The sequence below is a fragment of the Turicibacter sp. HGF1 genome, from assembly GCF_000191865.1.
Taxonomy (GTDB): Bacteria; Bacillota_I; Bacilli_A; order MOL361; family Turicibacteraceae; genus Turicibacter; species Turicibacter sanguinis.
The window spans coordinates 1-57,671 of sequence record NZ_AEXQ01000097.1 but is presented as its reverse complement, the minus strand read 5'-3'; the positions used below and the strand labels follow the sequence as shown (position 1 = coordinate 57,671).

Here is a 57,671-nt window from a genome sequence, read left to right as displayed (position 1 = left end):
AAGGATTGTGAGTGTGCTTGTGGAAAATATAAACGTATACGTCATGAAGGTATTGTTTGTGATCGTTGCGGAGTTGAAGTAACAGTAGCAAAAGTTCGTCGCGAGCGTATGGGACACATTGAGCTTGCGGCTCCTGTTGCTCATATTTGGTATGTAAAAGGTATTCCAAGTCGTATGGGACTATTATTAAATATGTCACCACGCGAACTTGAAGAAGTTATTTACTTTGTAAATTATGTTGTAATTGATTCAGGTAAAACTGATTTAGTTAAACAAAAAGTATTAACTGAAAAAGAATACCGTGAAGCATATGAAAAGTGGGGAAATGCATTCCAAGTTGGTATGGGTGCTGAAGCCATTAAAAAATTATTAGAGGCTATTGATTTAGATAAATTAGCGAAAGAATTACGTGCAGAATTAAAAATTGCACAAGGACAAAAACGTGGTAAAATTATCAAACGTTTAGATGTCGTTGAGTCATTTAGAAATTCTGGAAACAAACCAGAATGGATGATTTTAGATGTTTTACCGGTAATTCCACCTGAATTACGTCCAATGGTTCAATTAGATGGTGGTCGTTTCGCGACATCAGATTTAAATGATTTATATCGTCGTGTAATCAACCGTAATAACCGTTTAATTCGTTATTTAGAAATTGGTGCTCCTAACATTATCATTAATAATGAAAAACGTATGATCCAAGAAGCAGTTGATGCTTTAGTGGATAATGGTCGTCGTGGTCGTCCAGTCACAGGACCAGGTAATCGTCCATTAAAATCATTATCTCATATGCTAAAAGGTAAACAAGGACGTTTCCGTCAAAACTTATTAGGTAAACGTGTTGACTACTCTGGACGTTCTGTAATCGTTGTAGGACCAGACTTAAAGATGTATCAATGTGGATTACCAAAAGAAATGGCACTTGAATTATTCAAACCATTCGTAATGAAAGAATTAGTTGAACGTGATTTAGCTCAAAATATTAAAAGTGCTAAAAAAATGATTGAGCGTATGGATGATGCTTTATGGGATGTTGTAGAAGATGTAATTCGTGAACACCCAGTATTGTTAAACCGTGCCCCAACATTACACCGTTTAGGTATTCAGGCATTCGAACCTAAAATTGTTGAAGGACGCGCAATCCGTCTTCACCCTCTTGTAACGACAGCATTCAATGCCGATTTCGATGGTGACCAGATGGCGGTTCACGTTCCTTTATCACAAGAAGCACAAGCAGAAGCCCGTTTGTTAATGTTAGCTGCTAATAATATCTTAAACCCGAAAGATGGGAAACCAGTTGTTACACCATCTCAGGATATGGTATTAGGAAACTATTATTTAACGATGGAAGAAGAAGGTGCTATCGGTGAAGGAAACATCTATAAAGATACAAATGAATTAATGATGGCATATGCAAATGGATATGTAACATTACATTCACGTATTGCATTAGATGCACGCACTTTAAATAATATGACATTTACTGAAGAACAAAATAATAAGTATATTGTTACAACTTTAGGAAAAGTTATTTTCAATGGTATTTTACCTAAAACATTCCCGTTCTTAAATGAACCAACAATGTCAAACTTACAAACAGTTACGCCAGCTAAGTACTTTGTTGATAAAGGGACAAATATTAAAGAATATTTAAAAGATGTTAAGGTTGTATCTCCATTTAAGAAAAAATTCTTAGGAGATATTATCTCAGAAGTCTTCCGAATCTATAAAACAACTGAAACATCAAGAATGTTAGACCGCTTAAAAGATTTAGGATTCAAGTATTCGACAATTGCTGGAATTTCTGTAGGGGTTGCTGACGTAGTCGTATCTTCTAAGAAGAAAGATTTATTAGCAGAAGGTGACAAAAAAGTTGCTGAAATTCATGAATTCTATAATCGTGGGTTATTAACAGACGATGAACGTTATCGTTTAGTTATTGATGTTTGGGCAAAAGTAAAAGATGAAATTCAACATGTATTAATGAATGAGTTACCAGCAGATAACCACATCTACATGATGAGTGATTCTGGAGCCCGTGGTAACGCATCGAACTTTACACAGTTAGCCGGTATGCGTGGATTAATGGCCAACCCATCTGGTAAAACAATCGAGTTACCGATCAAATCTTCATTCCGTGAAGGTTTAACAGTAACTGAGTTCTTCATCTCTACCCATGGTGCGCGTAAAGGATTAGCCGATACAGCCTTAAAAACAGCCGATTCAGGTTATTTAACTCGTCGTTTAGTTGACGTAGCACAAGATGTTATTGTACGTGAAGACGATTGTGGTACAGATAAAGGACAATATATTACAGAAATTAAACAACGTGGACAAGCAGTTGAGACTTTATTTGATCGTATTGTTGGACGTTATACTGCAAAACCTGTATATCATCCAGAAACAGGTGCTTTAATCATGGATCGTAATGAATATATTTCAGATGATTTAGCTAAAGTTATTGTTGAATCAGGTATTGAAGGAATCGATATTCGTACAATTTATTCATGTAATGCAACAAAAGGTGTATGTAAAAAATGTTACGGACGTAACTTAGCAACTGGTAAAGAAGTAGAAGTTGGGGAAGCTGTAGGTATTATGGCAGCTCAGTCTATCGGTGAACCAGGTACACAGTTAACGATGCGTACATTCCATACAGGTGGGGTTGCCGGTGCCGATATTACACAAGGTTTACCTCGTATTCAAGAGTTATTTGAAGCACGTAATCCAAAAGGACGTGCAATTATTGCAGAGATTGATGGAACTATTACAACAATCAAAGCAAATACTAAAAACCGTTATGAAATTACATTAACGAATAAATTAGAAAGCCGTAACTATTTATTACCATACGGTGTTCAACCTTTAGTTTCTGAAGGTGATGATGTCTTTGCTGGGGATATGTTAACAGAAGGTTCAATTGATCCTAAAGAGTTATTACGTGTTAAAGACGTTGAGGCAGTACAAGCCTATATTTTAAAAGAGGTACAAAATGTATACCGTGCTCAAGGGGTAGAATTATCTGACAAACATATCGAGATCATGGTTCATCAAATGATGAAAAAAGTTAAGGTAATTGATGGTGGAGATACTGATATCTTACCAGGATCTTTAATTGATGTTACACACTATACACGTGTGAATGGTGAAGCAATTGCTCGCGGTAAACGTCCAGCAGTTGGTATTCCAACAATTTTAGGTATCACCAAAGCATCTCTTGAAACTGAATCATTCTTATCTGCTGCATCATTCCAGGAAACAACTCGTGTGTTAACAGATGCTGCTATCAAAGGTAAGGTTGATGAGTTAGTAGGATTAAAAGAAAATGTTATCATCGGTAAGTTAATTCCTGCTGGAACGGGAGTTTTAAGAGAAGATTATATTCAACCTGTACATAAAAATGTAGAGGATGAAGATGATGATATCTTAGCATTTGACTTAGAAGATATATCGTTAAAATCACCTGCTAGTTTAATTGAAGAAGATTTAGATGATTTAGTTGAATTAGATTTTGATGAAACTGATTTTATTGATGCGGAAGAAGAATAAAATAAATAATTCTGGTTTATAATAACTCAGGAAAATTTAAAAAACAGCGTCGAACTGTTGACATCAGTTAAAAAAAATGTTAGATTAATAAAGGCTTTTAAAAAAATAAAGTGAGTTTTGCTTTGATAGCAAAGCTTACTTTTTCTAACTAAAATGAACCACCTGGATAAGTGGACTAAGTTTATGAGAGGAGGACTAATATGCCAACTATTAACCAATTAGTTCGTAAAGGACGTACAAGTAAAGAAACTAAATCTAAATCTCGTCATTTAAATGTAGGGTACAATAGTTTAAAGAAAGAACAAACTAACTTATACTCTCCACAAAAACGTGGGGTATGTACACGTGTTGCTACTATGACACCTAAAAAACCTAACTCGGCGTTACGTAAATATGCCCGTGTTCGTTTAACAAATGGTTTAGAGGTAACTGCATACATTCCTGGTATTGGACACAAATTACAAGAGCACAGCGTTGTTTTAATTCGCGGTGGACGTGTAAAAGACTTACCTGGGGTACGTTATCATATCGTTCGTGGTACTTTAGATGCTACGGGTGTAGATGGACGTATGCAATCACGTTCTAAATACGGAACAAAAAAACCAAAAGCAGCTAAAAAATAATAAGACTTTTTTTGGATAAACTGGAAGGGAGGCTAAATTATGCCACGTAAAGGACATGTAGCGAAACGTGATGTTTTGCCAGATCCAATTTATAATTCTAAATTAGTATCTCGTTTAATTAACAACATCATGCAAGATGGTAAAAAAGGTACTGCACAAACAATTTTATATAACGCATTTGATATCATCGCTGAGAAAACAGGTCGTGAACCAATGGAAGTATTCGAAGAAGCAATCGAAAACATCATGCCTGTATTAGAGGTAAAAGCACGCCGTATCGGTGGAGCTAACTACCAAGTACCAGTTGAGGTTCGTCCAGAGCGCCGAATCACTTTAGGGTTACGTTGGTTAGTACAATACTCTCGCTCTCGCGGAGAAAAAACTATGGAACAACGTTTAGCTAACGAAATTATCGATGCAGCTAACAATACTGGAGCTTCTGTTAAAAAACGTGAGGATACTCACAAAATGGCTGAAGCAAATAAAGCATTCGCTCACTACCGTTGGTAAGATAACCAATAAATTTTTAGGATTACTGGGTTTTCCAGTAATCCTAAAAGTGTAATATTAACTATGAGAGGAGTAACGAACATGGCAAGAGAATTCTCTTTAGAACATACTCGTAATATCGGTATCATGGCACACATCGATGCTGGTAAAACGACAACTACAGAACGTATCTTATACTACACTGGACGTATTCATAAAATTGGAGAAACTCACGATGGTGCTTCTCAAATGGACTGGATGGCTCAAGAACAAGAACGTGGGATTACAATCACTTCAGCTGCAACAACAGCTGCTTGGAATGGTCACCGTGTAAATATTATCGATACACCAGGTCACGTAGACTTCACAGTAGAAGTTGAACGTTCATTACGTGTATTAGATGGAGCTGTAGCTGTATTAGATGCACAGTCAGGGGTTGAGCCTCAAACTGAAACAGTTTGGCGCCAAGCAACTACTTACGGAGTTCCACGTGTTGTATTCGTTAATAAAATGGATAAAACAGGTGCAGATTTCTTATACTCTGTAAAAACTTTACACGATCGTTTAGGAGCTAATGCTCTTCCAATTCAATTACCAATCGGTGCTGAAGATAACTTCGAAGGTATCATTGACTTAGTTGAAATGAAACAATATATGTACACTAATGATTTAGGTACAGATATCCAAGTTGGAGAAATCGATGCTGCTCACTTAGAAGATGCTGAAATGTATCGTGATCAATTAATTGAAGCTGTTTCTAACTTAGATGAAGAATTAATGATGAAATACTTAGAAGGTGAAGAAATTTCAATCGAAGAATTAAAAGCTGCGATTCGTCGTGCTACAATCAACGTTGAATTATTCCCTGTATTATGTGGTTCAGCATTCAAAAATAAAGGTGTTCAGTTAATGTTAGACGCTGTAATTGACTACTTACCAGCTCCAACTGATATTCCTTCAATTAAAGGAACATTAGAAGATGGTACAGAAGTTGAGCGTCATGCTGCTGATGAAGAACCATTTGCGGCTTTAGCATTCAAAGTTATGACTGACCCATTCGTAGGGAAATTAACATTCTTCCGCGTATATTCAGGAGTATTATCTTCAGGAACTTATGTATTAAACTCAACAAAAGGTAAACGTGAACGTGTTGGACGTTTATTACAAATGCATGCCAACAGCCGTAACGAAATTACTGAATGCTGTGCAGGAGATATCGCTGCTGCAGTAGGTTTAAAAGATACTACAACTGGAGATACTTTATGTGATCCAGATAACGTGGTTATCCTTGAATCTATGGTGTTCCCAGAACCAGTAATCTCTTTATCTGTTGAACCAAAATCAAAAGCTGACCAAGATAAAATGGGTATCGCTTTACAAAAACTTGCTGAAGAGGATCCAACTTTCCGCACTCATACTCATGAGGAAACTGGAGAAACTATCATTGCAGGTATGGGTGAGTTACACTTAGACATTATCGTTGACCGTATGCGTCGTGAATTCAAAGTTGAATGTAACGTAGGTGCTCCTCAAGTTGCTTACCGTGAAACATTCACTCAAGCTGCTGAAGTTGAAGGGAAATTCGTGCGTCAGTCAGGTGGACGTGGACAATACGGACACGTATGGATTAAATTCGAACCACAAGAAGCTGGTGCAGGTTACGAATTCAAAGATGCAGTTGTTGGTGGGGTTGTACCTCGTGAATACATCGGTTCAGTTGACGCTGGATTAAAAGATGCTTTACAAACTGGTCAATTATCTGGATTCCCAGTAGTTGATATTAAAGCAACTTTATTCGATGGATCATACCATGATGTCGATTCAAGTGAAATGGCATACAAAATTGCTGCATCTATGGCATTAAAAAATGCTTATGAAAAATGTAAACCAGTTCTTTTAGAGCCAGTTATGAAAGTTGAAGTTGTTATCCCAGATGAGTACTTAGGAGACGTAATGGGTGATATTACTTCACGTCGTGGACGTTTAGATGGTATGGAAGCACGCGGAAACGCTCAAGTAATTCGCGCATTCGTTCCATTATCAGAAATGTTCGGATATGCAACAGCATTACGTTCTAATACACAAGGACGTGGTAACTACTCAATGGAAATGGATCATTATGAACAAGTTCCAAAATCAATCGCTGATGAAGTCATCAAAAAACATAGAGGATAATCTAAGTTAATTGATGTTATTCATATAACAACCTCTAATAAGAATTTCTTGCATTCTTATTAGGGGTATTGTAAAATAAAAATTGTTAAATACAAAAAATGTATTACAAAGGAGGATATTAGCAATGGCTAAAGCTAAATTCGAACGTACTAAACCGCATGTTAACATCGGTACAATCGGTCACGTTGACCACGGAAAAACTACATTAACAGCTGCTATCACAACTGTATTATCTAAATCAGGTAAAGCAGAAGCTCGCGCTTACGATCAAATCGATGGTGCTCCAGAAGAGCGTGAACGTGGAATCACTATCTCAACTGCACACGTTGAGTATGAAACAGATGCACGTCACTACGCACACGTTGACTGCCCAGGACATGCTGACTACGTTAAAAACATGATCACTGGTGCTGCTCAAATGGACGGTGGTATCTTAGTAGTATCTGCTGCTGACGGACCAATGCCTCAAACTCGTGAGCACATCTTATTATCTCGCCAAGTTGGTGTACCTCGTTTAGTTGTTTTCTTAAACAAATGTGACATGGTAGACGATGAAGAATTATTAGAATTAGTTGAAATGGAAGTTCGTGACTTATTATCTGAGTACGATTTCCCAGGTGACGAAGTTCCAGTAATCCACGGTTCTGCTTTATTAGCATTACAAGGACAACCTGAATGGGAAGCTAAAATCAACGAATTAATGGCTGCTGTAGATGAGTACATCCCAACTCCAGCTCGTCAAACTGACTTACCATTCTTAATGCCAGTAGAGGACGTATTCTCAATCACTGGACGTGGTACAGTTGCTACAGGACGTGTTGAACGTGGTGTAGTTAAAGTTGGTGACGTTGTTGAAATCATCGGTTACCATGATACAAAATCAACTACTGTAACAGGTGTTGAAATGTTCCGTAAATTATTAGACCAAGCTGAAGCTGGAGATAACATCGGAGCTTTATTACGTGGTGTTTCTCGTGAAGAAATTCAACGTGGACAAGTATTAGCTAAACCAGGATCAGTAAAACCTCATACAAAATTCACTTCTGAGGTTTACGTATTATCTAAAGAAGAAGGTGGACGTCATACTCCATTCTTCGGAAACTACCGTCCTCAATTCTACTTCCGTACAACTGACGTAACTGGAGTTATCCAATTACCAGAAGGTGTAGAAATGGTTATGCCAGGTGACAACGTAGCAATGACTGTAGAATTAATCGCTCCTATCGCTGTTGAAAAAGGAACTAAATTCTCAATCCGCGAAGGTGGACGTACAGTTGGTGCTGGTTCAGTAGTAGATATCTTAGAATAGTCTATACTTTGAATCTTATAGTCCTAGAGTTAATCTCTAGGACTTTTTTTGTTTAAAATAAGAAAAAATATTACCATGGTGATGTGTAAATATATACTTAAAGTTGTGTAATTCTAAATATAGTTGGACTAGAATAGTTGTTAAAATAAAATAGAAAAATTTACTTGTTATAATTGTTTGATTGTTTGTAAGAGATATGTTAAATTTGAATACGTAAATTATTATCGAATGCTAAACCATAAGTGGAATTTCTATTAAATATTAAAAATAAATATTTTATGACAAAAAGCAAAAAAATATTTGCATTTGTTTTAATAATCATGTATAATGGATATGTTGACTTCAGCGTTGAACCGAAAGGTTGCTGACACACCCGGCCGATTTGCCATGGCAAAGTGTCAGGGAATTTTCGTGGAGCTAGTCTATTCCTAAAATAGGCGAAGGGAGGAATAAAAATGGCAAAACAAAAAATCAGAATTCGTTTAAAAGCTTATGATCACAGAATTTTAGATCAATCAGCAGAAAAAATCGTTGAAAGTGCTAAAAAAACAGGTGCTAAAGTAGCAGGTCCAATCCCTCTACCAACTGAAAAGCAAGTTTATACGATCTTACGTGCGGTACATAAGTACAAAGATTCTCGTGAGCAATTCGAAATGCGCACTCACAAACGTCTGATTGACATTGTTGAACCAACACCACAAACAGTTGATTCATTAATGCGTTTAGACTTACCATCTGGTGTAGACATCGAAATCAAATTATAATATATAAACGAAATAGGAGGTGTAACTCATGGCCAAAGGAATCTTAGGTAGAAAAATTGGTATGACTCAAATTTTCTCTGAAGAAGGGAAATTAATCCCTGTAACTGTTGTTCAAGCAACACCTAACGTTGTTTTACAAGTTAAAACAAATGAAACTGACGGATACGAAGCTGTTCAAGTAGGTTTCGAAACTAAGCGTGAAAAATTAGCTAACAAACCTGAAATGGGACATGTTGCTAAAGCTGAAACAGCGCCTAAGCGCTTCATTCGTGAATTCCGTAACTTAGACGTAGCGGAATATCAAGTTGGTCAAGAGATCAAAGTTGACACTTTTGCTGAAGGTGAAATTGTTGACGTAACTGGGAAAACAAAAGGTAAAGGATTCCAAGGTGTTATTAAACGTCATGGACAATCTCGCGGACCTATGGCCCACGGTTCTCGTTACCATCGTCGCCCAGGTTCAATGGGATCGATTGCTGCTAACCGCGTTTTAAAAGGTAAAAAATTACCTGGACAAACTGGTGGAAACATCGTGACTGTTCAAAACCTTGAAATTGTTAAAGTTGATACAGAACGTAACGTTTTATTAATCAAAGGAAATGTACCAGGAGCTAAAAAATCTTTAGTTATGGTTCGTTCTGCTGTTAAAGCAAAATAAGTTTAGTACAGTAGGAAAGGAGGATTCATAATGCCACAAGTAGCATTATATAACCAACAAGGTGCTCAAGTTGGAGAAATCGTTTTAAACGAAGCAATCTTCGGTATTGAGCCTCATAAACAAGCAATGTTCGATGCTGTAATTATGCAACGTGCATCAATGCGTCAAGGAACTCACAAAACTAAAACTCGTACTGAGGTACGTGGTGGTGGACGTAAACCTTGGAAACAAAAAGGTACTGGACGTGCTCGTCAAGGATCTATTCGTGCACCTCAATGGCGTGGTGGAGGAATCGTATTCGGACCAGTTCCACGTAGCTATGCATATAAATTAAACAAAAAAGTTCGTCGCTTAGCTTTAAAATCTGCGTTAGCAACTAAAGTAGTTGAAAATGAAATCGTAGTTTTAGATCAATTAGTGTTCGAAGCTCCAAAAACAAAACAAATGATCAATGTTTTAGGTGCGTTAAATGTTACATCTAAAGCGTTAGTTGTTACTGCTGAGGAAAATGCTGCAGTTGAATTATCAACTCGTAACATCCCAGGTGTTAAAGTTTTAACAGTAAGCCAATTAAACGTATTAGATCTTTTAGATGCAACTAAGTTAGTTATTACTCAAGATGCAGTTAAAAAGATTGAGGAGGTGCTTGCATAATGAAAGATGCTAGAGATATCGTTAAGCGCCCAATTATCACTGAAAAATCTTATGATTTAATGAACGAAGGTAAATTCACTTTCGAAGTTGATAAAAAAGCAAACAAAATCGAAGTTAAACAAGCTTGTGAAGCTTTATTCAATGTAAAAGTTGAAAAAGTAAACATCGTTAACGTTCGTCCTAAAAAACGTCGCGTTGGACGTTATGAAGGATTCAAGCCTTCAATGAAAAAAGCTATTGTAACATTAGCTGAAGGACAAACTATCGAAAAGTTTGAAGTATAATAATTAGCAAAAGGAGGGAACAAGATGCCTGTTAAAAAGTATAAACCAACCACTAATGGTCGTCGTAACATGTCAGTTTTATCATTTGACGAAATTACGACTAATCAACCAGAGAAATCATTATTAGCTCCTTTAAGCAAAAAAGCAGGGCGTAATAATCACGGTCAAATTACAGTGCGTCATCACGGTGGTGGACACAAACGTAAATACCGTATCATCGACTTTAAACGTACAAAAGACGGTATTCCAGGACGTGTTGCTACAATCGAATACGATCCAAACCGTTCAGCAAATATCGCATTAATCAACTATGCTGATGGGGAAAAACGATACATTATCGCTCCAAAAGGATTAAAAGTTGGAATGCAAATTGAATCTGGTGCTAATGCAGATATCAAAGTTGGTAATGCTTTACCAATCATGAGTATCCCAGTTGGTACATTAATTCATAATATCGAATTAAAACCTGGTAAAGGTGGACAATTAGTACGTTCAGCAGGGACTTCTGCCCAAATTTTAGGGCGTGAAGAGCGTTACGTATTAGTTCGTTTAGCTTCTGGTGAAGTTCGTAAAGTATTAGGAACTTGCCGTGCAACTATCGGTGAAGTAGGAAATGCTGACCACGAATTAGTTAACATCGGTAAAGCAGGTCGTACACGTTGGTTAGGTAAACGTCCAACTGTTCGCGGATCTGTAATGAACCCTAATGACCATCCACATGGTGGTGGGGAAGGACGTACTCCAATCGGACGTAAATCTCCAGTTACACCTTGGGGTAAACCAGCTCTTGGTTTAAAAACTCGTAATAAGAAAAAAGCATCAAGTAAATTAATTGTTCGCGGACGCAACAAATAATATAAAAAAATGCTAAATGTTCGAAAGGAGGAAATTTAGAATGGGACGTAGTTTAAAAAAGGGACCTTTCTGTGACGATCATTTAATGAAAAAAGTCGAAGCTGCTAATGCAAACGGAGACAAAAAAATCATTCAAACATGGTCACGTCGTTCAACAATTTTCCCACAGTTTGTAGGACATACAATCGCTGTTTATGATGGACGTAAACATGTTCCTGTATATGTAACAGAAGATATGGTAGGACACAAATTAGGTGAATTCGCACCAACTCGTACATATAAAGGACACATTAAAGAAGATAAAAAAACTAGACGTTAATATTGAGAGGAGGACATGGCTATGGAAGCTAAAGCTATGGCTAGAACAGTTCGCATCGCTCCTCGTAAAGCACGCTTAGTGATTGATTTAATTCGAGGAAAACAAGTTGGCGAAGCATATGCAATTTTAAAACACACTCCAAAAGCGGCATCTCCGATTGTGGAAAAAGTTTTAAAATCAGCTATCGCGAATGCTGAACACAATTTAAACTTAGATATTAATTCATTATATGTTAAAGAAGCATATGTGAATGAAGGAACAACATTAAAACGATTCCGTCCACGTGCACAAGGTCGTGCATCACAAATCAATAAAAGAACATCACATATCACTATCGTGGTTGCTGAAAGAAAATAATTAAAGGAGGGATACGAAGTGGGTCAAAAAGTTAGTCCAATTGGTTTACGTGTTGGTGTAATCCGTGACTGGGATGCTCGTTGGTATGCAAATGATAAAGACTTTGCTACTTTATTACACGAGGATTTAAAAATCCGTGATTTCATTAATAACAAATTCAAAAAAGCTTCGGTATCACGCGTTGAAATTGAACGTGCTAAAAACCGTGTTAATATTATCGTTCATACGGCTAAACCAGGTATGGTAATCGGTCGTGGTGGATCAGAAAAAGATGCAGCAGTTGCTCAATTAGAAAAAATGACAGGTAAACGTGTTTTCATCCGTATCGTTGAAATCAAACGCCCTGAAGTTGATGCTCAATTAGTTGCAAACTCTATCGCAGAACAATTAGAAAATCGTGCTTCTTTCCGTCGTGTACAAAAAGTTGCAATCCAACGCGCTATTAAATTTGGTGCAAAAGGAATTAAAACTCAAGTTTCAGGACGTTTAGGTGGAGCAGATATGGCTCGTGCTGAAGGATATAGTGAAGGAAATGTTCCTTTACATACATTACGTGCTGATATCGATTACGCTACAGCTGAAGCAGATACAACATACGGTAAATTAGGTGTTAAAGTATGGATCTATAAAGGAGAAGTATTACCTACTAAAAACCGTCAAGTAAAGGAGGGTAAATAATATGTTAGTACCTAAACGTACGAAATATCGTCGCCCTCACCGTTTGTCATATGAAGGACAAGCAAAAGGTGGAACAACAGTAGTATTCGGTGAGTACGGAATTCAAGCTACAACTGGTGCTTGGGTAACTAACCGCCAAATCGAGGCAGCTCGTATTGCCATGACTCGTTACATGAAACGTAATGGTCGTGTATGGATTAAAATCTTCCCTCATCAAGCTAAAACTGCTAAACCATTAGAAGTCCGCATGGGATCAGGTAAAGGGGCACCAGACGGATGGGTAGCAGTAGTTAAACCAGGGAAAGTTATGTTTGAAATTGGTGGAGTATCTGAAGAGATCGCTCGCGAAGCATTACGTTTAGCTTCTCATAAATTACCAGTTCAAACTAAATTCGTAAAACGTGTAGACGGTGGTGATAGTAATGAATGCTAAGGAAATCCGTAATTTAACCACTACAGAAATCGAAGCTAAAATTAACGAATTAAAAGATGAGTTATTCAACCTTCGTTTCCAATTAGCTACAGGACAATTAGAAAACACTGGTCGTATTCGTGAAGTACGTAAAGGTATTGCACGTATGAAAACGATCATTAGCGAACGCGAAAATAACAAATAATGAGCTTGAGAGGAGGTTCAATTATGGAACGTACTAAAAAAACTTTTTCTGGACGTGTAGTTTCAGATAAAACAGATAAAACAATTACAGTACTTATCGAATCTTACAAAGTACATCCTCTATACGGTAAACGAGTTAAATATTCAAAAAAATATGCAGCTCATGACGAATTAAATGAAGCACAAGTTGGAGATTTAGTTCGCATCGAAGAATGTCGTCCTATGTCAAAAACTAAAAAATTCCGTTTAGTTGAAATTGTTGAAAAAGCAGTTATTATTTAATTTTATTTATATTTAGTTTACTGGAGTCTTGAAAGGAGGTCCAATCATGATTCAACAAGAAACACGTTTAAGAGTTGCTGATAACTCTGGTGCAAAGGAATTATTAGCAATTAAAATTTTAGGTGGTTCTCACAAAAAAACTGGTAACATCGGTGATGTTATTGTTGCTACAGTTAAGTCAGCAGCGCCAGGTGGAGTTGTAAAAAAAGGTGATGTAGTTAAAGCAGTAATCGTCCGTACGAAAACTGGAGCTCGTCGTGCTGATGGATCATATATTAAATTTGATGAAAATGCAGCAGTTATTATTAAAGACGATAAATCTCCACGTGGTACTCGTATCTTCGGACCAGTAGCTCGTGAATTACGCGATAAAGAATTTATGCGTATTGTTTCATTAGCTCCAGAAGTTCTTTAATTAACACTTAATCCGTAAGATTAGGAGGTGCACATTATGCATATTAAAACTGGAGATAAAGTAGTAGTTATTTCAGGTAAAGATAAAGGTAAAGAAGGTGTTGTTCTTTCAGCTCAACCATCAACTAACAAAGTAACTGTTGAAGGTGTGAATGTTGTTAAGAAACACGTACGTCCTTCTCAAATGAACCCAGATGGTGGTATTGTTGAATTTGAAGCACCAATCCATGCATCTAACGTAATGATCGTAGATCCAAAGAGTGGAAAACCAACACGCGTAGGATTTAAATTCGTTGACGGTAAAAAAGTACGCTTCGCTAAAAAATCTGGTGAAGTTTTATAATAAAGTTTAACAACGAAGGGAGGTAAACCTACATGAATCGTTTACGTCAAAAATATGAAAATGAAATTAAAAACTCAATGGTTGAAAAATTCGGTTATAAATCAGTAATGGAAATTCCTAATATTGATAAAATCGTAATCAACATGGGTATCGGAGAAGCTGTAAGCAACTCTAAAGTATTAGATGAGGCTGTTGCTGAATTAGCGTTAATCACTGGTCAAAAACCAGTTGTTACACGTGCTAAAAAATCAATCGCTGGATTCCGTCTACGTGAAGGAATGCCAATCGGATGTAAAGTTACATTACGTGGTGAGCGTATGTATGATTTCTTAGATAAATTAGTATCAATCTCGTTACCTCGTGTACGTGACTTCCGCGGTGTTTCTAAAAAATCGTTTGATGGACGTGGAAACTATACATTAGGTGTTAAAGAACAATTAATTTTCCCTGAAATCGATTTTGATAAAGTAAGTAAAGTTCGCGGAATGGATATCGTTGTAGTTACAACTGCTAACACAGATGAAGAAGCTCGTGAGTTGTTAACTCAATTAGGGATGCCATTTCAAAAATAATTGATGAAAGGAGGCGTCAATCATGGCTAAAAAATCTATGATTATCAAACAACAGCGTAAACAAAAATTCGAAGTACGTGAATATACACGTTGCGAGCGTTGTGGTCGTCCACACTCTGTCTTACGCAAATTCAAATTATGCCGTATTTGCTTCCGTGAATTAGCATATAAAGGACAAATTCCAGGTGTTAAAAAAGCAAGCTGGTAATAAACTTAATTCTCTATAAACGGGAAGGAGGAAAAATAAATGGTAATGACAGATCCAATTGCAGATATGTTAACACGTATTCGTAACGCAAACCAAATGCGTCATGAAGTGGTTGAGATGCCAGCTTCAAAAATGAAACGTGAAGTATTAGAATTATTAAAGCGTGAAGGTTTCGTTCGCGATGTAGAATATATTGAAGATAATAAACAAGGTGTTTTACGTGTTGCTTTAAAATACGGTAAAAACAACGAACGTGTTATCACAGGATTAAAACGTATCTCTAAACCAGGTTTACGTGTATACGTTAAAAATACAGAGGTTCCTAAAGTATTAAATGGATTAGGTATCGCTATCCTTTCTACTTCTAAAGGAATCATGACTGATAAAGAAGCTCGTCAACAACAAGTTGGTGGAGAAGTATTAGCATACGTTTGGTAATAACAAAGACAGGAGGTGTACATTAATGTCTCGTATTGGTAATAAACCAGTAGCATTACCTTCTGGTGTTGAAGTAATTGTTGCTGAAAATAACTTAGTTACTGTAAAAGGACCTAAAGGGGAACTTACACGTACATTTAACTCAAACATGCAATTTAATGTTGAAGGGAACGAAGTAACTGTAGTTCGTCCTGACGATCAAAAAACTAATAAAATGTTACACGGAACAACTCGTGCTTTATTAAATAACATGGTTGTTGGTGTTTCAGAAGGATTCACTCGTGAATTAGAAATTATCGGGGTTGGATACCGTGCTCAAAAACAAGGAGAAAAACTTGTATTAAGTGCTGGATATTCTCACCCAGTAGAAATGGAAGCACCAGCAGGTGTGACTGTTGAAGTACCTAACAATACAACTGTAGTTGTTAAAGGTATCGATAAACAAGTAGTTGGAGAATTCGCAGCTAATATCCGTGCGGTACGTGCTCCAGAACCTTATAAAGGAAAAGGTATCCGTTATAAAGGTGAACAAGTACGCCGTAAAGAAGGTAAAAAAGCTAAAAAATAATTCGAAAGGGGTGGCCTGAATGATTAAGAAAGTATCACGTAATGAGTTACGTAAACAAAGACATTATCGTGTACGTGCTAAAGTTACAGGAACTGCAGAGCGCCCACGCTTAAATGTTTTCCGCTCTAGCAAACACATTTATGCGCAAATCATTGACGATGTAACTGGTACTACATTAGTTAGTGCATCAACTTTAGATAAAGATTTAAATATCGCTTCTACAGGAAATGTTGAAGCAGCTAAAGCAGTTGGAGCAGCAGTTGCAAAACGCGCTTCAGAAAAAAATATCACAGCAGTTGTTTTCGACCGTGGAGGATATATCTATCACGGACGTGTTGCAGCATTAGCTGAAGCAGCTCGTGAAAATGGATTACAATTCTAATTTAGAAGGAGGGACAAAGATGCGTCAAATCATTGACCCTAGTAACTTAACACTTGAAGAACGTGTTGTTACTATTAATCGTGTAACAAAAGTAGTTAAAGGTGGACGTCGTTTCCGTTTTGCTGCTCTAGTTGTTGTCGGTGACAAAAATGGTCACGTAGGTTTCGGTACTGGTAAAGCTCAAGAAGTACCAGAAGCAATTAAAAAAGCAGTTGAAAGTGCTAAAAAGAACTTAATCTATGTACCTATCGTTGGAACTACAATTCCTCACCAAATCACTGGTGAATTCGGTTCAGGTAGCGTATTATTAAAACCTGCTTCTGCCGGTACTGGAGTTATCGCTGGTGGACCTGTACGTAACGTATTAGAGTTAGCTGGAGTACAAGATATCCTATCAAAATCTTTAGGATCTAACACACCAATCAACATGGTGCGTGCAACAATCAACGGTTTAGAAAATTTAAAAACAGTTGAACGTGTAGCTGAATTACGCGGTAAAACTGTTGAAGAAATCTTAGGATAAGGAGGGAACTCCAATGGCTAAAGAATTACACATTACTTTAACACGTAGTGTAATCGGTCAAAATGAATCTCAACGTGCAACAGTTCAAGCTCTTGGTTTACGTAAAATGAATCAAACAGTTGTTAAAGCTGACAATGTAGCTGTTCGCGGTATGATTAATAAAGTATCTCATTTAGTGACTGTAGAAGAGAAATAATCAAAGGAGGTGACTTTCGGTGAAATTACATGAGTTAACTTATACTGAAGGGTCTCGTAAAGATAGAAAACGTATCGGTCGTGGTCACGGTTCTGGTCAAGGTAAAACTGCAGGTAAAGGACACAAAGGACAAAACGCTCGTTCAGGTGGTGGAGTTCGTATCGGATTCGAAGGTGGTCAAACTCCTTTATTCCGTCGTTTACCAAAACGTGGATTTACAAACATTAACCGTAAAGAGTACGCTATCGTTAATTTAGATCAATTAAATAAATTCGAAGACGGAACAATTGTTACTGCAGAACTTTTATTAGAAACTGGAGTAATCAAAAAATTACATTCTGGGGTTAAAGTTTTAGGACAAGGACAATTAGAGAAGAAATTAACTGTTAAAGCAGCTAAATTCTCAAAAACAGCAGAAGAACGTATTGGAGCTCTAGGTGGATCAATCGAGGTGGTATAATGGCTACTTTCAGTAAAATATGGAAGAACGCTGATTTACGAAAAAGGATTCTATTTACGTTAATGATTTTTATCGTTTATCGTTTAGGATCTTATATTCCTGTGCCAACCATCAACACTTCTGTGTTAGAAGCCTCTGCTCAAACTCCTATGCTTGGGTTTATTGATACATTAAGTGGAGGGGCATTAAAACGATTTTCATTGTTTGCAATGTCTATCTCTCCTTATATTACTGCATCAATTATTATTCAGTTGCTTCAAATGGATGTTATCCCTATTTTGTCTGAATGGGCAAAAGAAGGTGAAACTGGTAAGCGTAAGTTAAATCAATTAACACGCTATGTCACGTTAGTACTTGCCTTTGTACAAGCTATTACAATGGCAATTGGTTTCGACTTAATGTATGGAGGAGTTTTATTAGAAAGTCATTCTATTTTAACTTATCTATATATCGCTCTAACGATGACAGCAGGTACTGCTGTTATGATTTTCCTTGCTGATCAAATAACTAGCAAGGGAATTGGTAATGGTACATCAATGATTATCGTGGCAGGTATTTTATCTCGTGTTCCATATATGCTAAACGATTTATACACGAAATACTTGGTAAATATAACACTTTCAAATGTATTAGCATTTATTTCAGTGCTTGCACTATTGCTTTTAACAATTATTGCTGTTATATATTTACAAAGCGCAACTAGAAAATTACCAATTCAATATGCAAATAGACATAATTCAGCACAGTTATCAGGACGAAAAGATTCATTTATCCCATTGAAGTTAAATTCAGCAGGTGTAATTCCAGTAATCTTCTCGGTTTCATTAGTGAGTTTACCGTTAACTGTAGTATCGTTTCTTCCTGAATCAGGAGTTACGAAATGGATTACAACAATTTTTGACTACACACAACCAATTGGATTTATTTTATATGTTGTATTAATCGTTGCTTTCACTTACTTCTACGCTTTCGTACAAGTAAGTCCTGAAAAAGTGGCTGAAAACCTTAAAAAACAAGGATCTTATATTCCAGGCGTTCGTCCGGGTGCGGATACTGAAGAATATCTATCTAAAGTATTATCACGTATCACTTTTATTGGAGCTATTTATCTAGTTGTTATTGCGGGTCTACCAATCTTATTTGGCGCAATCACTGATTTACCTAGTAGTGTAGAAATTGGTGGTACTAGCTTACTGATTGTTGTAGGAGTTGCAATTGAAACTGCTAAGCAAATCCAAACAAAAACAATGGATCAAAAATATAGAGGATTCATCAAATAATCGAGGTGATATGATGAAAATCGTATTTATGGGGCCTCCAGGTGCTGGTAAAGGTACTCAAGCAGAAAAAATTATTGAAACTTATCAAATTCCACATATCTCAACTGGTGATATGTTTAGGAAAGCGATAAAAGACCAAACTGAATTAGGTATGGAAGCTAAACGTTACATGGATCAAGGTGCACTTGTACCTGACCATGTTACAATTGGTATAGTAAAGGATCGCTTGTCTGAATCAGATTGCAAGTCGGGATTCCTGTTAGATGGTTTTCCACGAACAGTAGATCAGGCAAAAGCCTTAGATGAAATACTGACTTCGCTTGATTCAAAGATTGATTATGTAATTAATATTGATGTTGATTTAAATATTCTTAAAGAGCGCTTAACAGGACGTCGTATTTGTCGTTCTTGTGGAGCAACTTATCATAAAATCTTCAATCCATCTGCAGTTGAGGGTGTTTGCGACAAATGTGGTGGCGAATTATATCAACGTAAAGATGATAATGAAGAAACGGTTGGTAATCGCTTAGATGTTTACGTTAATCAAACTAAACCATTATTAGATTATTACTCTTTAGCAGGAAATCTTGTTAATATTAATGGTCAGCAATCAATTGATCTTGTATTTGAAGAGATTCAAAACGTACTCGGAGGCAATAATTAATGATTATTTGTAAGACTCCACGCGAAATTGAAATTATGCGAGAAGCTGGGCGTATTGTTGCTTTGGCTCATCATGAGGTCCAAAAACACATTAAACCTGGCGTAACAACAAAACATTTAGATAAAATTGTTGAGGATGTTATTCGCAGTCAAGGCGCTATACCTTCTTTTAAAGGTTATCATGGATTCCCTGCAAGTATTTGTGCATCAGTTAATGATGAGCTTGTACATGGTATACCAGGAAATCGTGTACTAAAAGAAGGAGATATTATCTCAATTGACATTGGTGCAAAATATAATGGATACCACGGAGATTCAGCTTGGACTTATCCAGTTGGTAAAATCTCAGATGAAGCTCAACATTTACTTGATGTTACAAAAGAATCATTATTTATCGGTTTAGAATTTGCAAAAGCGAATAATCGTTTATCTGATATTTCTCATGCGATTCAAACGTATGTAGAATCTCATAATTATTCAATTGTTCGTGAGTATGCGGGTCATGGTGTCGGTCAAGATCTCCATGAAGATCCTTCTATTCCACATTACGGACCTCCAGGACGAGGACCAAGATTGAAAACAGGTATGACTTTAGCTATTGAACCTATGGTTAATTTTGGTGAGAGATACGTTCGTACTCTTGCTGATAATTGGACTGTAGTAACAAGAGATAAGAGTATCTGTGCTCATTTTGAACATACTGTTGTCATCACTGACGATGGATATGAAATATTAACTAAGTTATAAAGATAAGGAGGCATAATCAATGGCTAAGCAAGACGTTATTGAAGTAGAAGCTACCGTTATCGATAATTTGCCAAATGCTATGTTTAAAGTAGAATTAGAAAATGGTCATCAATTAATAGCTCACGTTTCTGGTAAAATCCGTATGAACTTCATTCGTATTTTACCAGGTGATAAAGTAACAGTAGAATTATCTCCTTATGATTTAACACGTGGGCGCATTACATATCGTCATAAATAGAGACTCCGATATAATCAAAAATGAGGAGGTTTTAATTCATGAAAGTAAGACCATCTGTAAAACCTATCTGCGATAAATGTAAAGTTATTCGCCGTAAAGGTAAAGTAATGGTAATTTGTGAAAATCCAAAACATAAACAAAAACAAGGATAAGCTTTAGGAGGTGCAATGTATGGCACGTATTGCTGGTATCGATATTCCTCGCGATAAACGCGTTGTAATTTCATTAACATACATCTACGGAATCGGTAAACCAACAGCTCAACAAATTTTAGCTGCAGCTGGTGTATCTGAAGATACACGTGTACGCGATTTAACTGAAGATGAGTTAAACCGTATTCGTACTGAAGTAGATAAATTAAAAGTAGAAGGTGACTTACGTCGTGAAATCTCATTAAACATCAAACGTTTAATGGAAATTGCGTCATTCCGTGGTGTTCGCCACCGTCGTAGCTTACCAGTACGCGGACAAAACACTAAAAATAATGCGCGTACTCGTAAAGGTCCACGTAAAACAGTTGCTAATAAGAAAAAATAGTTAGGAGGGTCATCACATGGCACGTAAACAAGTTACTCGTAAACGTCGTGTTAAAAAGAATATTGCTACAGGTGTAGCACATATCCACTCGACTTTCAATAATACAATTGTTACGATTACTGATCCTCATGGAAATGCAATCTCATGGTCAAGTGCAGGTGCATTAGGATTCAAAGGTTCTCGTAAATCAACTCCATTTGCTGCTCAAATGGCATCAGAAGCTGCTGCTAAAGCTGCAATGGATCATGGTATGAAGAGTGTAGACGTTACTGTTAAAGGACCTGGTCCTGGTCGTGAAGCTGCTATCCGTGCTTTACAAGCAGCAGGATTAGATGTAACAGCTATCAAAGACGTTACTCCAGTACCTCACAATGGTTGTCGTCCACCAAAACACCCACGTGGTTAATCAGGAAGAAATTTGAAAGTAGTACCCTACTATTAAGCGATCCTGAGGAGGGAAATCGATGTTAGAAATCGAAAAACCAAGAATTGAAGTTGAAGAATACATCAAAGATGAATTCTATGGGAAATTTGTTATTGAGCCTCTTAAACGTGGATATGGTACTACGTTAGGGAATTCCTTACGTCGAGTATTACTATCATCACTTCCTGGAGCTGCAGTAACATCTATCTCTATAGAGGGAGTTCAACATGAATTTACCGCTATCGATGGTGTAGTAGAAGATGTAACACAAATCATTTTAAATTTAAAAAACTTAATCTTATCAATTGATACAGAAGAAGTTAAAGAACTTCGTATTGATGTAGCTCGTGAAGGTGCAGTTACTGCAGCTGATATCGAGTGTGACGAAGAAGTAACTATCATCAATCCTGAATTACACATTGCTACATTATCAGCTACTGGTCGTTTACGTATGACTATGAAAGCTCGTCGTGGTAATGGATATGTAGGTGCTGATGATAACAAAAAGTTACTTGAAAGCGCAGGAGAGATCGCTATCGACTCTATCTACACACCAGTTACACGTGTATCTTATGATGTTGAAAAGACTCGTGTTGGTCAAGATGCATCTTACGATAAATTAACATTAGAAGTTTGGACAAATGGAAGTATTAATCCACAAGAGGCTATCTCTGTAGCATCTAAAATCTTAGTTGAACACTTCAGTATTTTAGTTAACTTAAATGAAGCAGGGCAACTTGCATCATTTATCGTTGAACGTGAAGATGAAGAGAAAAACAAAGTATTAGAAATGCCAATTGAAGAGTTAGACTTATCAGTTCGCTCTTATAACTGTTTACGTCGTGCTGGAATCAATACAGTAGAAGAATTAGCTCGTCATTCTGAAGAAGATATGATGAAAGTTCGTAACTTAGGTAAAAAATCATTAAAAGAAGTTAAGGATAAACTTGACGAATTAGGATTAAGCTTAGGTTGCACTAAATAGATAATCTATTTTTTATAAATGTTATATTCCATTTTTTCAATGGAAGGAGGAATTTTAAGTGGCTTACAGAAAATTAGGACGTCTTAGTCATCAACGTAAAGCAATGTTACGTGATTTATCAACTGATTTAATTATCAATGAACGTATCGTTACAACTGAGGCTCGCGCTAAAGAATTACGTTCAGTAGTTGAAAAATTAATTACTTTAGGTAAACGCGGAGACTTACATGCTCGTCGTCAAGCAGCTGCATATGTACGTGCAGAAATCGCTAACGATGAAACTGGAGCAACTGCAGTTCAAAAATTATTCTCTGATATCGCACCTCGTTACGCTGAGCGTAATGGTGGATACACTCGTATCTTAAAAGTTGGACCTCGTCGTGGGGATGCAGCTGATATGGTAGTTATCGAGTTAGTATAATTTTAAAAACCTTAAAACTATCTTTGATATGTTTTAAGGTTTTTTTTTGTTTAAAGAAACATACTAATTCTGTACGGTGATTATGATTGTTTTAATGATAATATTAGGATGTTTTTTTAAAAATGAACCGATTTTGTTGGAAAAATGTGTTAGTTTATTCTTTTAATTTACAAGGAAAGATTTATATTTTTTGTAAGTATGATATAATAAAAATGTTGTAAAAAGGAGGCCGACAGTTTGATTAATACAGTAGAAGATTTTACTTTTTTAAATCTGGTATTAGTGGGATTAGATGTTTATTTTGTATGGTTAATTATCTATTATGTTTTAAGATTAATTAAATCAAATGTACGTGCCGTTCAAATTTTAAAGGGTGTCATTTTGATTTATATCATTGACATCATCAGTCAAGTTTTTGATCTCTATACATTAAATTCACTTATAGGGAATGTTATTGACTGGGGCCTACTTGCAATTATAATCGTTTTCCAACCTGAGATTCGTAGTGGTCTTGAACAAATCGGCCGTAATAGCACTTTAAATAGGGAAAAAAATATTTTAGGTGATCGGGACATTGTTAGTATATTAACTAATTCAGTGGAATTTTTAGCTAAACGTCGCATTGGGGCATTAATAGTCATTGAAAGAGGGGTCAAATTAGATGAGTTTATTACCCCATCTACTATTGTTGATGGAGAGATATCTCAAGAACTTTTAACAACTATTTTCGTACCTACTACACCATTACATGATGGAGCTGTTATGATTCGCGATGGTAAATTATACTGTGCCGGAGCTTATTTACCGTCTACAAGACGTGAGGATATAAATAAGGCATTTGGTACACGTCATAGAGCAGCTATTGGAATTAGTGAAATTTCTGATAGTATTACTTTAGTTGTTTCAGAAGAAACAGGAAGATTCTCTATTGCATATAAGGGAGAACTAAAGGTTTATGATCAAGTAGATTTATTCTCAAGGGATTTAAAACAGTATCTAAGTTAGAATGAAATGGTAAGGGCGGTGTCACAATGAAAAACCCATTTTTTAAAAAATCAGCTAAAGCAAACAAAAATCAGAAACCTGACGTTGATTCAAATGAAATTGCTCGTCAGATTGCAATTGAAACAGTAAAAGATACTGAAAAGTTTTTTCAGAAAATTTCTTCGTTCTTCAAGAATATATGGAGATTTTTAACTACTCCTAGTTTGATTTTAGGTATTTTAAAGGTTAATAATCTTGATCATTTTTATGAGAGTTTTTTAAGAAATGAGAAGTTAACTAAAATTTTAGCTTTAATCGTTGCCATTATTGTTGCTGCAAGTACTAGATATGCACCAAGTGTTACTGAAAGGTATTCAGTAGATATTAATAGTTATCCACTTGTTTCATATTATGATAAAGAGCGGATGGTAATTGAAGGACTTCCTGACACTGTTGATGTTACGTTAATAGGGGATAAGAGTCAGGTTGATATTGCTAAAACAAAAGGTAGTTTTGAAATTTATGCAGATTTAACAGATTTACCTCCTGGTACGCATAAAGTTAATTTAGCTTATAGTAAATTAGGGGATAAATTAGATGTTAAAATTGATCCAAGTACAATCGTTGTTACGATTATGGCGTTAACAGAGACTGATAAAAAAGTTCAGGCAGATTTTGTTAATTTAGATCAGATTGATGAAATGTATGTTTTAAGTGAACCTCAATTGGCACTAGATACTGTAAAAATAAAAGGTCCTCAAACAGTAGTTGACCAAGTGGCAAGTGTTAAGGCAATTATTGATGTTTCAGATTTAACAAAATTAGCTGACTATGAAGCTCCTGTTTTTGCTTATGATAAACTAGGTAATAAACTAGATGTAGAAATTAAACCAGACAAGTTATCAGCAACTGTCCAAGTGACAAGTCCGAGTAAAGTAGTACCAGTAGAGGCAATTGTAACTGGGAATGCACCAGATGGGTATAGTGTTAGTGGATTGACTTTAACGCCATCCGAGGTTAAATTATATGGTGAAGCTTCTCAACTTGAAACTTTCGAGAAATTACAAATTCAGGTTGACTTGTATCAATTGGATGAGAATAATGAGTTGATTGTTAAATTAGATAAGCCGGAAAATATTCATAAAATGGATGCCGACACAATTAAAGTAAAGGTGACGTTTGAGGAAACACAAACGAAGGTATTAGAAGATGTTTCAGTAGACTTTAAAAACTTAGATGCTAACTATCGTATTAAAGCAAAAACTTTAGAGGATGCGATGTTAGATGTTACGTTAAAAGGGTCAACGACAAAGTTGAATTCTATATCAAGTGATGATATAAAAATATATATCGATCTTATGGGATATGGTGTTGGTGAATATGAAGTGCCAATTACTATTGAAGCTCCAACTGGTGTGTTAGTTGAGTCTAATAAGTCTAAGGTTAATGTCATAATTACAGAATAAAAGTGAGGTTATTATATATGGGAAAATACTTTGGAACAGATGGAATTCGAGGAGTAGCAAATACTGAGCTAACTCCAGAATTCGCATTAAAATTAGGACGTATTTTAGGACATCATTTAAAGGAAAAAAATACTCGTCCTAAGGTTTTAATCGGGCGCGATACTCGTATTTCTGGTGAATTATTAGAAAGTGCCTTAATTGCAGGTCTAGTGTCATCTGGTGCTGATGTATTAACGCTTGGTGTGATTACCACTCCAGGAGTAGCTTACTTAACAAAAAATTTAGATGTTGATGCGGGAGTTATGATTTCTGCTTCTCATAATCCAGTTCAAGATAATGGAATTAAAATTTTTAGCCATAGTGGATATAAATTAAGTGACCAAGAAGAAGAAGAAATCGAAGCTTTAATTGATTCAAGTGATGAACTACCACGTCCAATTGCTGGTGAAATCGGACGTGTTGAAGATTTCCAAATGGGATCTCAAAAATATGTGAACTTTATTAAAGGAACTGTTGGTCAAAAATTAACGGGATTAAAGATTGTATTAGATTGTGCGAATGGAGCAAGTTCAGCATTAGCACCTCAATTATTTGCTGATTTAGATGCTGATATTGTAACTGTATCATCTAATCCAGATGGAATTAATATTAATCATAATTGTGGTTCAACTCATCCGGAAAACTTAGCAAAAGAAGTCGTGAAGCATGAAGCACATTTAGGATTTGCTTTTGATGGAGACTGTGATCGTTTAATTGCGGTTGATCATAATGGAAACATTATTGATGGTGATTACATTATGTTTATCGTTGGTCGCTATTTAAATGAAAAAGGATTATTAAAACAAGGAACAGTCGTTTCAACTGTTATGAGTAACTTAGGATTCTATAATGCTGTTGAAGCTAATGGATTACATAGTGTCCAAACGAAAGTTGGAGATCGTTATGTTCTAGAGGAAATGTTGAAAAATGATTACAACTTCGGTGGAGAACAATCAGGACATTTAATCTTCTTAGATTATGGAACAACTGGAGATGGAATGTTAAGTGCAGTTCAATTAGCTAAAATTATCGTTGAAAAAGGTCAATCACTTGCTGATTTAGCTAAAGAAATGCCTAAGTATCCTCAGTTATTAAAAAATCTTCGTGTTGAAGATAAAAATGCCATGATGACCAATGAGGCTATTTTAGCTGTGATTGCTGAAGTAGAGGCAGAAATGAATGGTAAAGGCCGCGTCTTAGTTCGTCCTTCAGGAACGGAACCATTAGTTCGTGTTATGGTTGAAGCTGAAACAGAAGAGTTATGTGAAAGCTATGTAGAGCGTATCTTAGCTATTGTAGAAAAAGAATTGAAATAGTAGTTAAAAAGGAGTGATTTATCACTCCTTTTTATGTTTTTTTAGGTATAAATATAAAATAGCATTTTAAAATCATTAGCATATGATATAATGGAAATGTTGCTTTCATAGTGGGAAGGAGGGTAGCAAGGGTAGAAAGAAGATCTATTCATATTAAGCGCCAGAGCTGTGTTTTAGGGTAGGAGCAGCTGACGAGGTGAAGGTTAATCGATTTTTCGGCGGATGCCTTCCGGCTGGATATCTCAGTCGTAGTCTTCAAACAAAACTAAGAGGTAACTCTTACGACAAAATTGAAGAAAAAGATAAATAGAAAGCAGCTCTAACTAAATTATATTAAATAAGGAGTTGTGAATTTTTATGTGTGGAATCGTTGGATATATTGGTGGGCAAGACGTTAAAGATATTTTATTAAATGGGTTAGAAAAATTAGAGTATCGTGGATATGATTCAGCAGGAATTGCAGTTGTGAACGAGGCAGGAGTTCATATTTTTAAAGATAAGGGACGTATTGCACATTTACGTACAGTCGTTGACGAAACAGTTTTATCAACAGTAGGAATTGGGCATACACGTTGGGCAACTCATGGAGCACCAAATCAACGTAATTCTCATCCTCATCAATCAAGCACTGGTCGTTTCACAGTTGTGCATAACGGTGTGATTGAAAATGAATTAGAATTACGTAAAGAGTATTTACCAAACTACAACTTTATTTCAGATACTGATACTGAAGTGATTGTTGCCTTAATCGAAAAATTTGTTTTAGAAAAAGAAGATGTTGAGTTAGCGATTCGCCACGTGATGAGTATTTTACACGGATCTTACGCTTTAGGAGTCATCGATGCACAGAATCCTGAAGTATTATATGCTGCTAAAAACAAGTCGCCAATGTTAATTGGGTTGGGTGAAGGATTCAATATGATTGGATCTGATGCAATGGCAATGTTACAGTGTACAAATCAATTCGTTGAAATTGAAGATGAAGAATTTATTAAATTAACTCGTGAAGAGGTTACCATTTATAACTTATTAGGAGTTAAAATTAAACGTGATCCATTCACAGCAGAACTTGATGCATCTGACATCGAAAAAGGAACATATCCTCATTACATGTTAAAAGAAATTGATGAGCAACCCTATGTTATTCGACGTATTGTTGAACAATATTTCGAGGATGGAGAAATTAAAATTGATCCAGAAATCGTCAAAGCTGTCAGTGAAGCAGATCGATTATATATTGTGGCTGCTGGGACAAGTATGCATGCTGGTTTCGTAGGAAAGCAAATGTTTGAACAATTAGCGGCGATTCCAACTGAAGTTCATATTTCATCTGAATTTGTTTATAATACGCCAGTTATCAGTCAAAATCCTTTATTCATCTTTATTTCTCAATCAGGAGAAACAGCAGATAGCCGTGCTGTATTAGTTAAAATTAAACAATTAGGATATAAATCATTAACCATTACAAATGTACCGGGATCAACTTTATCTCGTGAAGCAGACCATACTTTATTATTATATGCAGGTCCTGAAATTGCAGTTGCTTCAACAAAAGCATATACCGCTCAAGTAGCCGTTCAAGCGATCTTAGCTGCTCGTGTAGGAGAAAATCATAATTTAGATTTATCACGTGAATTAGCCATTGTTGCAAATGTCATGGAAAGTATTACAGATGATAAAGAGCAATTCGCTGATATTGCAAAAGATTACTTAACAGCTCGTAACTGCTTCTATATTGGTCGTCATGTTGATTACTATGTCGCACTTGAAGCGTCATTAAAATTAAAAGAAATTTCTTATATTCAAACGGAAGGATTCGCAGCAGGAGAATTAAAACACGGAACGATTGCTTTAATTGAAAAAGGGACTCCTGTTATTGCGATTGTCTCTCAAGAGTCTGTTAACTTAAATACACGTTCAAATGTGAAAGAAGTTAAAGCTCGTGGAGCAAATACAGTTGTCATCTCATTAAAATCATTAAGTTCTGAAACTGACCAAATTGTGATTGATGACGTACATCCATTACTAACACCATTAGTAACCGTTGTGCCAACACAATTAATTTCTTATTATGCGGCATTACAACGCGGATTTGATATCGATAAACCACGTAACTTAGCGAAATCTGTAACAGTTGAATAAAATGAATACTCCCCTAATGGGGAGTATTTTTTTGAGTTATAATAGTTGCAAATACATCCTAATGGTGATAGGATAGGTAGGGTATAAAATTTTTGACATGCGGTGAGATCATGAACGAGTCAATTGGTAAATCAATGTCTATTATTTATAGATATCGTCAGATTCTAATTAATCATAAATTGAAGCCTTATGATTTAGGATATGGACAATACATCTTTTTAATAAATATAGAACGTAATTTAGGAATTAGTCAAAAAGAGCTAACTAAATTAGTAATGATTGATAAGGCAACAACAGCAAAAGCTTTAAAAAAGTTAGAGGAAAATGATTATATTTATCGCGTTTGTAATTCAAATGATCGACGATATAATCAATTATATTTAACTGAGAAGGCACATGAATTGATGCCAGTGATAATTAAGGTTTTAGAAGAAATTACAGATGAGTTAGTTGAAGGCTTAACCGATGAGGAATGTGAACAATTTTCAGCTATCTCTGACAAAATTTTATGTAATGCTATTTCTGCTGTTGAAGATTTAAGAAATGAAAAATAGCTATAAGGTTATTTTTTATTTAAATTAGTTGCAGATACACTGTATTTAAGGAGGAGTTAAAATGAATAAACCAAATGTTTTGGGAGAAGAGAAGGTTTCTAAGTTGCTAATTCAATTCTCTGTTCCAGCGATTATTGGGATGATGGTTAATACCTTGTATAATATTGTTGACCGGATGTATATTGGAAATATTCCTGAGGTTGGAGGGCTAGCTTTAACTGGGGTCGGAATTACGATGCCAATTATGACGATTATTATGGCGTTTGGGATGCTAGTTGGCCTTGGAACAAGTGCTCGTATTTCATTAAAGTTAGGGCAGCATAAAAGAGATGAGGCGCAGCACCATTTAGGGAATGCTTTCGTTTTAATATTAATTTTAAGTTTGTTAATAACAGTTGTCGGTCTCTTATTTATGGACCCGATTTTATCAATGTTTGGGGCAAGTGCTGATACAGAGATTTATGCTTCACAATATATGCAAATTATCTTTATCGGGACAATCTTTAATATGATGAGTTTTGGATTAAATCACTCGATTCGTAGTGATGGTAATCCAAAAATTGCAATGTTATCAATGTTAATTGGGGCAGGTATTAATATTTTATTAGATCCTATTTTTATTTTCGTATTAGGACTTGGTGTACGAGGAGCAGCTATTGCGACTGTTTTATCTCAGATTGCATCATCGATTTGGATTTTATATTATTTCACTAAAGGTAAAAGTAATATTAAAATTACACGTCAAAGTATGAAGTTAGATAAGGTAATTATTCTTAGTATTTTCTCGATTGGAATGAGTCCATTTGCGATGCAAATCGCACAAAGTATTGTCCAAGTTATTTCAAATAACTCACTAAAAATGTATGGTGGAGATTTAGCAATTGGTGCTATGGCCATTGTAAGTAGTATCTCGTTAATCTTTACGATGCCATTATTCGGTCTAAATCAAGGTTCACAGCCAATTATCGGGTTTAATTATGGTGCAAAAAAATACCATCGTGTTAAACAAGCTGTAACGTACGCAGTTATTGTTGCAACAATTATCGTGACGTTTGGATGGATTGTGATTCAGACGTATCCAGAAGCGTTAATTCGTTTGTTTAGTAATGATGCAAGTTTATCAGAGATGGCAACAGGTGGATTGAAAATCTTCTTATTCATGTTACCAGTGCTCGGATTCCAAATCATTAGTTCAAACTTCTATTTATCAATTGGTAAAGCAAAAGTTTCGATGTTTTTAAGTTTATTGAGACAAGTGATTTTATTAATTCCTTGTTTACTTATCTTGCCTCATATCGGTGGTTTAGGATTAACGGGTGTTTGGTTAGCAGGGCCAGTAGCTGATGGATTAGCATCTTTAATTACAGGAATCATTTTCTTCCGCTCGGTACGTGGCTTAAAAGAAGCTAAAGAACCGCAATTGGAGGTAACTCATCCAGAGAAAATTATGCAGGCATAATATTTCGATTGATTTTGAACGCTTAAATAGTCTAAGATAGATGTAAGGAGGCGTTAGTGATGAGTAAACTGTTGATTAAAGTTGAAAATATGAGCTGTCAACATTGTGTGAAATCTATTCACGATGCTGTGGCAGGAATTACTGGTGTTAAAGAAGTAAAAATTGATTTGAAGACTAAGCTAGTTCAAATTGATTATGATGAAAAGTTTATTAGTCAGTTTATTTTGATTGAAAAAATAGAAGATCAAGGTTTTAATATCCAATTATAGTAAAAGAAGTGTGCAAATGCACACTTCTTTTTGTTTATTTTATAAGATATAATTAGACACAAGATAAGGTTATTCGGGATGACTTATCTTATAAAACAGGGATAGCAAAAAAACATCTTTCTTTTTAAAGATGTTTTTTTCATTTAGTAATAGTTATTGGATGGGATGAGTTACATCATATTTAATTTTATTCTTGTCAAAACCAATTATTTCAAGGTGTCGATCGAGCATAGTTGAAATTCGGGAGCTTCCAAGTAAGTTGTAAAATTCATACGCTCTACGGAAATGGAACGTGGCATGTTCCTCATCTCCTAAAAAATGAAGTGCTGTAGCTTTAGTGGCATTTAAATCTCCAGCATAGATATAGACGAATTTACAATTAGATAGATTAATTCCTTTAGTTGCTATCTCGATACATTTAACATAATTTTTCTCTTGTAGGTAAAATTGCGCTAAATAGAAATAAGCTCTTAAAATATGGAGTGTTTCGACATTTTCATAATTTGCTAACCGACTTTCAACTGATGTTGTTAATAATTCAATTGCTTCTTGACGTTGTCCAAGTGTGAATAAGCAAGTAGCTTTGTCAGTATTAATCCCGATTTCTTCAATTGTAAAGATATGAAGTCTTTCACTCCCTGTTTCGTCCATTAAAGAAAAAGTGCGAAGAGCCTCATTAAAATATTCAAGTGCCTTAGCAGCATTTTTATATTTTTTGAGCTGAACCACTCCTTGTTGATAAGTATAGGCTTGTTTTCCTACTCCATATTGAAAATCGGGAAGGTTGGCACATTTTTGAAGAAGTTGTTCTAAAAGGTCGTAATTGCCCATTGTTGTACATTGCTTCATTTGATGCATATAGTCACTTGTTTGCTCAAAGTTAATGTAATAACACTGTTCAATTAAGACACGAATATCAACACGCAATTTATTACAAAGTTGATAGAGAAGCTCAAGACTAGGATTGCGTTTACCATTTAAGATTTTGTTTAAATGATCCCGAGGTGTAATGCCAGCAGCGAGTTCACTTTGTGTCATCCCTTTTTCTTGAGCAATTTCTTTTAATTTCTGTGTAAGAAGTTGAAAGTTAATATAATAACCGTTCAAATTGGGATATTCTGTCTTTTCCATTTTGTCCTCACTTCTATTAAGTTTATTTATTTATATTATAAAATATAATGATAGTATAAATCTATACGAGAACGTTTCTATAAACATTAAAATATGTAATAATGCCTTTTAGTATCCTAATTTAGGGGAAGAGAGAGTTTTTTTTAATCTTTTTCTATGTTATAATATGAAACTGTAACATTATAAAATCCTCATGCTGTTGGCAGAATCCAGCGTTATCAAAAATAGGAGGTCTAGTTTAGCGAACGTTAGGCTTATTTTGCTATGCGTTTGTTTAATCATGATCTTATCTGCTCCTGTTTTTTATTAGGAGTTTTTTTTATTGTTATAAAGTTTAAAGGTAAGGGTGACTAGTATGACAAATGAATTAATTGCACTATTATTTGTGTGTACAAACTTTGGTTTAGTTGTGTTAAGCTACAAGTTATTTGGACGCAAGGGGCTATATGCTTATATTGTAATGAGCGTTATTGCGGCTAATATTCAAGTAGCAAAGACAACGACTATTTTCGGTATTGTAACAACCTTAGGAAATACAATGTTTAGTGGTATTTTCTTATCAACAGATCTATTAAGTGAAAAGTATGGAGTAAAAGCTGCAAAGTCAGCCGTATTTATGGGATTCTTTACGCAGTTATCATTTTTAATTGTGACTCAATTTTCATTATGGTTTAAACCAGAAGCATCTGACTGGGCACAACCGTATATGGAAGGTTTATTTGGTTTAGCGTTACCAGTATTCACGATTGCAGGACTATGTTCGTTCTTAGTTTCTCAAAGCATTGATGTTTATATTTTCCACTTTATTAAGGAAAAGTTTCCTCATGATAAGTGGTTATGGTTACGTAATAATGGAAGTACTTTATTAAGTCAGTTAATAGATACTTTCATTTTCACAGCGATTGTGTATATGTTTGGATTATGGGAATTAGATGCGGCTATATCAATTTTCTTTGTTACATATTTTGTTAAAGCTATCTTAAGTATTTGCGATACTCCATTTGTTTATTTATTGAAAAAGGTAAAACCGTTAGATTTATAACAATTATATATGTGATAATATAATATTTTTAGAAGGTCAGATTATTCTGACCTTTTTTCTATAATGATGTAAATAAAGGGGGAGAGATTATGGAGTTAAAGTTTGTAAAAGATAATGAAGTTAAGTTAGAGTGGTTCGGCGATAATGAAAGTTACGGGAGATTTTTAAGTAATCTTGTTTCGTGCGACAAGAAGCATGCTGTTTATCTTGATGAGTTGATGAAGTGGATGAGGATGCGAAGTCTAGACTTGTAGCGGGAATTAAGTCGAAATATAAGAATAAGGATTTTTGAGGAAGGACGTTATTGTCGTTCAGAGCATTTAGAGGATAGTTTGTTGAATGATGAGCGCTTGAATGAGAGTTATCTAGTTAAGTTAAGTGATAAGCAGAATGTGTGAGATTATATTCGAAACAATTGGTCGACATTTATATAATCATGGCTATTTAAGTCGTTTAGAAAACGGGGCAGAGTATAAGAGGGTAAAATAAAAAGCAGAGCTAAGCTCTGCTTTTTATTCTTCCATGAAGTCTTTTAAACGACGGCTTCTTGAAGGGTGGCGTAATTTACGTAAGGCTTTCGCTTCAATTTGGCGAATACGTTCACGAGTTACACCGAATTCTTTTCCTACTTCTTCAAGTGTACGTGTATGTCCATCTTCAAGACCGAAACGTAAACGAAGAACTCGTTCTTCACGGTCTGTTAATGTTTCTAAAACTTCGGCTAATTCTTTTTTAAGCATTTCATTTGATGTGAAGTCTGATGGTGATAAAGCATCAGCATCTGGAATGAAATCTCCTAAACTTGAATCAGCTTCATCACCAACTGGTGATTCTAATGAAATTGGTTCTTGAGAGATTTTTAAAATTTCACGTGCTTTTTCGGGTGTAATTTCCATTTTTTCAGCAATTTCTTCTGGTAATGGCTCACGACCTAATTCTTGGACTAATTGACGTTGAATACGTACTAGTTTGTTGATTGTTTCAATCATGTGAACTGGAATACGGATGGTACGTGCTTGGTCCGCAATGGCACGTGTAATGGCTTGGCGAATCCACCATGTGGCGTATGTTGAGAATTTGAATCCTTTACGGTAGTCAAATTTTTCTACTGCTTTGATTAATCCCATATTTCCTTCTTGAATTAAATCAAGGAATAACATTCCGCGTCCGATATGACGGCGAGCAATACTTACAACTAATCGTAAATTCGATTCAACCAGACGTTTTTTAGCGTATTCGGCTTCGTGAAGAACACGATCAGCTTCTTCCTCTGTTAATTCAGTAATTCCAACTAATAATTCATTTCCATCATGAGCTTCACCGGCATCTTGAATAAGTAAATCGATACGATCTATTAATTCTTGAGGTAATGCTTCATTTTGACGACGGTATTTTAATATTTCTTCTAAAATATCTCCGCGTTCGATTTTTTTAGCAAATTTGATTTCTTCTTGGCTTGATAATAACTCAACGCGTCCGATTTCTTTTAAATACATGTGAACTGGATCGCTAAGTTTTAATTGTGAAGTAATCTCGAATGCGTCAAATGGTTCTTCATCTTCTTCTTCAATTTTAAAGTCTGCTGGAATATTTTCCTCTTCCTCATTTTCTTCAAAATCAGCTTCTTCAGTTGTTGTTTGTTCCTCTTCAGTGTTTTGCACTTTTGGTGTTTCTTTAACTTCTTTTTTGACTTTAGGAGTCTCAACCACTTTTTTGGCTTTTACGATATCAATTTGTTCAGATTCGTATAAATCTAAAAATGAACTAATCATTTCAGGATCTAATTGTACTTCCGCAAAACTATTATTAATTTCATCGTACGTTAAATAACCACGTTTTTTACCTAATTTAATTAACTTATCGTTAATTTCAAGAATTTTTTTCTCGTCAAATACCGGCATTGACATAAAACCACTCCTTTTACTTACCTAACTGCTAGTAGATCTAGTTGTTTTTTATGATATGGAATGACAGATAGAGTTTTTCTAAGTAGTCATCCTTAGTATCGCTCAAATGGGTGCGTATCATTTGATTCATTGTGCTTTTATTTTTGTTTTTTTAAATCCGAATGATTACATAGCTTAATTATGGATGTTTTTTAGTTTGTATAAAAAGAAATAAGTATTTTTTTGTTAAATTTCTATCTTTCAAAACTAAATAAAGTCCGTTTTTAGGTCACTGAAACATTTAGAGGCGTACCTCTAAAATAGAATTGATGATTTGTGTGAATCCATTTTGTAAAAATTGTTCAACTGTTATGTTTAATTCTGAGGAGATAAATTCACCTTTGTTATGAGTAAGTGTGATTAGAGATGAAAGATTAGCCCATAGAATATAAACAGCTTGTTGTGGATTTACATTTTTTTGAATGATTCCGTCTTCCTGTCCTTGTTTTAAGAAGTTCTCAAGAAGTTGATTCGTTTCAGTTCCGCTTGCAAAGATTTGCATTAAAGTAGGGGGAATTTCACTTAGGTTGATATCTGAGTTTTTCATTGTATTAACGGAATCGAATGAATAAGGGTATGTTTGATAATAAGTGGTCATTGCTTTACAAATCGCGTAGTACTTTGTTAAAAAATCTCCTTCAATATTCAAGACGTCAGTTAAATCCTGATTAAGTGAGGTTAATCCCTTTAAAACGATGTTGTATAAAATATCTTCTTTGTTTTCGAAATAGGTGTAAATTGTTCGACGACTATAAGATGAAGCTTTTGATAAGTCTTCAATCGTCGTTGCATAGAATCCTTTTTCATAAAAGACTTGTTCTGCAGCATCTAATATTGTTTGACGATGAAGGGCCGCTATGGCTTCTTTTTTATTTGGTCCGCCCATTTTATACAACCTTTCTATTTAGTATACTATTAGTATACTTTTTTTGTTAAAAGATATCAATACCTAAAATAAATTACAAAAGACAGCGTAACGCTGTCTTAGTCTCCGACTCCAAAGTCAGTATTATTCCAAAGAACTTCCAAGTGTTTTACATCGTCTAACCATTTATATTCATCAAGGAACCATTCTTTTAATTTTGGGTCTGGTTTGATGATAGTTGTGTTTTCACAGTAGACGTTAACCGTTGCATGATCGAATTGATTTAAGACAATATCGATATCTCTTTTTATCATGTCCTTTGTTTGTCCTTGCACACCAACCATGATGCATGCCGAATCAAAGTATTGCTTAAGTTCATCAACACTTTTAAAAGGTGCTCCTTTTTTTAAGACTTTTTCCCTGAAATCGTAGTCAAAAGATTCAACTCCTGTTTTGAACATCATATCAATTTCAAATCGTTGACGCATTTTATGAAGATGCTCTCGGTAAATCCAATGTGCTTCTGCAAAAAGTTTTTTGAATTCGTGTTCATCGATTGTTTGTTTAATCATATTTAATGTTTCTTTTGGAAGGTCGAATATGTTACCTGAATTAATGACCTCAAATGTATCATATAGACCTTTAACGTTTGAGAGAACTTCCTTGTTTAGCGTGTTCATTTCTTCGACGTTTGTAGAATTATCTCCGATATAGTCACAAAATGCACATTTTCCATAGGCACAAGGTCGACTTTTTAAAAGGACTATTTCACGAGGAAATTTTTCCGTTATTATATTGTATCTTTCCATTTATATCACCTTTTTTAAGTATATCATAGTGCTTATACGATGACTCGTAATGTGTCTTAATTTTATAGTTATTTTTTGGTAAACGTCGGATGTTTTTGTGGTAAAATGAATGTATTCAATTGAGCTTGGGTGGGATGATATGTTAACAAAATCAGAAGTGTTGAGAAAAACTTTTACTTATATTTGTATTATCTTTGTAATTATTTTCTTTGGTTTCATTTTTTCAGGTAATTTTATTTATGCTATATCAGGGCAGTTTGTTGAAAATTATTTGACGATTTATACGAATTCACATGATTTATTACTTCAGGGACAGATGCCGATGTGGTCCTGGAACTTTTTCCTTGGTGGAAATTTTTTAGGAGCTCAGAATGTTTATTCGATATATAACCCATTCTTTTTGATTACGATGTTGTTTTCAACTAGTAATTTGTCGTTTTTATATTTTCCATTGCTATTTTTAAAGACGTGCTTAGCAGCGGGGGCTTTATATTTGTATATGAAGGAAACGAAGTGGTTTTCACTTCATACGACGACCATTGCTAGTTTGCTCTTTATTTTTAATGGCTGGTATTTAACTAATTTAAATGAGTTTATTACGATTGACTTGCTTGTTTTTGTTCCACTAGTTTTATATGGCGCTGAGAAAATGCTCGCGTCGGGTAAGAAGCGGTACTTTGTTGCTACATTTACATTGTTATTAATCTCTCATTTTACATTTTTATTATTGTTCTTACCGTTCTTATTCATTTATATCTTAATTCGAATTTATGTCATGCATCATTCACAGAAAGATAATTTGTATAAAGATATCAAAAATTTTATTTTGTCTATCTTTATTATTATCGGAGTCAATATGGTCTTTATTTTACCGCTGGTGATGGCTTCAAATACGGTTCAAATTGAATTGCAAAATGGAGTGACGTTATCATCTGTATTAGCTTTAGCGGTTCAAGGATTATTCCCACCTCTTCATGAAAATTATAAGGGGGTGGCTAATTTTATTAATCATTCTCATTATTTATCGTTATATCAGTCTGTTCTAGTTGTTTTACTAGCCCCACAGTTTGTGAAATTGATTAGTAAGGGAGCTCGCAGGCTCACGATTTTAAGTTACATAGGGTTACTTTTGATTGTATTTTTGACGCAGTCGATGCAACTTGTTAATGTAACGTCACTGGCAACTTTAAATATGAATGTATTATCGATACTGTTAATTTTATTTAACTCATTATTAGTGGCTTATGTATTAAATGATACGCATAAATTGGATTTAAAGTTATTAAAGAAAACGAAATATGGATATAAATTTCTATTATTACTGGTATTAGTGTTTATTTTTGTTTATGAGTATAGTTTCAATAATCAAGGATTCACGAATTTTACAACTGAGGCTGTTTTCTCTCAATTAATCGCTATTACGCCGTACTTAATGATTTTTTTATTAATGAATTTATTGATTTCTTTGTATTGTTTTATTTTAGATGAGATTGTAAAGGAAGAGCATCAGTTAAGAGGGAAGGTTATCTTTGTTATTTTGATGCTTGAGTGTCTATTTACGGCATATATGTATTTTGAAACGAATAGTCAGAAATCGAATGCCGTTGTGGAGTATGTACAGGATAATGATTATATTGTGAATGAAACTTATGCGGTAGCAGACTATATTCAGACCATTGATCCGGAGTTTTATCGCATTATTAATAGTTATGAGACGCAGTATAATGAACCGATTTATCGAGGTTATAATGGCTTCTCGATTGGAAATAAGGCGCTTTTGGGAGACGATGAGTTTTCTTGGATGTTAAATGAAAATGTAACAAATGGCTTATCTATTTCAGCTACGGATTATATGATTACGACTGCGTTATCAGCGAAGTATTATTTTACGCCAGATTACGAAGCCTCTTTGCCAGGGTATGAGTATTATGATCGTATTGAAGGGATTACGATATACAAGAATAATTATTTTGTCCCAGTAGCCTCAAGTATGAATACCTATGTATTGGATACAGATTTTGAAAAGTTAAGTCGTGAACAAAAACAATATGTTTTCTTGAATTGTATGATTTTAAATAAGGAACAGGTAGAACATTTGGCTTTAACATATCGTCTTGAGGCTTATGATTTGAGTACTCTTCCAAGCTATCTAGGTGAGATTCAATATTATCAAGCGGCTCAGACCAGACAAAATAAAGGCGTTAAGAATGTAACCTATACCCAAAATGGAATTTCTCATGATTATGTGGCATTAAGTCCAACACTGCTTTCTTATTCGATTCCTTATGACGAAGGATGGAAAGCTTATGGAGATGGGGAATTATTAGAAGTACATAATGTAAATGGCGGATTTATTGGAATTGAAATTCCGAGTGCAGGTCAATATGAAATTACACTTGAATATAAATCGCCTGGTTTTGATATCGGATTCTCAATTTCTAGTATTACAGCACTGATTATTTTAGGGTGCTTCTATAAGTATTACGAAGATAAAAAGAAAATTGCCTCGAAATAATTTGAGGCAATTTTTTGTAGCAATAAGTCATATACTAAGACAAGGTAGGTGATGAGATGAGAAGGTTAAGGGTGTTAAGTGCGTTTATGTTAGCATGCCTCGTTTTTATTGGTGGTATTTTAGAAGTTCATGCAGAAGATTTACTCACTACTTTGGAACAATCACATATGATTGAAGTGAAGCAGAGTTGGTTTTCACTGAATAAATCGTATAAGGTTTATGTGGATGGGAACAAAGTAGGAAAGGTTGAGGGACTTTATTTTAATTTATTTGGTGAACGACTTGTTTTATCTGATTTAAATGGAGACGTTTATGGCTCAGAACAACAAATTAAACGTTGGAACATTCGTTTAAATCGATTAGCACAGGTTTATAATAGTAGTAATGAGACAGTTGGATTTATTGGTGAAGAAGTAATTGAGGATTTCTTTAGATGGGGAAAAACATTTCATTTTTATGATGAAAATCGAAAAGAAATAGCTATTTCAAAACAAAAGATGTTTAGAATCTTTCCTGAATATATTATCGAAGACAAAAGTGGGAATGAATTGTATAAAATAAAGAAAAAATTCTCACTATTTAAAACAACATATGAAATTACAATTTACGACACGAATGTAGTACCTGTTGAGCAAAGTATTTTTCTGACTTCTATATTAGATGCGATAAAAGAAGCAGAAGATGAAAAATGAGATGAGATTTTTAGGATTTCATCTCATTTTTATTGATTATTTGCCAATATTGAAAAGAGTTTTTAGGCATTAATTGTAAAAGTTAGTTTTTTTATGTTAGACCCTTAAATTTTATGGACGATTGTCATATAATAGTAAAGACTATAGTTTAGGAGATGATGGACGATGTTCATTAAGATAGATGATTTAAATGTTTATTATGAAGTTGAAGGGGAAGGGCATCCTCTTCTTTTATTGCATGGATGGGGGCAGAAGGTTGAAGCATTTCGACCGATTATCGAACCATTAAAAAAAGAATTTAAAGTTTATACGTTAGACTTTCCTGGTTTCGGTCGAAGTGAAGAACCGAAAACGATTTGGTCAGTTTATGATTATGCTGACATGGTTGAGAAGTTTGTAAAGCAGTTAGATATTAAAAATCCAACTATTTTTGGCCATTCATTTGGTGGGCGTGTTGGAATTATTTATGCTGGGCGCCAAAATGAGTTAAATAAATTAGTGTTAATTGATAGTGCTGGAATTAAACCAAAACGTGGTATTGATTATTATGCTCGTGTTTATAGCTATAAATTAGGTAAAAAGGTTTTAAGTTTACCAGGTTTAAGTGCTTATAAAGAACAGATGATGGCGAATGCCGGTTCATCGGATTATAAAAACGCATCACCTGTGATGCGTCAGATTATGAGTAAGGTTGTGAATGAAGATTTACAGCATTTAATGCCTTCTATTAAAGTGCCAACTTTATTAGTATGGGGAGATAAAGATGATGCGACGCCTTTGAGCGATGCTAAAATTATGGAGAAAAAAATTCCTGGAGCGGGACTGGTTGTGTTTGAGGGCGCTGGTCATTATTCATATCTAGACTGTTTAGGTCAATTTTTACGCGTGATTGACGTGTTCTTACAAGAAGAAAGAGGTGAGAAGTAATGGCATTACCTTATATAATCATGGGGCTTTTAGCGGTACTTTCTATCATTTTATGTTTTACTTTATGGGGGCGAATGAAACACGCCTTACAAATGTTACAACAGTGTCATTATATGAATGATCGTTTTACGAATTGGATAGCAGGGCATCGATTGAATTCGTTCCCGACTGTTTTATCTGTATTTGTTATTGCCTATTGGGTAGTTATTGTTTTAAGTTTATTGATGCCTTTATCGTTTATGACGATTACAATTCCACTTTTAATAATTACGGCTATTGGGGCATTTTTATCTAATTTAACAAGTTTTAAGTCAAAAGAATCAAAGTTACCGTTAAAAATTACGGCACGTGTTTGGCGCTTAATTGGAACGGCAGTCTTAGTAATGCTAGCAATCTCTGGTGTTGCAATGGCCTTTGTCCCACTTAACCTGTTACTTCAGTTGCCTGGATGGGTATTAACATTCAATTTATTTGCGTATATGATTGTGTTGTTTGCAAATAAGTTAAATAAGCCATTAGAGACGCAGATTCGTTTAGGATTTATTAATGATGCACGTCGCATTGTGAAGTCTTCGAAAGATTTAGATGTAATCGGAGTAACCGGAAGTTATGGTAAAACGAGTACGAAGCATGCATTGAATGCGATTTTATCAGAGCAGTTTAACACATTAATGACGCCTGAAAGCTATAATACCCCGATGGGGATTACGATTACGATTCGTAACTTCTTGAAGCCAATTCATAGTAAGTTTATTGCTGAGATGGGAGCTTATAAAGTTGGTGAAATTAATGAGTTATGTGAAATTGCTTATCCTAAGTACGGTGTTTTAACATCGGTTGGACCGCAACATTTAGAAACATTTAAAACAATTGATAATGTTAAACAAACAAAGTTTGAGTTGATTGAGTATTTGCCTGAAGACGGAATTGGATTTATTAATATTGATGATGAAAATATTCGTGATTACTATGAAAATAAATTCCAAGGTAAGTGTAAAGTTTATACGTATGGGATTGAACGTGAAGCAGATTATCGTGCAAGTGATATTGAAGTCAGCGAAAAAGGAACAACATTCAATGTTCACTTTAAAGATGGACGTGTTGAAACATTCCAAACAAAACTTTTAGGATTGCATAATATTTATAATACGTTAGCAAGTATTGGGTTAGGGTATGAGTTAGGAATTCCAGTTGAGAAAATGCAAATGGCAGTTCGTAAAATGAAACCTGTCACTCACCGTTTAGAGCTACGTCGTAACGGTAACTTTACAATTATCGATGATGCTTTCAACTCAAATCCAGTAGGATCTAAAATGGCACTTGAAGTATTAGGACAAATGAATGGGAAACGAATCGTTATCACACCAGGTATGGTCGATTTAGGTACAGCTCAATATGATTTAAACAAAGCATTTGGGACATACATGAAAGATAACTGTGATTATGTCATTCTAGTTGGAAAAAAACAAACAGAACCAATCTATGCTGGATTAATGGAAGTTGAATACCCAACAGAAACAATCTACGTAGCAGAAAACCTACAAGATGCCTTTGCCAAAATGCACGAAGTCGTGGAACCAGGTGCCTTCGTATTACTAGAAAATGACCTACCGGAACTATTTGCAGAGTAATATAAAAGGCTGAGAGGTGCGTTTAGAAGATCGTAAAAGTGAACACTCACTATTAACTCGCTCTTTGAGTTAATATGGGAGTGGAACTTTATAGAGCTTCTGCACCTCGAAGCTAGATTGAATAAAAGGCTGAATCGAGCGGTTAATTCGACGTAGAAATGAAAAGAAAGCGTAATGGTCGGTTTATGACCATGAAGACTTTATTGAATTTCATAGACGAATTGCTCGATGAAGCTGGATTGAATAACCCTGAGAAAAATTATTCTAATTCTCATAGAGTTCGAAAAGAATAATTAAATTCACAGGATAAGATGGTCTAAATTTCGCAAGATCGCAATTAGAACCATCTAAAAGGCTGAATCGAGCAGGAACTGCTTGTAAAAGTCGTTTCGAATGACAGTGACTTGTCCTTTGAGTTTCTAGGCATTAGTAGACTTTATAGAGAGATTGCTGTCCGAACCTAGATTTACTAACAAAGATTCAGAAATGATGTGCTAAGTAGAAATAACGTTAAAAAGGGAGAAAACAACGATGAGCGATAAAGTATTAGAGTTTATTAAAAAAGTTCAATCTATTTCACAAATTGGCTTATCCTTTTCAACAGATCCCTACGCAATTGATAACTACAACGAATTAAAAGAGTTAAGTCTTGAAATGTTACATTCATATACGGGATTACCTAAGGCAGAATGTGACTTATATAAAGATTATCATTATCCAACACCGCAACCTGCAGTTAGAGCAATGGTTTTAAAAGATGGTAAAGTGTTGCTAGTCAAGGAAAAGGATAGTGGTGAATGGTCATTACCGGGTGGTTGGTGTGATATTGATTGTACACCCAAACAAACTGCAATTAAGGAAACATTCGAGGAATCAGGATACGTTATTGAATGCCCTAAATTATTAGCTGTATTCGATAGAAGAAATTATACACAAAAGTCTATCTATGATGTTTATTGTCTTTATTTCCAGGGCAATGTCGTTTCAGGTGAGGCAAAATGTAATCATGAAACTTCCGAAGTAGCATGGTTTGAATTAGATAATTTACCGGTCTTATCAAGAAAAAATTCAATTGAAGAAATTAAAAAGGCATATAAAGTTTATGCTGAACAATTAGAAACATATTTTGAGTAATTTACACAAAAAAAGATTTATAATGATAGTCATTTATTGATAAAATAGACGTATGTTTTTACTGTAAATTACGGTATACTTTACAATAGATACTAAACTTAAATTAAAAGGGGGCTTCCTCATGAAGTTAAAAGTTGGTGTGTTCTTTGGTGGTGAATCGGTAGAGCACGAAATCTCAATTATTTCTGCTAATCAAGCAATGCATGCTATCGATAAAGAGAAATACGATGTAGTACCAGTTTACCTATCAAAAAAGCGTGAATGGTATACAGGTGAAGCGTTATTCGACGTGAAAGAATATAAAAATATGGACGAATTGTTCAAAAAATGTCAACGTATTACGATTGTAGCTAACAAAGGTAAAATCCAAGTTGAACGTTATCCAAGTAAATTATTTGGAAATAATATTTTAAATACAATCGATGTAGCAATTCCAGTTATTCACGGAACAAATGGTGAAGACGGTGCCCTACAAGGATTCTTCGAATTAAACGGAATTCCTTACTCTGGATGTGATGTTGCTGCAGCGGCCGTTGGACAAGATAAAGTGTTCATGAAAAATATTTTACGTGATTCAGGATTACCTATCACAAATTATGTTTGGTATTATTCTTCTGATTGGTTTGCGAATCCAGAGGCATGTTTAGATGCGATTGAATCTAAATTATCTTATCCATTAATGGTTAAACCAGTTAGTCTTGGATCAAGTGTTGGGATTTCAAAAGCGAAAGACCGTGCATCATTAGAAGAAGCTATTACAGAAGCAATTAGCTACGATAATAAATTTATCGTTGAAGAAATGGTAACTCAATTAGTTGAAGTTAACTGCTCAGTAATTGGAGATTTCTCTGGTGCCAAAGCTTCTGTACTAGAAGAAGTAATGGGATCTGATGAGTTTTTAAGTTATAAAGATAAATATGAAGGTGGTGGAGGTTCTAAAGGTGCTAAAACCGGAGGAACTAAATCACAAGGTATGGCAAGTACTAACCGTATTATTCCTGCTCGTTTGACAGATGAAGGAACTAAATATGTTCAAGATCTTGCATTACAAACATTCCGTGTACTTGGTAGTGCAGGGGTTGCTCGTATTGACTTCTTAATTAATGCTGAAAACAATAATGTTTATGTAAATGAAATCAATACAATCCCAGGATCATTATCATTCTACTTATGGGAAAAAACAGACCGTGACTTTACAGGTTTAATGACAAGTCTTGTTGAATTAGCTTTAAAACGTCAACGTGAACGTGAAAACTTAACATTCTCATTCGACTCAAACGTTTTAGCATTACAAGGATCTGGAACAAAAGGGGCAAAAGGAACAAAAGCCTAATTAAATATATAAAAAGGAGCTATCATTTGATGAGCTCCTTTTTATATATCAAATAGTTGAATAGGTTTGTAAAAAATATATAAGTTCTGATGAGTTTTTCATACATGGAAAACCTAACATAGGGACGTCATGATTTAATACTACCTTTGTTGGGGAGGCTCTGAATTATAAGATGTCCTAATAGCAAAAAGGTTTAGCAACTGAACTCTAAAAATAGAAGAAATATTGATGGTTATATATGAGAAGTTATTTATTTTATTGAAAATCTAACATTGTTAACTTAAAATTAAAAGGTTAAAATGATAATAGTTACAAAAAAGGGGGACAGAGCTGTGAAAAAGGCGATATTTTTTGATATTGATGGTACTTTAATTGAAGCTAAGGACGGAATTAAAGAAATTAGACCGAATGTTCAGTCTGCGATTCGTTCTTTACAGGAAAATGGACATTATGTTTTTATTGCAACGGGAAGACCTTATGCTTTTTTAAGCCAGGCAATTTTAAATTTCGGTTTTGATGGTTTTATTTTAGCTAATGGTGCTCATGTTGTGGTTAAGGATGAGTTGTTACATAGTGAACCTCTTGATAAAGAATTTGTTAAAGAATTTACGTCGAAGCTTGAGGCAATGAATGTACAGTATATTTTAGAGGGAGAAAAACAATCCTATTTAAAAGAAACTCATAAAGAGTTTTATGAGTTTTATGATCGTGTGGGTATTTTAAATGACCTTTTTGAAAGTAATTATTCGTTAGATGAAGTTGATATTCACAAGATTGAGATGTTATGTATGACTGACGAAATTTATCAAGCTTGCCTAGAATTATTAGCAGGACATGATGAGTATGATCATGTGAGCAGTATTGATTTTGGTGTTTGCGAGCTATATTCAAAAAAGAATACGAAGGCAACTGGAATTATTAAAGCATTACAACATTTAAATATTCCAATTGAAAATAGTTATGCATTTGGTGATGGTAAGAATGATATTGAAATGTTATCAACAGTTGGATGCGGTATTGCTATGGGAAATGCATCTGATGAGGTGAAGAAGTATGCACACCAAGTAACAGAAACAGTTCATAATGATGGAGTGGCTTTCGGAATTGAAAAATTTGTGGTCTAAATATTAGATAAGATGTGACATAATCACATCTTTTTTTTATCAGAAGATGAGAAAAATCCGTTTTATTCGTATTTTTTGTCGTAATTAGCAGAAAATAATAAATAAAAAAAGTGAGGTTATTTTCCTCACTTTAAAAATTATTTTGTAACGTCAGTTGGACGAGTTACAACTTGGTCTACAAGTCCATAAGCTACTGCTTCATCAGCAGACATGAAGTTATCACGTTCTGTATCTTGTTCGATTTTTTCTAATGGTTGACCTGTTTGTTCAGCTAAGATTTTATTTAAACGATCACGAGTTTTTAAGATGTGTTTTGCAGCAATCGCAATTTCTGTAGCTTGACCTTGTGCTCCACCAAGTGGTTGGTGAATCATGACTTCACTATTTGGTAAAACATAACGTTTTCCTTTAGTACCAGCTGTTAATAAGAAGGCACCCATTGAAGCGGCCATTCCAACACAGATAGTTGAAACATCACATTTAATATAGTTCATTGTATCAAAAATAGCTAGACCTGCTGTTACTGATCCACCAGGACTGTTGATATAGATATTAATATCTTTGTCTGGATCTTCTGCTGCTAAAAATAAAAGTTGAGCAACAACAATGTTAGCTGTGTGGTCATTAATTTCCCCACTTAACATGATGATACGATCTTTTAATAAGCGAGAATAAATATCGTATGCACGCTCACCATGAGCTGTTTGTTCAATGACTGTTGGTACTAAATAACTCATAAGGCCACCCCTCTTTTTATAAAAAATTTATATAGCACATTTTACCACAGTTCAACAAAAAAATATAGCGTTGAGTCCGGTATACTCTATTTTAATATAGTTGAAGGTAATATATTCATTTTTATGGAAATTTCTTATGTTTATTTTTGTTAGTCAACTAATTATAAACGCTTACAGTAGTTTAAAACTTGATTATCATGGTACAAATTGTTAGAATAAAAATGTAGTAATTTTTCACAATATATATGTGTACTCGGTTACACGGGTTGTGACAAATAACATATTTATTATATTCTAGGAGGAATCTTCACATGGCTGTTAAAGTAGCGATTAATGGATTCGGGCGTATCGGACGCTTAGCTTTACGTTTAATGATCGAAAACAATGAATTTGAAGTTGTTGCAATCAACGACTTAACTGATGCTAAAACATTAGCTCACTTATTCAAATACGATTCAGCTCAAGGTCGTTTCAACGGAGAAATCGAAGTTAAAGACGGAGCTTTCGTAGTTAACGGTAAAGAAATCAAAGTTACTGCTGAGCGTAACCCTGCAGACTTACCTTGGGGAGAATTAGGAGTAGATGTAGTATTAGAATGTACTGGATTCTTCACTTCTCAAGAAAAAGCTGGATTACACTTACAAGCAGGAGCTAAAAAAGTAGTTATCTCTGCACCAGCTACAGGAGATATCAAAACTGTAGTTTACAACGTAAACCAAGATATTTTAGACGGAACTGAAACAGTTATCTCAGGAGCTTCTTGTACAACTAACTGTTTAGCTCCAATGGCTAAAGTATTAAACGATAAATACGGTGTACAAAAAGGATTCATGACTACAATCCATGCTTACACTAATGACCAAAATACATTAGATGCTCCTCACGGAAAAGGTGACTTACGTCGTGGACGTGCAGCTGCTGCATCAATCGTTCCTAACTCAACTGGAGCTGCTAAAGCTATCGGTTTAGTAATTCCTGAATTACAAGGAAAATTAGACGGTGGAGCTCAACGTGTTCCAGTAATCACTGGTTCATTAACTGAGTTAGTATGTACTTTAAACACTAAAGTAACTGCTGCTGAAATCAACGAAGCAATGAAAGCTGCTGCTAACGAATCATTCGGATACACTGAAGATGAAATCGTTTCTGCAGACGTAATCGGAATTTCTTACGGATCATTATTCGATGCTACTCAAACAAAAGTTATGGAAGTTAACGGAGAGCAATTAGTTAAAGTTGCTGCTTGGTATGACAACGAAATGTCTTACACTAACCAATTAATCCGTACTTTAGGATACTTCGCTTCTTTAATTAAATAATTTTAATTAACGCGAACTTTTTTGTAAAAAAAGCTATCTCTTTGGAGATAGCTTTTTTCATTAGTGCATAAAAATAGGAGAGATGGTCATTTTAAAATGAGAGGTGAAAATATGAAGGTTGCGATTTTAGCGATTGGGAATGAAGTGCTTTGTGGAAAGACAATTAATACGAATAGCGCATTTATTGCAAAAGAGGTTGAGCAATTAGGTGGGAAAATCGTTCACCAACAAGTGGTTCCTGACGTATTAGAAGAGATTGTGGAAGGACTTAACGTTGCTTATTCTTATGCGGATATTGTGCTGACAATTGGTGGTCTTGGACCAACAGTTGATGATTTATCACGTGATGGTGTGGCGATGTATTTTAACGAAACGCTTGTGTATGATGAAGAGATTTATCAAGGAATTGTTGAGTACTTTAAACGCACGAATAGAGCGGTTCCTAGTAATAATGCTAGACAGGCTTATAAATTTAAAACAGGGCTTGTTTTAACGAATAATAATGGAACGGCACCAGGATTGTTTTTAGAAAAAGATAATAAGTCTGTATTTTTATTGCCAGGACCTCCAGCTGAGCTTCAGGCAATGTTTTATGAAAGTGTGACACCATATTTCTTGGCAGAAATTAAAGAGCGTAAAATTAGCAACAGTTATCGCCTTTGTGGTATTGGTGAGTCGTATGCAGAGGAAATGATTTTATATTTATATGATAAATATTCTCATTTAAATATTGCTCCTTATTGTGCGGTTGATCATGTGGATTATATTGTTTCGACCACAGAAAGTTATGAAACAGAGTTGCGTGAGTTTGATGAAGAGTTTAAAAATCTTATGACGGATTACTATATTGGAGATCAGAATACCGATCTCCCGACGGAAGTGGTTCGTTTGTTAAAAGAAAAGCAGTTGACGATTGCAACCGCTGAAAGTTGTAGTGGTGGATTGCTATCTTCTGAAATTGTGAATGTAGCGGGTGTTTCTTCTGTTTTCTTAGAGGGTATCGTGACGTATAGTTATGAATCAAAGATGAATCGACTTCATATTGATCGTGATCGTTTAATGGAGCATGGAGCAGTTTCAGAGGAAATTGCATATGACATGGCGAATAATTTAAAAGAGTTAACAGGTGCTGATGTTACGATAGGTGTAACAGGAATTGCAGGACCAGATGGTGGTTCAGAGTTAAAGCCTGTTGGATTAGTTTATGTCGGACTTAATGTATGTGGCAAAAATATTATTAAATCTTACATTTTTAATGGTAATCGCGAAAAAATAAGACAGCGTACTGTCGCAGAATCTTTATATTTGTTGCACTACCATTTAAAAGCGCTTTAAAAATATGATGTCAGACGGTAATGTTTGAATTATATGTAAAAAAGCGTTAAAATAATATTGTGAAAAAATTTTTTAAGGAGGACTCATCACATGAACAAAAAAACTGTTAAAGATGTTGAGTTAAATGGAAAGAAAGTCCTTGTACGTGTTGATTTCAACGTACCAATGAAAGATGGAAAAATTACTAACGACAATCGTATCGTAGCTGCATTACCTACAATCAAATACATCTTAGAAAATGGTGGACGTGCTATTTTATTCTCTCACTTAGGGAAAATCAAATCTGAAGAAGATAAAGCGTCTAAATCATTACGTCCAGCTGCTGAGCGTTTAGCTGAGTTATTAGGACAAGACGTTAAATTCATCCCACAAACTCGTGGAGCTGAATTAGAAGCTGCCATCGCTGAATTAAAAGACGGTGAAGTATTAATGTTCGAAAACACTCGTTTCGAAGATTTAGATGGTAAAAAAGAATCTAAAAACGATGCTGAATTAGGAAAATACTGGGCTTCTTTAGGAGATGTATTCGTAAACGATGCATTCGGTACAGCTCACCGTGCTCATGCATCAAACGTTGGAATCTCTGCTAATTTAGAAGCAGTAGCTGGATTCTTATTAGAAAAAGAAATCGAATTTATCGGTGGAGCAGTTGATGCACCACAACGTCCAATGGTTGCTATCTTAGGTGGAGCAAAAGTATCTGATAAAATCGGTGTTATCGAAAACTTATTAGACAAAGCTGACAAAGTATTAGTTGGTGGAGGTATGATGTTCACATTCCTTAAAGCACAAGGGAAAAACATCGGTAAATCTTTATGTGAAGAAGATAAATTAGAATTAGCAAAAGCTTTATTAGAAAAAGGTGGAGACAAATTAGTTTTACCTATCGATACAGTTGCTGCTAAAGAATTCTCTAACGATACTGAATTCCGCGTTGTTTCAGTTGATGAATTAGCTGACGATGAAATGGGATTAGATGTTGGACCTGCTACTGTTGAGTTATTCTCTAATGTATTAAAAGATGCTAAAACTGTAGTATGGAATGGACCAATGGGTGTATTCGAAATGTCTAACTTCGCTAAAGGAACTATCGGAGTATGTGAAGCTATCGCTAACTTAGAAGGAGCTATCACTATCATCGGTGGTGGAGATTCAGCTGCTGCTGCAATGCAATTAGGATACGCTGATAAATTCTCTCACATCTCAACAGGTGGAGGAGCTTCTTTAGAATATTTAGAAGGTAAAGAATTACCAGGTGTAGCATCATTAAGCAACAAATGCTGTGGATGCGGATGCAAATAATTTTTAAAAACTAGTCTTTAAATAAGGAATTCACCTTTTGTGAGTTCCTATTTAAACTTAAAATTTATATAGAGGTGAACGTTGTGAGAAAACCAATCATCGCAGGAAACTGGAAAATGAACAAAAACTATGATGAAGCATTAGAATTCATCAAAGCTGTAGCGGATAAAGTACCAAGCTCAGATAAAGTAGAAACTGCTATCTGTGCTCCAGCATTATACTTACGTTCATTAGTTGAACATCAAGGAGAAAACTTACGTATTGGTGCTCAAAACATGCACTTTGAAGCTAATGGAGCTTTCACTGGAGAAATCGCTCCAGGTATGTTAAAAGACTTAGGAGTAACTTATGTTATTTTAGGTCACAGTGAACGTCGTGAAATGTTCAATGAAACTGATGAAACAGTTAACAAAAAAACTCATGCAGCATTTGCTAATGGATTAGTTCCAATCGTTTGCTGTGGGGAATCTTTAGAGCAACGTGAAAATGGAACAACTAACCAAGTTGTAGATTCTCAAATCGTTCGCGCTTTAGAAGGATTATCATTAGAGCAAGTTAAAGAAACAGTTATCGCTTATGAACCAATCTGGGCTATCGGAACTGGATTAACTGCTACTGATGAGCAAGCTAATGAAACTATCGGATACATCCGTAAAGTTGTTGCTCGTGAACACGGACAAGAAGCTGCAGATGCAATCCGTATCCAATATGGTGGATCAGTTAAACCTAGCACAATTGCTGGTTTAATGGCTCAACCAGAAATCGATGGAGCTTTAGTTGGTGGAGCTTCATTAGATGTTGAATCATTCTTAGGATTATTAGAATTCTAATATTAATTTAACAAGCACACACACATGCTTAAAACAGTCATCTTTCTTTTGAAGATGGCTGTTTTTTTATGGATTAAATTGTGGATAACCTTGTTTTTGAAATTTTTATTTGTAGAAAGTATATTTCTGGTTCTCTATAGATTTTTAGAACCTAATTCTTATTATCTTAGCTATCATTCAAATCGCCTAATTTCTACATAATAAGCAAGATATCGTGAATAATAAGTGTAAGATTTTGATTTTTTGTAGAGGTGGTTGGGATGAAGTTGAAGGAATTTTTAATGGTCATTATTGTGTTTATTAGTTTGATTCTGACTCTAGTAATTGGAGATATGAATGTTTCGGCTAGTGAGCAGAAGGTGAAAAGTGTTAATAAAAATATTCAATCTACGAGTGACATTCCGTTTATTCCTGAAAATTATGCTTATCGGGATTGGCGAGCTGTTGCAATGGATTTTAATCGGATGCTATTCAATTTTGATGAGTATCACTATGGTTATATTGATCGTAGTTATCGAAATACAGGACGTGAGTCATTAGGTTTTTTGACTTATACCTCTGATGAACAGGATATAAATCAGGCTCAGGCTATTACGGCAATAGGAGCTTTATTGTCTGCAAATTTGATTGGTAGAGATGAAATTGGTGAGGAGTTTTTAAGTAAACTTGTACCGTTAGTGGAGTCTTATTATAATGTTGAGAATGGTGAGGGGATTCTTTTAAATTATGAGAATGGTAGTAGTCTTGAACTATCATTTTGGGAACAGGTATATCCTGGAATGCTGTATTTTATGTTGATGGATCGATATGAGGCAACACTTGATTCGGAGCAGATTTTGAGAAGCATAGCAGATAACTGGTACGATGTGGTGATGGATTTAGGTGGAAGTCAGGGAATGGTTGATTTTGCTTATACGGGATATGATTTTAAGCAGAAGGTTCCTTATGATAATGGAGAATGGACAGAACCAGGTGCAGCAGCTGGGGTTGCGATGATTCAATATTTTGCGTATGAGCGTTTTGAAGATCGTAAATATATGAAAGCAGCCACCGAGTGTATGAAATATTTAGAAGAGTTTCAGCGAAATCCGGGATATGAGGTAGTTTATTTATATTTACCTTATTTATCGGCACGTTTGAATGCAATGGAAAATGGTCATTTTGATACGGCAAAATATATGGAGTTTTTCTTTACTGAAAGTGATTATCGTCATGAGTACGGGATGTTTAATGGGGAATATGGAACGGGATTAATTGGTTCAAGAACTGAATATGGTGGAACACCAGAGTCATTTGCTAGTATTGTTGCAGCAACAGCGTTAGTTCCGATGCTAAAATATGATCAACGTTATGCAATTGAGGTTGGACGCTATATTTTACATCTAACACAGAGTTTGAATTTATTTTATCCTAATAATACTGTGATTCCATTTGATAGAGTTTCACGGATGAATGAGACAGAAAATCAAAAACAATCGATTTTAAGTGGGGCTTATTTAGGATTGTTGGCGGCAATGATTGAACAAACGAATGTTGAGGGGATCTTGAAGGTAGATCTTAATACAAATGATTATTACGTGGATGAAGAGAAGAATCTGCCTATGTACTTGTTGTTTAATCCTTATGATAGTAAGCAAGAGGTACAATACAAGATTCAGTCAGAGGGAACGGTCAACTTATATAATGTAATGACGCAAGAGTTTATAACTAAAAATGTTAGTGATCAGACTAGTATTACAATAAATGCGACCGATGCAGTAATTTTGGCTGAGGTTCCTGTAACTGAAGGTGAAAATAAGTATGATGAACAACGTAAGATTGAAAATAGTGTAAATGCTAAAGTATTAGGAGCTGTTAATTTTGTAGGGTTATCTCAATATGAACCGATTTCTGATAATTATTCGCTTGATCTAGATATTAAAACAATGGAGGACGATGCAGTTTCTAATATTAATATTTATATGGATGGGAATGCAATCTTTCAAAATGTTAATTACTCGAAACCTTATGTTGTGGATGTTAGTAAGTTGGCAAATGGATATCATTTGATGAAAGCTGAGATTATTACTTCGAGTGGACTTAAGGATTATGCATATGCTCGCATTTTTATTCAAAAAGATGAGAATCCTTACTTATTGAATGAACTTCCAAATAATTTGATTAATTGGACACCAGTTAATGATGGTAGCGTGGAGTTTATTAATGGTGATAGCGAGGTTCGTGTCAGAGGTGGAATTGAGAGTCAGCCATTTAATCTTGATTTTAGTCAGGTCCCAATGATTGCGATGGAGATTGCTGATTTTACAGAGCCTTGGTCTTTATTCTTAAAGGTGAAGGAGACAGGAGAACGGTTCTATATTTTTGAGAATTCAACTGAAGCGGGAAGAATTAAAATGAGTTTGAATTATGCTTTACATCAATTAAATCCTAAGAATTATCATTTATTAGGTGAGCATGAAGTGTCTTTAGAGCTTGAGACTAATGGTGAGATAGATGTGAAAAAGGTTCGTTTATTTAATCAAGGGTTACAGCCAATGAAAGAGCGAGCTTGGAAAACGGCATTTACAACACAAGAGATTACACATTGGCAGGCAAGACTAAATGCTTTAGGAAAAGTGAATTATTATGATGGTAGTGCAGTAGTTAAAAATTTAAATAAAGAGGGGAGTGGCGGAATTCAGACGTCTTACTTTGAAGTAGATTTAGAGAAAAATCCAAAGTTTACAATTAATGTTAAAGATGTTGATGAACTTTGGTCATTACTTGTTTATGTAGAAGGTGATCAACGAGGATATTATCTTCAATATCCAACGAATAAGACAGGCGTGTTTTCATATGATATTTATGATACCTTAAAAACCGTTTATCAAACGAATGAGATTCCAGGACGACATAATCTTCAGTTTTGGATTGTAAGTAATGGGGCGTATGGAGCTCAGGTTGATTTAGAATCTTTAAAGTTGGAGTACTCTAAGTCATGGATTGAATGGACTGTGATTGGAACAGTAGCCTTTTTAAGTGTTGTTGCAATTTTTGTGAATGTGAATAAGGATTTTTAAAAATCTCTCTTTTGAGAGATTTTTATTTTGGGCGGGAAAGGGGAAATGCCTCATCAGAGGAATCGATAGTTTTTGATACAATATGACTTAATTTTAGAAAGTGACAAGTTTTGATAATTAAAGATAATTATTTCAAAAATATTATCAAAATTGATCGAGCGAAATTTCGTTCGTCACAGTATTTCATATTTACTATTTATTTAACAATATCAATGATTTAAATACAACAAATCGTAAATGTAAACAAAGTCTTATTTTAAATCTGAAAAGAAGTGTTAATGATATAAAAAAAGAGTATATCCTGGGAAATAATTTAAAATTATAGATATAAATATAAAAATTTTGATTTATCCACAGAACTTCTAAAAATGATTTAAAATTATATAAAAAGAAAAAAGTATCTGCAAAAAATTGCAGATACTTTTTTTAAACTTCCATGATGATTGGGAAGATGCTAGGTCTTCTTTTTGTTTGTTCGTATAGATAACGTTCTAATGATTTTTTAACGCGAGTTTTCATGACCATAATTTCGTTTGTATCGCTTTCGAGTAGCATTTGAAGCTCATTTTTAGCGATTTCTTTGATATTGTTCATTAGTTCTTCTGCTTCTTTGACATAAACAAAGCCACGAGTTAGAATGTATGGCTCACTAATGAGTTCTTTTGATTGTTTATCAATAGTGGCAACGATGATAATCATTCCACCTTCAGCAAGCATTTTGCGGTCTCTTAAGACGATGTTTCCGACATCTCCAACACCAATTCCATCGACAAGAATGGCTCCTGTACGTACGCGGCCATTGATTTTTGCTGAGTTATTTGTTAATTCAAGAATTTGTCCTGTTTCTAAGACTTTGATATGGTCTTTTGGAATTCCAACACTGACGGCTAAATTTTTATGGTGTACAAGGTGACGATATTCACCATGAACCGGCATAAAGAATTTTGGATGGGTAAGACGTAGGATAAGTTTTAGTTCTTCTTGGCAAGCATGTCCTGAAACATGGACTGATTCTAAGTCTTTATAGATGACTTCCGCACCTTTTTTATAGAGTTGGTTAATGACACGGCCAACGAGTTTATCGTTACCTGGAATTGGTGAAGCCGAGATGATGAATAGGTCATTAGGTTGTAATTTAAGTTGACGATGTGTAGAGAAGGCAATACGGGCAAGTGCTCCCATTGGTTCTCCTTGACTACCAGTTACGATTAAGGTCAATTCATTTTCTGGTACTGTATTAATCTGATTAATATTAATCAACATATCGTCATCTATGTGAAGATATCCTAATTCCATTGCTACTTTAGAGATGTTTTCCATACTACGTCCGCTGAAGGCTACTTTTCGATTAAATGCACGGGATGCATCGATGATTTGTTGCATGCGGTGGATATTTGAAGCGAAAGTAGCGACAATAATGCGACCTGTTGCACGATCAAATAGTTTCATGAAGGTATCACCAATCGCCTTTTCAGACATGGTGTATCCTTTGCGTTCGACGTTTGTGCTATCTGACATTAAAAGTAGAATTCCGGCTTGTGCAAGTTCTGAAATGCGTTCTAAATCCATTGGTTGATTGTCAATTGGAGTATGATCAACTTTGAAGTCTCCAGTGTGGAACAGAATTCCTACTGGGGTATGGATTGCAAGGGAACAGGCATCTGCTATACTGTGAGTTGTTCGAATAAATTCAATGGATAAATGATTAAATGCAATAACATCACGAGGATTGACGACGTGAAGTTTAGTTGTTTGTAGTAATCCATGTTCTCTTATTTTATTTTCCACCAAACCTAAGGTAAGTTTCGTCCCGTAAATTGGCATGTTAAGTTGTTTTAGAATGAATGGGATAGCTCCGATATGATCTTCATGACCATGAGTTATGAAGAGCCCTTTAACTTTGTCTTCGTTTTCGAGTAGATAATTAATTTCTGGAATGATTAAGTCTACTCCGTACATATCTTCATCGGGGAAGGCAATCCCACAGTCAATTACAATAATTTCATCATCGTATTCAATAGCAGTCATGTTTTTACCGATTTCACCTAAGCCACCGAGTGGAATAACCTTTAATTTTATATTTTCCTCCAAGTTTGGTCACCTTCTTTTTACATAGTTAAACTTAGTATGAATCTAAAAAAGAAAGCTATACGATTAGGTTTTTGTAGGAAAATTATGGTATAATCTGCGAAGGTGAATCCGACATTATTATGATTCCAATTTGTGTGTTAAGCTTGTTTTAAAAGAGTTAGGACTATGTTAAATGTAGGTTAATCTTATGTAATAGAGTGTACGTAATTAGATTCTAAAGAAGGAGCGAGGATATGGAAGTTTTCTTTTGGGTTACTGATTTGTTAATTCCAGTGATGATGATTGTTGTAGGATATTTCTTTAAAAAGCATCCACCAACTACTATTAATTCGGTTTATGGGTATCGTACTAAGCGTTCTATGGCATCTAAGGAGGTTTGGGTATTTGCTCAGCGTTATTTTTGTGGATTATGACTTAAGGTAGGATTAGGATTGTTATTTATCATTATTTTAGATAAGCTGTTAATTCCGATTGCAGCAGAGAATTTTTCATTGATTAATGCCATCATTAATTTGATAGGATTAATAGTTCCAATTTATTTTGTTGAGAGAAAATTAAAAGATGATATTAATTAAACTAAAAAAAAGAGAGTTTGTTATGAACTCTCTT

General features: G+C 34.9%; 63 protein-coding genes (1 of these 63 running past the window's edge). 57 read left to right on the top strand and 6 right to left on the bottom strand.

Features of this window, described 5'->3' with window-relative positions; all coding sequences use genetic code 11:
• The 42 genes from rpoC to HMPREF9402_RS09565 all read left to right on the top strand — a co-directional run.
• Positions 1-3,549: the 3' portion of a DNA-directed RNA polymerase subunit beta' gene (rpoC, locus tag HMPREF9402_RS09770; RefSeq protein WP_006784424.1), read on the top strand. Its footprint begins 165 nt before the window's first position; 3,549 of the gene's 3,714 nt are visible here — the last part of the coding sequence; its start codon lies beyond the left edge, outside the window; the stop codon is at positions 3,547-3,549.
• A 200-nt stretch (positions 3,550-3,749) separates the two neighbouring features.
• Complete coding sequence (rpsL, locus tag HMPREF9402_RS09765) at positions 3,750-4,172, top strand: 30S ribosomal protein S12 (protein WP_006784425.1); 423 nt, start codon at positions 3,750-3,752, stop codon at positions 4,170-4,172.
• A 39-nt stretch (positions 4,173-4,211) separates the two neighbouring features.
• Complete coding sequence (rpsG, locus tag HMPREF9402_RS09760) at positions 4,212-4,682, top strand: 30S ribosomal protein S7 (protein WP_006784426.1); 471 nt, start codon at positions 4,212-4,214, stop codon at positions 4,680-4,682.
• A gap of 81 nt (positions 4,683-4,763) precedes the next feature.
• Positions 4,764-6,836, top strand: coding sequence for an elongation factor G (gene fusA / locus HMPREF9402_RS09755; protein WP_006784427.1), 2,073 nt, complete (start codon positions 4,764-4,766; stop codon positions 6,834-6,836).
• A gap of 124 nt (positions 6,837-6,960) precedes the next feature.
• Positions 6,961-8,145: an elongation factor Tu gene (gene tuf, locus HMPREF9402_RS09750; RefSeq protein ID WP_006784428.1), complete on the top strand. Its 1,185-nt coding sequence runs from the start codon at positions 6,961-6,963 to the stop codon at positions 8,143-8,145.
• 455 nt (positions 8,146-8,600) lie between these two features.
• Positions 8,601-8,909 (top strand): 30S ribosomal protein S10, encoded by a 309-nt coding sequence (gene rpsJ / locus HMPREF9402_RS09745; RefSeq protein ID WP_006784429.1) that lies wholly within the window; start codon positions 8,601-8,603, stop codon positions 8,907-8,909.
• 28 nt (positions 8,910-8,937) lie between these two features.
• Positions 8,938-9,567: a 50S ribosomal protein L3 gene (rplC, locus tag HMPREF9402_RS09740; RefSeq protein WP_006784430.1), complete on the top strand. Its 630-nt coding sequence runs from the start codon at positions 8,938-8,940 to the stop codon at positions 9,565-9,567.
• Between the two features lie 30 nt (positions 9,568-9,597).
• Positions 9,598-10,221 carry a 50S ribosomal protein L4 gene (rplD, locus tag HMPREF9402_RS09735; protein ID WP_006784431.1) on the top strand — a complete coding sequence of 208 codons (624 nt, stop codon included), beginning with the start codon at positions 9,598-9,600 and terminating at the stop codon, positions 10,219-10,221.
• Entirely contained in the window at positions 10,221-10,505 is a 285-nt protein-coding gene (gene rplW / locus HMPREF9402_RS09730; protein WP_006784432.1) for a 50S ribosomal protein L23, read from the top strand. The genes rplD and rplW overlap by 1 nt, the downstream gene beginning before the upstream one ends.
• A 24-nt stretch (positions 10,506-10,529) precedes the next feature.
• Positions 10,530-11,360, top strand: coding sequence for a 50S ribosomal protein L2 (gene rplB / locus HMPREF9402_RS09725; RefSeq protein WP_006784433.1), 831 nt, complete (start codon positions 10,530-10,532; stop codon positions 11,358-11,360).
• 40 nt (positions 11,361-11,400) lie between these two features.
• Positions 11,401-11,679, top strand: coding sequence for a 30S ribosomal protein S19 (gene rpsS / locus HMPREF9402_RS09720; protein WP_006784434.1), 279 nt, complete (start codon positions 11,401-11,403; stop codon positions 11,677-11,679).
• A gap of 21 nt (positions 11,680-11,700) precedes the next feature.
• Positions 11,701-12,036, top strand: a complete 336-nt coding sequence (rplV, locus tag HMPREF9402_RS09715; protein WP_006784435.1) for a 50S ribosomal protein L22 — start codon at positions 11,701-11,703, stop codon at positions 12,034-12,036.
• 18 nt (positions 12,037-12,054) lie between these two features.
• A complete protein-coding gene (rpsC, locus tag HMPREF9402_RS09710) occupies positions 12,055-12,714 on the top strand; it encodes a 30S ribosomal protein S3 (protein ID WP_006784436.1) in 660 nt (219 codons plus the stop codon).
• A gap of 1 nt (position 12,715) precedes the next feature.
• Positions 12,716-13,147: a 50S ribosomal protein L16 gene (gene rplP, locus HMPREF9402_RS09705; protein ID WP_006784437.1), complete on the top strand. Its 432-nt coding sequence runs from the start codon at positions 12,716-12,718 to the stop codon at positions 13,145-13,147.
• Positions 13,137-13,331 carry a 50S ribosomal protein L29 gene (gene rpmC, locus HMPREF9402_RS09700; protein ID WP_006784438.1) on the top strand — a complete coding sequence of 65 codons (195 nt, stop codon included), beginning with the start codon at positions 13,137-13,139 and terminating at the stop codon, positions 13,329-13,331. The genes rplP and rpmC overlap by 11 nt, the downstream gene beginning before the upstream one ends.
• 23 nt (positions 13,332-13,354) lie before the next feature.
• Positions 13,355-13,612, top strand: coding sequence for a 30S ribosomal protein S17 (gene rpsQ, locus HMPREF9402_RS09695; protein WP_006784439.1), 258 nt, complete (start codon positions 13,355-13,357; stop codon positions 13,610-13,612).
• Between the two features lie 46 nt (positions 13,613-13,658).
• The gene (rplN, locus tag HMPREF9402_RS09690; protein ID WP_006784440.1) at positions 13,659-14,027 is read left to right on the top strand and encodes a 50S ribosomal protein L14; all 369 of its coding nucleotides are present in this window, start codon (positions 13,659-13,661) and stop codon (positions 14,025-14,027) included.
• A gap of 36 nt (positions 14,028-14,063) precedes the next feature.
• Positions 14,064-14,369, top strand: coding sequence for a 50S ribosomal protein L24 (rplX, locus tag HMPREF9402_RS09685; protein ID WP_006784441.1), 306 nt, complete (start codon positions 14,064-14,066; stop codon positions 14,367-14,369).
• Between the two features lie 32 nt (positions 14,370-14,401).
• Complete coding sequence (gene rplE / locus HMPREF9402_RS09680; protein ID WP_006784442.1) at positions 14,402-14,941, top strand: 50S ribosomal protein L5; 540 nt, start codon at positions 14,402-14,404, stop codon at positions 14,939-14,941.
• A gap of 22 nt (positions 14,942-14,963) precedes the next feature.
• Positions 14,964-15,149 (top strand): type Z 30S ribosomal protein S14, encoded by a 186-nt coding sequence (locus HMPREF9402_RS09675; protein WP_006784443.1) that lies wholly within the window; start codon positions 14,964-14,966, stop codon positions 15,147-15,149.
• Between the two features lie 39 nt (positions 15,150-15,188).
• Positions 15,189-15,587 carry a 30S ribosomal protein S8 gene (gene rpsH, locus HMPREF9402_RS09670; RefSeq protein WP_006784444.1) on the top strand — a complete coding sequence of 133 codons (399 nt, stop codon included), beginning with the start codon at positions 15,189-15,191 and terminating at the stop codon, positions 15,585-15,587.
• A 25-nt stretch (positions 15,588-15,612) separates the two neighbouring features.
• Positions 15,613-16,155 carry a 50S ribosomal protein L6 gene (gene rplF / locus HMPREF9402_RS09665; protein WP_006784445.1) on the top strand — a complete coding sequence of 181 codons (543 nt, stop codon included), beginning with the start codon at positions 15,613-15,615 and terminating at the stop codon, positions 16,153-16,155.
• A gap of 19 nt (positions 16,156-16,174) precedes the next feature.
• Entirely contained in the window at positions 16,175-16,537 is a 363-nt protein-coding gene (gene rplR / locus HMPREF9402_RS09660) for a 50S ribosomal protein L18 (protein ID WP_006784446.1), read from the top strand.
• Between the two features lie 19 nt (positions 16,538-16,556).
• Positions 16,557-17,060, top strand: coding sequence for a 30S ribosomal protein S5 (gene rpsE, locus HMPREF9402_RS09655; RefSeq protein WP_006784447.1), 504 nt, complete (start codon positions 16,557-16,559; stop codon positions 17,058-17,060).
• A gap of 13 nt (positions 17,061-17,073) precedes the next feature.
• Positions 17,074-17,256: a 50S ribosomal protein L30 gene (gene rpmD / locus HMPREF9402_RS09650; RefSeq protein WP_006784448.1), complete on the top strand. Its 183-nt coding sequence runs from the start codon at positions 17,074-17,076 to the stop codon at positions 17,254-17,256.
• Positions 17,257-17,275: 19 nt separating this feature from the next.
• On the top strand, positions 17,276-17,716 hold the full coding sequence (gene rplO, locus HMPREF9402_RS09645) for a 50S ribosomal protein L15 (protein ID WP_006784449.1): 441 nt from the start codon (positions 17,276-17,278) through the stop codon (positions 17,714-17,716).
• Complete coding sequence (gene secY, locus HMPREF9402_RS09640) at positions 17,716-18,996, top strand: preprotein translocase subunit SecY (protein WP_006784450.1); 1,281 nt, start codon at positions 17,716-17,718, stop codon at positions 18,994-18,996. Before rplO ends, secY begins: the two co-directional genes overlap by 1 nt.
• A 13-nt stretch (positions 18,997-19,009) precedes the next feature.
• Complete coding sequence (locus HMPREF9402_RS09635; RefSeq protein WP_006784451.1) at positions 19,010-19,660, top strand: adenylate kinase; 651 nt, start codon at positions 19,010-19,012, stop codon at positions 19,658-19,660.
• Complete coding sequence (map, locus tag HMPREF9402_RS09630) at positions 19,660-20,406, top strand: type I methionyl aminopeptidase (protein WP_006784452.1); 747 nt, start codon at positions 19,660-19,662, stop codon at positions 20,404-20,406. The genes HMPREF9402_RS09635 and map overlap by 1 nt, the downstream gene beginning before the upstream one ends.
• 19 nt (positions 20,407-20,425) lie before the next feature.
• On the top strand, positions 20,426-20,644 hold the full coding sequence (infA, locus tag HMPREF9402_RS09625; protein ID WP_006784453.1) for a translation initiation factor IF-1: 219 nt from the start codon (positions 20,426-20,428) through the stop codon (positions 20,642-20,644).
• A gap of 38 nt (positions 20,645-20,682) precedes the next feature.
• Entirely contained in the window at positions 20,683-20,796 is a 114-nt protein-coding gene (gene rpmJ, locus HMPREF9402_RS09620) for a 50S ribosomal protein L36 (protein ID WP_006784454.1), read from the top strand.
• Positions 20,797-20,815: 19 nt separating this feature from the next.
• Positions 20,816-21,181, top strand: a complete 366-nt coding sequence (gene rpsM, locus HMPREF9402_RS09615) for a 30S ribosomal protein S13 (RefSeq protein ID WP_006784455.1) — start codon at positions 20,816-20,818, stop codon at positions 21,179-21,181.
• 16 nt (positions 21,182-21,197) lie between these two features.
• Positions 21,198-21,587, top strand: a complete 390-nt coding sequence (rpsK, locus tag HMPREF9402_RS09610) for a 30S ribosomal protein S11 (protein ID WP_006784456.1) — start codon at positions 21,198-21,200, stop codon at positions 21,585-21,587.
• Between the two features lie 58 nt (positions 21,588-21,645).
• The gene (locus HMPREF9402_RS09605; RefSeq protein WP_006784457.1) at positions 21,646-22,590 is read left to right on the top strand and encodes a DNA-directed RNA polymerase subunit alpha; all 945 of its coding nucleotides are present in this window, start codon (positions 21,646-21,648) and stop codon (positions 22,588-22,590) included.
• 58 nt (positions 22,591-22,648) lie between these two features.
• Complete coding sequence (gene rplQ, locus HMPREF9402_RS09600; RefSeq protein WP_006784458.1) at positions 22,649-23,011, top strand: 50S ribosomal protein L17; 363 nt, start codon at positions 22,649-22,651, stop codon at positions 23,009-23,011.
• A 237-nt stretch (positions 23,012-23,248) separates the two neighbouring features.
• Positions 23,249-24,016, top strand: a complete 768-nt coding sequence (gene cdaA / locus HMPREF9402_RS09595) for a diadenylate cyclase CdaA (protein ID WP_006784459.1) — start codon at positions 23,249-23,251, stop codon at positions 24,014-24,016.
• Between the two features lie 26 nt (positions 24,017-24,042).
• Positions 24,043-25,461 (top strand): CdaR family protein, encoded by a 1,419-nt coding sequence (locus HMPREF9402_RS09590; RefSeq protein WP_006784460.1) that lies wholly within the window; start codon positions 24,043-24,045, stop codon positions 25,459-25,461.
• A 17-nt stretch (positions 25,462-25,478) separates the two neighbouring features.
• A complete protein-coding gene (gene glmM / locus HMPREF9402_RS09585) occupies positions 25,479-26,816 on the top strand; it encodes a phosphoglucosamine mutase (protein ID WP_009607240.1) in 1,338 nt (445 codons plus the stop codon).
• A 357-nt stretch (positions 26,817-27,173) separates the two neighbouring features.
• Complete coding sequence (glmS, locus tag HMPREF9402_RS09580; RefSeq protein ID WP_009607239.1) at positions 27,174-28,958, top strand: glutamine--fructose-6-phosphate transaminase (isomerizing); 1,785 nt, start codon at positions 27,174-27,176, stop codon at positions 28,956-28,958.
• Between the two features lie 110 nt (positions 28,959-29,068).
• Positions 29,069-29,512, top strand: a complete 444-nt coding sequence (locus tag HMPREF9402_RS09575) for a MarR family winged helix-turn-helix transcriptional regulator (RefSeq protein WP_006784464.1) — start codon at positions 29,069-29,071, stop codon at positions 29,510-29,512.
• A 61-nt stretch (positions 29,513-29,573) separates the two neighbouring features.
• A complete protein-coding gene (locus tag HMPREF9402_RS09570; protein ID WP_006784465.1) occupies positions 29,574-30,971 on the top strand; it encodes an MATE family efflux transporter in 1,398 nt (465 codons plus the stop codon).
• A gap of 59 nt (positions 30,972-31,030) precedes the next feature.
• On the top strand, positions 31,031-31,240 hold the full coding sequence (locus HMPREF9402_RS09565; RefSeq protein WP_006784466.1) for a heavy-metal-associated domain-containing protein: 210 nt from the start codon (positions 31,031-31,033) through the stop codon (positions 31,238-31,240).
• 153 nt (positions 31,241-31,393) lie between these two features.
• Here HMPREF9402_RS09565 and HMPREF9402_RS09560 read toward each other — a convergent pair whose 3' ends face one another.
• Positions 31,394-32,371, bottom strand: a complete 978-nt coding sequence (locus HMPREF9402_RS09560) for a helix-turn-helix domain-containing protein (RefSeq protein ID WP_006784467.1) — start codon at positions 32,369-32,371, stop codon at positions 31,394-31,396.
• A 355-nt stretch (positions 32,372-32,726) separates the two neighbouring features.
• Here HMPREF9402_RS09560 and HMPREF9402_RS09555 point away from each other — a divergent pair, with 355 nt between their 5' ends.
• Entirely contained in the window at positions 32,727-33,413 is a 687-nt protein-coding gene (locus HMPREF9402_RS09555) for a queuosine precursor transporter (RefSeq protein ID WP_006784468.1), read from the top strand.
• Positions 33,414-33,502: 89 nt separating this feature from the next.
• Positions 33,503-33,667: a hypothetical protein gene (locus HMPREF9402_RS14590; RefSeq protein WP_006784469.1), complete on the top strand. Its 165-nt coding sequence runs from the start codon at positions 33,503-33,505 to the stop codon at positions 33,665-33,667.
• A 258-nt stretch (positions 33,668-33,925) separates the two neighbouring features.
• Here the strand turns inward: HMPREF9402_RS14590 and rpoD are convergent, their stop codons facing one another.
• The 3 genes from rpoD to HMPREF9402_RS09540 all read right to left on the bottom strand — a co-directional run bounded on the left by rpoD (position 33,926) and on the right by HMPREF9402_RS09540 (position 37,033).
• Complete coding sequence (gene rpoD / locus HMPREF9402_RS09550; RefSeq protein WP_006784470.1) at positions 33,926-35,320, bottom strand: RNA polymerase sigma factor RpoD; 1,395 nt, start codon at positions 35,318-35,320, stop codon at positions 33,926-33,928.
• A gap of 280 nt (positions 35,321-35,600) precedes the next feature.
• Positions 35,601-36,245, bottom strand: coding sequence for a TetR/AcrR family transcriptional regulator (locus tag HMPREF9402_RS09545; RefSeq protein ID WP_006784471.1), 645 nt, complete (start codon positions 36,243-36,245; stop codon positions 35,601-35,603).
• A 98-nt stretch (positions 36,246-36,343) separates the two neighbouring features.
• The gene (locus tag HMPREF9402_RS09540; protein WP_006784472.1) at positions 36,344-37,033 is read right to left on the bottom strand and encodes a hypothetical protein; all 690 of its coding nucleotides are present in this window, start codon (positions 37,031-37,033) and stop codon (positions 36,344-36,346) included.
• Between the two features lie 139 nt (positions 37,034-37,172).
• Between HMPREF9402_RS09540 and HMPREF9402_RS09535 the strand changes: the two genes are divergently transcribed.
• The 7 genes from HMPREF9402_RS09535 (at position 37,173) to HMPREF9402_RS09505 (ending at position 46,389) form a co-directional block, all read left to right on the top strand.
• Positions 37,173-39,548: a YfhO family protein gene (locus tag HMPREF9402_RS09535; protein ID WP_009607259.1), complete on the top strand. Its 2,376-nt coding sequence runs from the start codon at positions 37,173-37,175 to the stop codon at positions 39,546-39,548.
• A gap of 56 nt (positions 39,549-39,604) precedes the next feature.
• On the top strand, positions 39,605-40,240 hold the full coding sequence (locus HMPREF9402_RS09530) for a hypothetical protein (protein WP_006784474.1): 636 nt from the start codon (positions 39,605-39,607) through the stop codon (positions 40,238-40,240).
• A 165-nt stretch (positions 40,241-40,405) separates the two neighbouring features.
• Positions 40,406-41,167: an alpha/beta fold hydrolase gene (locus HMPREF9402_RS09525; protein WP_006784475.1), complete on the top strand. Its 762-nt coding sequence runs from the start codon at positions 40,406-40,408 to the stop codon at positions 41,165-41,167.
• Positions 41,167-42,798, top strand: coding sequence for a UDP-N-acetylmuramoyl-tripeptide--D-alanyl-D-alanine ligase (locus tag HMPREF9402_RS09520; protein WP_006784476.1), 1,632 nt, complete (start codon positions 41,167-41,169; stop codon positions 42,796-42,798). Before HMPREF9402_RS09525 ends, HMPREF9402_RS09520 begins: the two co-directional genes overlap by 1 nt.
• Positions 42,799-43,329: 531 nt before the next feature.
• On the top strand, positions 43,330-43,932 hold the full coding sequence (locus HMPREF9402_RS09515; RefSeq protein ID WP_006784477.1) for an NUDIX hydrolase: 603 nt from the start codon (positions 43,330-43,332) through the stop codon (positions 43,930-43,932).
• Positions 43,933-44,053: 121 nt separating this feature from the next.
• The gene (locus HMPREF9402_RS09510) at positions 44,054-45,265 is read left to right on the top strand and encodes a D-alanine--D-alanine ligase family protein (protein WP_009607241.1); all 1,212 of its coding nucleotides are present in this window, start codon (positions 44,054-44,056) and stop codon (positions 45,263-45,265) included.
• A 332-nt stretch (positions 45,266-45,597) separates the two neighbouring features.
• The gene (locus tag HMPREF9402_RS09505) at positions 45,598-46,389 is read left to right on the top strand and encodes a Cof-type HAD-IIB family hydrolase (RefSeq protein ID WP_006784479.1); all 792 of its coding nucleotides are present in this window, start codon (positions 45,598-45,600) and stop codon (positions 46,387-46,389) included.
• Positions 46,390-46,526: 137 nt separating this feature from the next.
• Here the strand turns inward: HMPREF9402_RS09505 and clpP are convergent, their stop codons facing one another.
• A complete protein-coding gene (gene clpP, locus HMPREF9402_RS09500; protein WP_006784480.1) occupies positions 46,527-47,126 on the bottom strand; it encodes an ATP-dependent Clp endopeptidase proteolytic subunit ClpP in 600 nt (199 codons plus the stop codon).
• A gap of 311 nt (positions 47,127-47,437) precedes the next feature.
• Between clpP and gap the strand changes: the two genes are divergently transcribed.
• The 5 genes from gap (at position 47,438) to HMPREF9402_RS09475 (ending at position 54,971) form a co-directional block, all read left to right on the top strand.
• A complete protein-coding gene (gene gap, locus HMPREF9402_RS09495) occupies positions 47,438-48,445 on the top strand; it encodes a type I glyceraldehyde-3-phosphate dehydrogenase (RefSeq protein ID WP_006784481.1) in 1,008 nt (335 codons plus the stop codon).
• 111 nt (positions 48,446-48,556) lie between these two features.
• Positions 48,557-49,780 (top strand): competence/damage-inducible protein A, encoded by a 1,224-nt coding sequence (locus HMPREF9402_RS09490; protein ID WP_009607244.1) that lies wholly within the window; start codon positions 48,557-48,559, stop codon positions 49,778-49,780.
• A gap of 90 nt (positions 49,781-49,870) precedes the next feature.
• Positions 49,871-51,082 (top strand): phosphoglycerate kinase, encoded by a 1,212-nt coding sequence (locus tag HMPREF9402_RS09485; RefSeq protein ID WP_006784483.1) that lies wholly within the window; start codon positions 49,871-49,873, stop codon positions 51,080-51,082.
• Positions 51,083-51,165: 83 nt separating this feature from the next.
• Complete coding sequence (gene tpiA, locus HMPREF9402_RS09480) at positions 51,166-51,912, top strand: triose-phosphate isomerase (protein ID WP_006784484.1); 747 nt, start codon at positions 51,166-51,168, stop codon at positions 51,910-51,912.
• Between the two features lie 260 nt (positions 51,913-52,172).
• Positions 52,173-54,971 (top strand): hypothetical protein, encoded by a 2,799-nt coding sequence (locus tag HMPREF9402_RS09475; protein ID WP_006784485.1) that lies wholly within the window; start codon positions 52,173-52,175, stop codon positions 54,969-54,971.
• A 426-nt stretch (positions 54,972-55,397) separates the two neighbouring features.
• Here HMPREF9402_RS09475 and HMPREF9402_RS09470 read toward each other — a convergent pair whose 3' ends face one another.
• Positions 55,398-57,062, bottom strand: coding sequence for a ribonuclease J (locus tag HMPREF9402_RS09470; protein ID WP_009607243.1), 1,665 nt, complete (start codon positions 57,060-57,062; stop codon positions 55,398-55,400).
• Between the two features lie 233 nt (positions 57,063-57,295).
• Between HMPREF9402_RS09470 and HMPREF9402_RS09465 the strand changes: the two genes are divergently transcribed.
• A complete protein-coding gene (locus HMPREF9402_RS09465; RefSeq protein ID WP_009607254.1) occupies positions 57,296-57,475 on the top strand; it encodes an SdpI family protein in 180 nt (59 codons plus the stop codon).
• Positions 57,476-57,671: the final 196 nt, after the last annotated feature.

Excerpts from the sequence above, each read along its gene's own strand:
- HMPREF9402_RS09490 (WP_009607244.1), top strand. The coding sequence starts at position 48,557 with ATGAAGGTTGCGATTTTAGCGATTGGGAATGAAGTGCTTTGTGGAAAG.
- HMPREF9402_RS09555 (WP_006784468.1), top strand. The coding sequence starts at position 32,727 with ATGACAAATGAATTAATTGCACTATTATTTGTGTGTACAAACTTTGGT.
- rpsK (WP_006784456.1), top strand. The coding sequence starts at position 21,198 with ATGGCACGTAAACAAGTTACTCGTAAACGTCGTGTTAAAAAGAATATT.
- HMPREF9402_RS09530 (WP_006784474.1), top strand. The coding sequence starts at position 39,605 with ATGAGAAGGTTAAGGGTGTTAAGTGCGTTTATGTTAGCATGCCTCGTT.
- rpsG (WP_006784426.1), top strand. The coding sequence starts at position 4,212 with ATGCCACGTAAAGGACATGTAGCGAAACGTGATGTTTTGCCAGATCCA.
- HMPREF9402_RS14590 (WP_006784469.1), top strand. The coding sequence starts at position 33,503 with ATGGAGTTAAAGTTTGTAAAAGATAATGAAGTTAAGTTAGAGTGGTTC.
- rplE (WP_006784442.1), top strand. The coding sequence starts at position 14,402 with ATGAATCGTTTACGTCAAAAATATGAAAATGAAATTAAAAACTCAATG.
- rpsE (WP_006784447.1), top strand. The coding sequence starts at position 16,557 with ATGCGTCAAATCATTGACCCTAGTAACTTAACACTTGAAGAACGTGTT.
- HMPREF9402_RS09540 (WP_006784472.1), bottom strand. The coding sequence starts at position 37,033 with ATGGAAAGATACAATATAATAACGGAAAAATTTCCTCGTGAAATAGTC.
- clpP (WP_006784480.1), bottom strand. The coding sequence starts at position 47,126 with ATGAGTTATTTAGTACCAACAGTCATTGAACAAACAGCTCATGGTGAG.
- rpsQ (WP_006784439.1), top strand. The coding sequence starts at position 13,355 with ATGGAACGTACTAAAAAAACTTTTTCTGGACGTGTAGTTTCAGATAAA.
- HMPREF9402_RS09565 (WP_006784466.1), top strand. The coding sequence starts at position 31,031 with ATGAGTAAACTGTTGATTAAAGTTGAAAATATGAGCTGTCAACATTGT.
- HMPREF9402_RS09635 (WP_006784451.1), top strand. The coding sequence starts at position 19,010 with ATGAAAATCGTATTTATGGGGCCTCCAGGTGCTGGTAAAGGTACTCAA.
- rplC (WP_006784430.1), top strand. The coding sequence starts at position 8,938 with ATGGCCAAAGGAATCTTAGGTAGAAAAATTGGTATGACTCAAATTTTC.
- rpmD (WP_006784448.1), top strand. The coding sequence starts at position 17,074 with ATGGCTAAAGAATTACACATTACTTTAACACGTAGTGTAATCGGTCAA.
- rpmC (WP_006784438.1), top strand. The coding sequence starts at position 13,137 with ATGAATGCTAAGGAAATCCGTAATTTAACCACTACAGAAATCGAAGCT.
- rpsS (WP_006784434.1), top strand. The coding sequence starts at position 11,401 with ATGGGACGTAGTTTAAAAAAGGGACCTTTCTGTGACGATCATTTAATG.
- tuf (WP_006784428.1), top strand. The coding sequence starts at position 6,961 with ATGGCTAAAGCTAAATTCGAACGTACTAAACCGCATGTTAACATCGGT.
- HMPREF9402_RS09545 (WP_006784471.1), bottom strand. The coding sequence starts at position 36,245 with ATGGGCGGACCAAATAAAAAAGAAGCCATAGCGGCCCTTCATCGTCAA.
- rplP (WP_006784437.1), top strand. The coding sequence starts at position 12,716 with ATGTTAGTACCTAAACGTACGAAATATCGTCGCCCTCACCGTTTGTCA.
- HMPREF9402_RS09535 (WP_009607259.1), top strand. The coding sequence starts at position 37,173 with ATGTTAACAAAATCAGAAGTGTTGAGAAAAACTTTTACTTATATTTGT.
- HMPREF9402_RS09675 (WP_006784443.1), top strand. The coding sequence starts at position 14,964 with ATGGCTAAAAAATCTATGATTATCAAACAACAGCGTAAACAAAAATTC.
- rpsJ (WP_006784429.1), top strand. The coding sequence starts at position 8,601 with ATGGCAAAACAAAAAATCAGAATTCGTTTAAAAGCTTATGATCACAGA.
- rpsL (WP_006784425.1), top strand. The coding sequence starts at position 3,750 with ATGCCAACTATTAACCAATTAGTTCGTAAAGGACGTACAAGTAAAGAA.
- rpsH (WP_006784444.1), top strand. The coding sequence starts at position 15,189 with ATGGTAATGACAGATCCAATTGCAGATATGTTAACACGTATTCGTAAC.
- rpsM (WP_006784455.1), top strand. The coding sequence starts at position 20,816 with ATGGCACGTATTGCTGGTATCGATATTCCTCGCGATAAACGCGTTGTA.
- rplB (WP_006784433.1), top strand. The coding sequence starts at position 10,530 with ATGCCTGTTAAAAAGTATAAACCAACCACTAATGGTCGTCGTAACATG.
- rplW (WP_006784432.1), top strand. The coding sequence starts at position 10,221 with ATGAAAGATGCTAGAGATATCGTTAAGCGCCCAATTATCACTGAAAAA.
- rplX (WP_006784441.1), top strand. The coding sequence starts at position 14,064 with ATGCATATTAAAACTGGAGATAAAGTAGTAGTTATTTCAGGTAAAGAT.
- HMPREF9402_RS09560 (WP_006784467.1), bottom strand. The coding sequence starts at position 32,371 with ATGGAAAAGACAGAATATCCCAATTTGAACGGTTATTATATTAACTTT.
- rplF (WP_006784445.1), top strand. The coding sequence starts at position 15,613 with ATGTCTCGTATTGGTAATAAACCAGTAGCATTACCTTCTGGTGTTGAA.
- rplN (WP_006784440.1), top strand. The coding sequence starts at position 13,659 with ATGATTCAACAAGAAACACGTTTAAGAGTTGCTGATAACTCTGGTGCA.
- HMPREF9402_RS09520 (WP_006784476.1), top strand. The coding sequence starts at position 41,167 with ATGGCATTACCTTATATAATCATGGGGCTTTTAGCGGTACTTTCTATC.
- HMPREF9402_RS09465 (WP_009607254.1), top strand. The coding sequence starts at position 57,296 with ATGGAAGTTTTCTTTTGGGTTACTGATTTGTTAATTCCAGTGATGATG.
- HMPREF9402_RS09485 (WP_006784483.1), top strand. The coding sequence starts at position 49,871 with ATGAACAAAAAAACTGTTAAAGATGTTGAGTTAAATGGAAAGAAAGTC.
- HMPREF9402_RS09570 (WP_006784465.1), top strand. The coding sequence starts at position 29,574 with ATGAATAAACCAAATGTTTTGGGAGAAGAGAAGGTTTCTAAGTTGCTA.
- HMPREF9402_RS09475 (WP_006784485.1), top strand. The coding sequence starts at position 52,173 with ATGAAGTTGAAGGAATTTTTAATGGTCATTATTGTGTTTATTAGTTTG.
- glmM (WP_009607240.1), top strand. The coding sequence starts at position 25,479 with ATGGGAAAATACTTTGGAACAGATGGAATTCGAGGAGTAGCAAATACT.
- rplD (WP_006784431.1), top strand. The coding sequence starts at position 9,598 with ATGCCACAAGTAGCATTATATAACCAACAAGGTGCTCAAGTTGGAGAA.
- rplR (WP_006784446.1), top strand. The coding sequence starts at position 16,175 with ATGATTAAGAAAGTATCACGTAATGAGTTACGTAAACAAAGACATTAT.
- glmS (WP_009607239.1), top strand. The coding sequence starts at position 27,174 with ATGTGTGGAATCGTTGGATATATTGGTGGGCAAGACGTTAAAGATATT.
- HMPREF9402_RS09575 (WP_006784464.1), top strand. The coding sequence starts at position 29,069 with ATGAACGAGTCAATTGGTAAATCAATGTCTATTATTTATAGATATCGT.
- infA (WP_006784453.1), top strand. The coding sequence starts at position 20,426 with ATGGCTAAGCAAGACGTTATTGAAGTAGAAGCTACCGTTATCGATAAT.
- map (WP_006784452.1), top strand. The coding sequence starts at position 19,660 with ATGATTATTTGTAAGACTCCACGCGAAATTGAAATTATGCGAGAAGCT.
- HMPREF9402_RS09515 (WP_006784477.1), top strand. The coding sequence starts at position 43,330 with ATGAGCGATAAAGTATTAGAGTTTATTAAAAAAGTTCAATCTATTTCA.
- rplV (WP_006784435.1), top strand. The coding sequence starts at position 11,701 with ATGGAAGCTAAAGCTATGGCTAGAACAGTTCGCATCGCTCCTCGTAAA.
- rpoD (WP_006784470.1), bottom strand. The coding sequence starts at position 35,320 with ATGTCAATGCCGGTATTTGACGAGAAAAAAATTCTTGAAATTAACGAT.
- HMPREF9402_RS09525 (WP_006784475.1), top strand. The coding sequence starts at position 40,406 with ATGTTCATTAAGATAGATGATTTAAATGTTTATTATGAAGTTGAAGGG.
- gap (WP_006784481.1), top strand. The coding sequence starts at position 47,438 with ATGGCTGTTAAAGTAGCGATTAATGGATTCGGGCGTATCGGACGCTTA.
- fusA (WP_006784427.1), top strand. The coding sequence starts at position 4,764 with ATGGCAAGAGAATTCTCTTTAGAACATACTCGTAATATCGGTATCATG.
- secY (WP_006784450.1), top strand. The coding sequence starts at position 17,716 with ATGGCTACTTTCAGTAAAATATGGAAGAACGCTGATTTACGAAAAAGG.
- HMPREF9402_RS09510 (WP_009607241.1), top strand. The coding sequence starts at position 44,054 with ATGAAGTTAAAAGTTGGTGTGTTCTTTGGTGGTGAATCGGTAGAGCAC.
- rpmJ (WP_006784454.1), top strand. The coding sequence starts at position 20,683 with ATGAAAGTAAGACCATCTGTAAAACCTATCTGCGATAAATGTAAAGTT.
- HMPREF9402_RS09605 (WP_006784457.1), top strand. The coding sequence starts at position 21,646 with ATGTTAGAAATCGAAAAACCAAGAATTGAAGTTGAAGAATACATCAAA.
- HMPREF9402_RS09590 (WP_006784460.1), top strand. The coding sequence starts at position 24,043 with ATGAAAAACCCATTTTTTAAAAAATCAGCTAAAGCAAACAAAAATCAG.